We start from the raw sequence: 57,671 nt of genomic DNA, 5'->3' as shown, positions 1-57,671 counted from the left end.
ATCTCTTTGAAAAATAACACAAATACATGGATGGGCTCGCTCGACTGGCTCTTCGGTGCATATGGTGCAGTGGAAGAGCAATGGAACAAGGATGCAGACGGCAACCTGGAGTATGGCTCTGTTAATCCAGGCGCGAAGCAAGCACTTGCCAAGCTGAAGGAATGGATGGATAAAGGTTATATTCACCCGGATGCCGCTCTATGGGATGAGGGCAAGACAGCTGAGATTTGGACAAACGGGAAAGCGGGCGTTCTGCCTGGTGCGAACTGGGTACCAGACTGGCCGGCACCGGATTTGCTTAAAAACGTAGCAGGCTCGAAGTACAAAGCCTATCCGATTCCTGCAGGTCCTGACGGCGCAATCGGAACGAAATGGCAGAACTCTGGCGTGAACAGCAGCTTTATGATTAACAAGGATGCAGAGCACCCAGAAGCATTCTTCATCTACTACAATTACTTGCTGGACAACTTGGCTAACCCCGTGGCTGGTGGAGCTTACGAATATGGCTTCGCGAAAGGCTATGACTGGGATGAGGTAGACGGACAGCCAACGAACAACAAGGACAAAATTAAAGACTATAATAATGAGTTTGCGTTTATTACAGGTCCAGCACGTATTCCTGATCTTTATATGAAAACGCTCGTTAAGCTTGCAGACGGTGAAGCGGCTGTAACGCCTTATGAGAAACAGACAGCTGAATTCCGCAAGCCGGAGAACTGGTATTCTGCGAAAGTCGTGATGTCACAAATCGATATTCGCAAGCAGAACTATTTTACAGGAGCGGCGACGCCTACCATGATTACGAAGTGGAGTCTGCTTCGTCAATCGGAGCTGGAAACCTTCAACAAAATCATTTATGGCAAATTGCCGATCGACGCATTCGACACTTTTGTTTCGAACTGGAAAGCAAATGGCGGCGACCAAATTACGACGGAAGTAAACGAATGGTTTGATTCGGTTTCCAAGTAATTCAGCTTCACATATACTTCATACTACCCTAACATTGCGAAAACAATTTACTGTTATAGTCGTCTTAACAGCATATTTAGGGTAGAGACCACGAGAAAACCCAAACACGAATTTCTGTCAATTGGCAGGAGTCCGCGTTTGGGTTTTTTGTTATGTCCTTTGCGACGCTTGCAGAGTTTTAACATAGGCGTGACATCTCGCGAACAAAAGAGGTTTACAGTGGTAAGCATCAAGATTGAGGAGGAGTAAACATGGCAACATCTACGATTAATCAACTACCCATTATCGCATCGATCACGAAATCAGAACAAATCGGTGCGGTATTGAAAAGCCGTGTGCAACGCGTGAATCTGATGACTGGCGACATCCTCAAGCTCTCTGGAATCGTTCGTGATCTGCATCAAGCAGGGAAAAAGGTGTACGTCCATATTGAAATGGTTAATGGCATTGGCAGGGACAATTCAGCGATTCAATACTTGGCGGATACCTTCATGATTGATGGCATTATATCAACGAAAACAAACGCGATTGCTGCTGCTAGAAAAGCAGGTATCCGCTCCATTCAGCGTATATTCGCAATTGATACGGCTGCCGTTGATTCAGCCATTAAGATGGTGGGACAGTCGCATCCGGATGAAGTGGAGATTATGCCAGGATTAATGCCTCGTGTGATTAAAGAGGTGAAGGCTAGAATCAAGCAGCCTCTCATCGTAGGCGGATTAATTCGCAGTGAGGAAGAGATTCGGGAGATGCTCGGCAGCGGTGCCGACTATGTATCAATCGGAGATGCAAGGTTTTGGCAATAACAGACCATTCCAGAAATGAGAGGTAAATGATCCATGCTCACACAAAAAATAGGACGTTATAGCGGGTATTTAAAACCGTATCTATATCTTGCTCCCACCTTAGGGCTGCTGTTGCTATTTGTTTATTATCCTTTCATCAAGACCATATTGCTGAGCTTCAGCTTAACTTCACCGGCCGGCCAGCTTGTGAAATGGATTGGACTTGAGAACTATTATTCTATCTTCACGTCTTCGGCATTCTATTCCATGCTTCTGGTCACGTTAAAGTTTTCTGCGGCAGTTATGATCGTTTCACTTATTGTCGGGTTATTGCTTGCCCTGCTTGCTCAATCGGATGTTAGAGGCAGCTCGATTTTCAAAACGTTATATACACTGCCGATGGCTGTTTCCTCCGCCGCTGTTGCCATTGTATTCAACTTCATTCTGCACCCGATGAACGGGCTATTGAATCAAGTGCTCGGGACCGATACGAATTGGCTTAATTCCTCAGGCTGGGCGATGACAGCAGTCATCGTGATTACCGTATGGCAGAATGCCTCGCTGAACTACATTATTATTCTGGCAGCGATTAAAGGAGTAGACAACAGCCTGTATGAGGCAGCGAACGTCGATGGAGCGGGTTATTGGAAGAAACAGCTCATTGTGACATTGCCAAGCATATCTCCGACTTTGTTTTTTCTCATTATCATCAATGCGATCGTCTCCTTCCAGGCGTTTGCGCAAATCCATGTTTTAACGGCTGGCGGGCCTTATAATAGTACGACTATTTTGAGCTACAGCATTTATATGGATGGTTTGAGGAAAAGCCAATACGGACTTGCTTACGCGCAATCTGTTTTCCTATTCCTCGTTATTGTGGTGATTACTCGCGTTCAATTTTATTTTGAGAAGAAGGTAACGTATTGATATGAGAAAACAACTTCGTTCATCCATATGGATTTTGATTCATATCGCTGTCAGTCTCATTGTAGCCTTCCCGATCATTTATGCCTTTTTAATCAGTCTCATGTCACCGACACAAATGTACGAGGAAGGCATTCAATTATTCGCGAATCCGATTCATCTGGCGAATTATACGGATGCGTTCTCGATGGTGCCGCTGCTTGGTTTTTTCTCAAATTCGGTGTTTGTATCGGTAATGATTACGCTGCTGCAGCTCGTTGTTGGGGTATTAGCAGCATTCGCCTTTACTTTCTTCCACTTCAAAGGAAAAAGCATCTTGTTTTACCTGGTACTGTCTACAATGATGATCCCGGCACAATCCATTGTACTTTCGAACTTCACGATCATCAGCCAATTGAATCTGATGGATACGTACACGGCATTAATAATTCCTTCGGCAGCCTCAGCCTTCACCATATTCAATTTGAGGCAAAGCTTTATGCGCCAGCCTTCTGAGCTGAGAGAGGCTGCTCAGATGGACGGCTGCTCCGACTTTAGATTTATGTGCCAGATCGTTGTTCCTATCAATCGTCCGATGATTAGCTCTTGTGCCATTATTGGCTTTATCTTCTCATGGAATGACTATTTATGGCCGCTGCTCGTGACGAATGATATTAGTAAACGAACGGTTCAAATTGGGATATCGATGATGAGTGACACGTTTTCCACAACCTACGGCCCGATTATGGCAGCAGTGTCGATAACGTTTCTACCGACGGTCATTACGGTTTACTTAGGTCAAAAGCAGCTTATATCCGGTCTTTCATCAGGTGCAGTCAAAGGGTAACGATCAAAGTTACTTAGCTGAGGAAGGGTGGTGATGCCTGAGGGCAGCGTGATGAATAGTAGGATTTCCGCTTTATTCTATAGATGAAAGGAATGACGAGAGAGGAGATGGACAAGATGACAGCCATTAAAAATATTGCAACGATGGGTTTCAGCGCCGCATACCCTGAGAATACGATGCTGGCTATCGTACAAGCGCTCAAAGCAGGTGCAGACACATTGGAAGTAGACGTTCAGCTAACCAAAGATGGCGTAGTGGTGTTAAGCCATGATCATCACATCGATCGAATGACTGACGGCGTAGGCGCGATCAGCGATTACACCTACGAGCAGCTAAGCTGCTTTAATGCAGCTTCACGTTTCATGGGCGGCAGTGAGTTTCAATCGACGGGCTATCGCTCCAAAGGCTTCGAGCATTTATCCTTCACGCCAACTGTGGATGCGAAAACGCTGACGACCATAACGTTTCAACCGATACCTAGGCTGGTGGATGTACTCGCGTTGCTGCAACCGGGCGAAGCTTCATTGATTATCGAAATAAAAAGCCATGAAGGCGCAAATGCCGGAATCGGCGAGCTAGTTTGTGAACTTATTAAGCAGCATGGATTAGAAAAGCGTTGTTATATCTCCTCATTCAACCATGCTTATATTCACGAGCTAAGTGTTAAGGAGCCTAGCATTTTGTATTCCATTATGTTTGTGGGACAACTGTTCGAGGCTGGCAAATATGCGAAGGAGCTTGGAGCAGCGGCCTTGCAGAATTGTTTTATTAGCGCTGAGGATACCGTCGTAACGGTTAAGTCCTGCAGAGCAAATGGCATTAAGCTATTCGTGTGGTCGATGGGACGAACAGATACAAGAGCGTACAATGAGCAGCTATTGGATTATGGTGTCCAAGGCATTATCACGCACAATCCTGAATTGTTGAGCGCGGTACTTATGAATAAAGCGCAAATTTAGAAGGTAATGAGGAAATGGACAACGATTCGTTCTTATTAATAATCCCCTACATGAGACAGGAGCATAAATGAGATGAAAAAAGGAATTGCATTATTAATAACGGTAGGTTTGTTGCTTATGATTGCTGCTTGCTCAGGTAATAGCGCGAATGTAGCGAACCAGTCCAATACAGGCTCAAATACAGAAACAAATGCAGGTACAGACACGGCTGAACCGGTGAGCGATGGAAAACCGACTGAAATAGTTTTCTGGAACTCGTTTACTGGCGAAATTTACAAGTCACTCGAAGAGATTGTTGCTGACTATAACAATTCTCAAGATAAGGTTCATGTGACAAGTCAGTTTCAAGGCACTTATGATGAAACACTGACGAAGTTCAAATCGTCTATGGCAAGCGGCTCCGGTCCCGATGTGCTGCATATGTATGAAGCGGGAACACGCTATATGATCGACAGCGGCTACGCATTGCCGGTTGAGGACTTCGCTAAGGAATCAAACTTCGACTTGAATCAACTAAATGATATGGCTAGGTCCTACTATACGATTGATAACAAATTATGGTCTATGCCGTTCAACTATGGACAAGCGCTATTGTTCTACAACAAAACGGCATTTGAAGAGGCTGGTCTTGATCCGAATGCGCCTCCTCGCACATACAAGGAGTTTGCAGAATATGCAGATAAGCTAATGATTAAGGACGGCGACAAGGTTACTCGCTATGGCGCGACGATTGCGGTGTATGGCTGGTTTATGGAGCAGTTGATTGCTGGACAAGGCAAGTTCTATGTAGACAGCGATAATGGTCGTTCTGGTAGAGCAACAGGACTTGATGCAGACGCCAATGAGGCATTGCTGAACGTGTTCACGAACTGGAAAGCATTCACAGACAAAGAAAGCGTCGTTGATTTTGGCAAAAACTTATCTTCAGGCTACCAATCCTTTACTGCAGGCAAGATTGCAATGCTTCCGTTTGTTTCTGGTTATTACAATTACGCGAAACAAGCGATTAACGGTGCTTTCGAGCTTGGCGTAGGCTACTTCCCAATGCTTGAGAAAACCGAAAAAGGCGGTTCTTTACTAGCCGGTGCATCATTCTGGTTAATCGATCATAAAGATGAGGCTAAGAAAAAAGCTTCATGGGACTTCATGCAGTACATGGCTTCACCTGAGGTACAGGCGAAATGGACGTTGAAAACAGGAGATATCGCGATTAACAAAAAATCGTATGAGCTGGCGGAAGTGAAAACGTATCTGGAAAGCAACCCGGCTATTCAAGTTGCACTAGAGCAGGAATCTGCTTATCCGAACAATTTCTACACGCAGGGTGCTGTATTTGGGGTAATGCCAGAGGCTCGTCTCAGCTTCGAGGAAAATATGGATGCTGTCATTGCTGGTGTTCAGACACCACAACAAGCGGTAGATAAATTCTCGGCTCAGGTTGGCAAATCACTGAAAGATTATAATACGAGCATGGGCAAATAAGAGATAGGGAGGCTCACAATGTTTCGAACTAAAAATATTGCAGCGATGGGCTATAGCGGAATCTATCCTGAAAACACGATGCTGGCTTATCGAAAAGCACTAGAAGCAGGTGCAGACGGAATTGAGGTGGATGCCCATTTCACGAGGGATAATGTCATTGTCCTCTGTCATGACGAGCATATCGACCGTACAACAAACGGAACAGGGAAGATAAGGGACTTCACATATGAAGACCTAAGTCAATATAATGCTTCCCATTCGTATATGAATCCTGAGACGGCTGCTGTTGTTCAGTTGTTTGTATCACAGCCAAGACAGTCGGAAAAGGCAGAAGCAATAGGCTTTCAGTCGATTCCGAAGCTGGAAGAGCTTCTGGCATTGGCAAAGGAAACAGGTTGCTCCATTATCGTGGAGATGAAGGGAACGGCTGCCTTATATCCAGGCATGGGAGAAGCGATTGCTGAATTGATTATGGAGCACGGATTGGAGCGTCAATGCAGCATTTCAAGCTTCAGCCATCATTATATTTATGAGCTAAGCCAGCAATATCCGGATGTGTCGTTTGCAGCTGTAACGACAGTTGATCAGCTATACAAGCCAGCGGAATATCTAAAGCAGCTTCATGCCAAGCAAATCCATCCTTATTCAAGTGCGATTACCGAAGATATGGTTCAAGCTTGCCATAGGGAAGGGATTGAAATTATCGCTTGGTCCGTAGGTGAAACGGATGAAGAGGCAGGTGTTCAGAAGCTAATTGAGCTCGGCGTCGATGGCATTATGACTCATTATCCGCCGCGTATGCAAGGAATAGGTCAGGCATGAATCAAAAAACAATCATTATCGCGCATCGAGGCGCATCTGGAGAAGCGCCGGAAAACACAATGGCCGCCTTTCAATTAGCCGAGGAGCAAGGTGCCGAAGGGATGGAACTTGATATTCACCTGTCAGCCGATGGTGAAATCATCGTGTGCCATGATCCGACTGTAGATCGAACGACTAACGGAACAGGCAGGATTGAAGATCTGACCGTTCCAGAATTGAGAAAGCTGGATGCGGGCAGCTGGTTTCATTCTAAATTTCAAGCAGAGAAGCTTCCACTATTAGAAGAAGTATTCTCCGTTCTGAAGCCGGAGACGTTTCTTAATATTGAAGTGAAATGCCCATACAGCGAGCTTCTGGAGAAGCGTTTAATGGAGCTTGTGGTTCAATACGACCGGCTTGAGCAAGTAGTTGTCTCTTCTTTCGAGCATAAAACATTGGTTAAGCTCAAGAAGCGGACACCTGAACTACGAATCGGCCTATTGTATTCGGCAAACTTCCAAAGCCATTCGCTAATGGCCGCATCATCGGGGGTAGAGGTATATTCCTTGCATCCTCACTATGAGTGGTTGGGAGCCGAGGACATTGAGGAAGCGATCCGGCAGGGACTGCGGGTTTATCCGTATACGATTAATCGTGAAACGGATGGCATTTCATTGTTTCAAGCGAAGGTATCGGGCGTGATAACGGATTATCCTGCGAAGATAAAAGCAGTTAGAGATTCATTTTATTGAGTTGTTAGAATGGGTATGAGGATATTTTTATCAGACAAAGCAGCCTTCCTTGGTTATAGGGACGGTTGTTTTTGTTGTTTATGGTCAATTCGATGAACTGGCTGTTGAAATTGCGAAATCAGTAGGGAATATTAATGATAAAATAACGATAGGGCAACTCGCATCTAGAGTAGCGAAGTCCACGTTTGAGCCATATAAGTGTGTGCTCAATAATATTAAGTACATCTTCACAAAAAATCCAACAGATGCTGAAGTTAAGAAATTTGGTGTGAAACTGGGAGACATTTTGCAATCTGTTGCAGTACCAGGCCCAGGCGGGGCATTAGCAACAGTATTGAAATTTGCTCCTAAGTTAAACAAACTGATGAAGAAATTGGAAAAATATCTTGTAATTGCTTTACAGCGGGTACTAAGGTTATGACAGACGAAGGGGAGAAACCTATCGAGGAAATCGAGGTAGGGGAGAAGGTTCTCGCTAAGTCTGACGAAACCGGAGAAGTGGCATATAAAGAGGTCGTGGGCTGTTCCAAAAACAAGCTGACGAAATCTATAAGGTTCACGTCGGTGATGAAGTTATAGAAGCTACTGCTGAACATCCGTTTTGGCTCGATAGCAAAGGATGGACGTTCGTCAAAGACCTGAAAGTTGGCGATTTGCTTGTTTCAAGTGACGGTACTAAACTGGCAATAGATAAGATTGAAGAAGAGCCACGTGATGCAACGGTTTATAATTTTGAGGTTGTGGATTTCCATTCTTATTTTGTGTCCAATCTTGGTGTTTGGGTGCATAATTGTGCTGTTAAGGGTGCGGGTAATTCCGTGTGGCAACCAACAGCGAAGAATGCTGATTTATGGAATAAGGGAAAATTAAAAGCACATTTTGACAAACATGGTAGTACGGAGTTTGGAGCAAAATCATCTAAAGAATACTCTGATATGGCTTATGAATTTGGCACTAGAAATTCTGATAGTATTGTACAGACGACTACGAATGGATATGTATATAGATATGAGCCATCCACTCAATCTATATTTGTTGGAACAGAGAAAGGAGGTAGAATTAAATCTTTTTATAAATGGGATGGTCGTCCTGGTGATATGGTGATTCAGACATTAAAAGAACAGGGGCTAATAAGATGAATAATATAACTAGAGAAAATGCGTTTAAAATAATTGAATCAGTACGTAACATAATAGGAAAAGAGATAGATTTATCCGAGTATTTGGAAGAAGAAACGTCAATCATTAATAAGGAACAAAATGAGGTAGAAGTTGATTTTCAAGGTGTTAGTAATGGTTATTTAGCAGAAATAGTTCATGCTATTTCTGGATATCAAGTAGAAGTCATTGGTGAGGTAGAAGAGTTATATTCTTGTCCTTGTTGTGGGTTTAAAACTTTAACAGAACTTTATGGTGCGTTTGAAGGAGCAGGTTATGATATTTGCCCATATTGCAAGTGGGAAGATGATGGAACTTCGGACATAAATTCTTATAGGTCTATTAATAAAGGGAGCATAGTAGACTATCGCAATGAACTTCGCATAAACTCCAATAAGTACTATACAAACAAATGGCTAGATGGGAAAGGTTAATGTTTATCTAGCAGATGTTTCAAAGTAACCTTTTGCATGTGGAAATACAACTATTAGTTAAATTATTATTGGTGGAGGCTACCCAGTGTCGAATGAACCTATCATTCAACCAATAACACATATAATCAATGTAGTACCCGTATGAAGATTTCTCCATTTCGGTTGTACGCACATCAATTACTTTAATTTTATAACCTAAATATCACTATTCCGTTACGTAAAACAGGTTGATTATGGTCAGATACCACCATGATTGACCTGTTTTTTGTTATCTTCGTTTTCTCACGTTTTTTCAATATGTCTCGCAACTGTAGAATACCCTATCCCGATAGAAAGGGTGAGAAGGTCAGAAGTCGCATCTTCTTATATGGATAGCACGACAATTAATAGTAGGGGTGGCAAACTTGAAGTATTTTGATTCTGATCGCAACTGAACTGGCCTTTACAGCGATTGTTACATCGTAAGAAAGAAATCTGCTGACGAGTAGTTGACATATACAGGTAAGGATGCGTTTAAGGCTAGCCGCCTTCCTGACTTCATAGCCGCCGTGTGGCAGTGTAATCAAATACGCAGAAGGCAGGGATTTATATGACAACAAGGACTAATGATTTCGTTTTGATTCAAAACCGCCAAGCGGCTAACGAGTAAATGGACAAGGTAAGTCAAGAAAGCGAGTTCACGTCTCTTCACAAGGGATTTACCAAAGTACCACATAAAATCCATCGTTGTTACGGCTTAAGCCAGTACGAGAAGTTGATACTGGTTGACCTTATCGCTTATATGAGCGACAAGGCTCAGTGTTACCCGACCCATGAGATGATTGCCCGAAATGTCGGGAGTAGTTCCAAGACGATAGAACGCCACATCAAGGAGTTGGCTGATAAGAAGCTGATTCTTGTCAGTCAGGGGAAGAACAATACCTACTACTTGCCGAACTATCTTCACTGCCATCCGTTATTGCTGATAAGCGAGAAAACGCATGAGTTTATTGGCAGTGTTCGAAAGCAGGTTAATGAAAGGGAACTGACTTTGTGGGTTCAGGAAGTCATCAAGAGTGAGGAGTACAAGGCATTTATCGCTCAACTTCAAAAACTCAATGTACGACGACTGCCATTTGAGAAGTTTGCCGAAAAGGAAATACTGGACAGCTATGCTCAATTCCTGAGAATCGAGTTTGGCAAGCGATTTCCGCCCGATGAGAACGGACAATAATGACGAGTCTGTTCTCTCATCAGACTCTCTGTCCTGACAACCGCCATACAGTCTGTTGATGACAAGAAAACTGGGGCTGTAGACAAAGTGTCCACGGATTTGACGCAGAGTCGGTTATGCAAGACTGAGAGTCTGAAAGGCAGACATAAAGTCTGTTGCCAACCGTCAGAGAGTCTCACTAATAATAATCATTAACAATACTCAATAAAGAAGAATCAAGCTAAGAATCACTTGAAAAAGAAACAGCAGACACGCCGTTGGCGGTCTGCGATTTCGGGGGAGAGGGGATTGGTGAGATGGCATATAACTCTTTACATGAATGGAGAGATTCTAATGTCGCCGTGGGCGGTATGCTTGCTCAATCAATTTCTATCAGTTCTTCAATTCTGACGTTGAGTGTTTTACAAACGAGTTCCAATGTCTCTAAGTAAACCCTGTCAACATTGTCAGAACAAAGATGGTTGATTGTGCTTGCTCGTAACCCTGTTAATCTTGCCAGTTCCCGTTGAGATATTCCTTTCTGCTCTAACAATTGGCGTAACTTCACTCGAATTGCTATGCTTATCCTCCTGACGAGTAACGCTTAACCGTACTGAATTTATGAAGCAATAAGGTTCTCGCTAAATCTGACGAAACCGGAGAAGTAGCATACAAGGAAGTCGTGGGGCTGTTCCAGAAGCAGGCTGATGAAATCTACTATGTCCACATCGGGAATGAAATCATCGAGGTTACGGGTGAGCATCCGTTTTGGTTGGATGGTAAGGGATGGACGTTTGTTAAAGAACTGAAAGTTGGCGACTTGCTTGTTTCAAGTGACGGTACTAAACTGGCAATAGACAAGATTGAAAAAGAGCCACGAGAAGCAACTGTTTACAATTTTGAGGTTGAGGATTTTAATTCGTACTTTGTATCTAATCTTGGGATTTGGGTACATAACTGCGATATAAATCCTTCTCCAAATCAATTATTGGGTATTAAAAAAGGTGGTGGAAATCCGAGGTCTGCTTTGAATGATATTGTTAAAGCGAAAGACGGAGCAAGTTCAAAGTCACGCGACTTGACTAAAGATGAAAAGAAAATAGCTAATCAAATATTGAATGACATTGTCGATGCAAAGAATGGAAATACGGCTGCACTTGCAAGTTTACAAGCAAGGGGAGATCATGCTCTTGAAAATCGTGCTTCTTCTGGTAATTATGCTGGATGGAATTCTGTTTACGTAGGTACAACCGGTGGAGCTAGTAATACAGTACGTGTACTCTATAAGCAAACAAGTAATGGTATACAATGGAATGTAGCAATTTGGCATTGAGTTACAAATTTATTTAGATCTGAGGAGGTCATGCGAAGTGTGCATGGCCTTCTATTTAAAGTATATTAGCTAAAAGGAGATCGTTATGGAAGATAAATCAAAAGGAATCAACTCCATATTTAAATACTTAACTCAAAGTAATGAAGGCTCGCCGGAGTTTGAAACCTTTATGGCCTTTTTACGTGGTTTGAAGGATTATTCATCCTTATTGGATATTTATGACGTAGAATTTATCGATCATCTGTTGGAAGAAGTGTTACCAAAAACAAACGAAGAGTGTAGCAAGGCATTGATAATTGAGACTATTGTGGAAGCGACTTACGGTAATGCAGAGAACAATATGTTAAACGAGCTTTTTCATGATTACATTCTTCTAGTGGAACGACACGCTACCACGATAAAAAATGCGGCGATATGTTTAAGGGGAATGATTGCTTCAGGCTTAAGTAGTAGGGATGTGTTTGTTCGGATCGCCATGTTTCAGGATAAATCATACGCCGTTTCATTGTTAACCTTCATAAACTTTCATTCATGGGGGGAACTGCCTTCTGAATTAACTGAACTTCAAGCGGAGGTGGATGACGCACAAAAGATAAGGGAGCGTTCTTATATTTTCACGCAATTTTTAGTTATTCTACATCCTTTTATTAGTAAATACCAAAGGGTAAGCTCCATAGATTTTGTATTTGATTATGAAGGAGCGCATGTCGATTGGCCTTTTAGTCATAAGGGCAGTGCATTAAGGTTAATTAAACAAAATATCATTGATGAGAGAGAAGGGACAATATTTGAAGAGTTGGGTATGCTCATTCATGATGAATCTATAGATTTACATTCAATAAAAGTTTTAAATCTGTATCAAGCGCTTTTCGATGGAAGAGATCCTCTGAATATAATTTTCACACTTCCAAAAGGTTAATAGGAAAGTAACTGTGATATGTATGAAAGTGAGGAGAGCGATATGGACTTTGTATATTTGGTACATCACACCTATGAAGTCGACTTAAACGAGGAACCGAAATTGATTGGCATTTATTCAACACGGGAGAAGGCAGAACAGGTCATTGAGATGTATAAGAAGAAAATAGGATTTCGGGACTATTTGGATGGATTTTATATTATTAGCTATGAGGTGGATCGCAATCATTGGCAAGAAGGCTTTCTCACAATTGACTACAAATCATAAGCGGATATTGGATCATCAACTATCAAACGAGCAAAATGCTTTATGCTTGTGAAGTGGATAGGGTACAACAATAGCGCGACTTAATTAATAGATATAGCCCCACAGCCATCCTCTATTTCAAAGAGATGCCTCGGGGCTCTAATTTGTATTAAGGCTAGCACAAGCTAACCACTAAATAAAAACAACACCTTGTACAGCAAGCTTCTCATGAAGCTGCGGAATTGAGATGTCAGCAACTGGTACATTATCGCTGATGGCAATAGTGGCAGCAATGCCCGCTGCTTGACCGAGCGCATAGCAGGTCGCTTGAACGCGCATGGAGGACATAGCGACATGGGATGCGGATATGCTGCGGCCAGCGACAATTAAGCCTTCCACATGCTCAGGAAGCATGCAGCGATAGGGGATGTCGTAACCCTCCAGCTTCCGTTCATCCGTGTTCGCTCCACCGGTTGGATTATGAATATCGATTTCATAGTTGGTCTGTGCGACTACATCCTCGAAGCGGCGACCACTCGTCAAATCATCCTCTGTCAGTGTATAGCGGCCCTCGATCTGGTTGGTCTCTCGTACACCAACCTGACCGGGCACATGGGACAATATATGATTCGGATGTTCGGTACGCTGCAAGTAATTAGCTACGGAGAACACCTGCCTCAGCGATTCCTTCTCTGCATAGTTAATATCCTCGATTCTGGCACCATTGCCTCTAACTCTAGTCATGTTCACCAGCAGCGTGCCATCGCCCATATGGCTCCAATGCAGAAGACGGCCTTGCGGCAATTCCTCGACGGATTCATAGTTATAGCAGTCCTCAGGTAGATAAGGAGTTACAGGCTTACCAGTATCCTGCATCATGAACATCAATGTCATCGGCTGCGTTAAGCCATCTTCACTGCGCCCCGAGTGTATGGGCACACCTGCCTCAGCGGCAACTCTAGCATCACCTGTACAGTCAATGATGACACGGCCTTCGAAAGCGCGGAGCCCTTCGCGTGTATTGGCGATGACGCCAGTCAACTTCTTGCCTGACATAATTGGCGATATGAAGCTGGTGTGATAATAGACGTCAATGCCTTCATTCTCCAGCTTCCGATTCAAATAATGGCGCAGCTCAAAAGGCGAATATTGCGGCCAAATCGACTCATGATGGGAGCTCGGAAGTGCTGCTGGCAAGAATTCCGCGATCATTTCGCGATAAATCCCCGTTACATTGCCTACGCCCATGAAGATACTTACATTACCAAGCGTACCCATGCCTCCTAATTGACCGGAATGCTCAAGCAGAATCGTTTTGCTTCCGCAGCGCGCAGCGCTAATAGCGGCTGCTGTACCGGCGGGACCTCCTCCTACGACAATAACATCGGCTGAAGTGTGTATGGGAACGATTCGCTGCATCGTGACTTCTTTGTTCAACATGTAGTATTTCCCCTCTCATATTTGATCTGAAGATGCATTGTGCGGTTCAGGCTGTATCCGTTGCTTTCAGTCTAGGAGAAAATGATCGTATTTTATAGTTTCATTTTTGTTACAATTAACGCAGCATAACTCTCGAGGAGGCGCTTCTATGCCGCGAAAAAAAACCGTCACCCTGCATACGATTGCAGAGGAGCTTGGCTTAACGATTCATACCGTTTCGAAAGCGCTGCGAGGTTTGCCGGGCATGTCCGAAGCGACGCGTAAAGCAGTAGCGGATTGTGCACGCAAGCATGGCTACCGGACGAAGGAGCAGGAATCGGGCATGTTCGCGGAGCGCATATCATGGGCGAACACGAATCCGCGGCGATTTGCCATGCTGCTGATCGGGGAGTCACTCTTTCATCGCATGCAGCTTGAAGGTGTACAGCTTCGGTTGAATGAGCTCGGACACTCCTTATATCCCCTGCTGGTGCCAGCCACCCTGACGAATGAATTGGAACTGTCTGAGTGGCTGGAACAGAACGGTTTGTCTTTTGCGGATGGCCTGTTTCTGACTGCAGCCATACCGGCGTGGATGGAAGCGACACTCTTAAAGCTGAATATGCCCAAGGTGCTCTTAAATTTCCCTTCCGTTCTGGCTGAGGTAGACAGCGTAATTTGGGATGTAGAATACGCGATTCATCGGACGATGGAGGAACTGTACCGCTCAGGTCATCGTCAAATTCTGTACGTTGGTGAAATCGAGCCGCAGCGTGGCTTTCGCTTAAGATGGCAGGCTTTCGAAGCGGCGGCGGAGCGGCTGGGCTTGATTGGCTTGGCCAATTCGGACAAGCATCTTACCATGACAACAGCAGATCGTACTGTATGGATGTCTTTGCTGCGTGAACGGCTAAACTCTGGCCAATATACGGCTGTCATTGGTGCAATTCCAGGCGTGGCTGAATGGGTTTATATCGCCGCAGCCTTTCTCGAATTTAATATTCCAGAGCATTTCTCGCTTGTCGGGATGGAAAATGAGGAACATACCTATTTTCCCGGTATGACAAGACCTCTTCTGCTTGTAAGGGAAGCAGGAGAGCGGGCCGCTGAGCTCATGCTTCGACGTATCGCGAACCCGCTGCTGCCTTACGAGCATGTTAGACTCAGAGGATCATTTTATAAGGGGCATACGATTCGTGATATCCATTCCTGAGGTCATGGATTTGGCATGCGATATGCCTACGATCACAACGAAGTATTCTGATTTTGGACAAGCAGAAACCGATTTCTTGTCTCATGCAGACCCTGTGCTGGGCGAAGCGATTCAGCGTCTAGGCAAGGTCGAGCGCGTCATCATGCCCGATCTGTTCACCGTGCTTATCCATGCTATTGTCGGTCAGCTAATTTCGGCGAAGGCTGCGCATACGATCTGGGAGCGGATGCAGGAACGGCTTGGTGCGATAACGCCGGCCAACCTAGCAGAGCAGCAGGCCGAAACGATTCAAAGCTGCGAGCAATTCAATGCTTATTGCCATCGATATTCGCCGCATGGGTCGGTGGCATCTATTTATTTGTGGAGATTATCCTTTGAATAACGAAGAGGAGTGAAATGATGGCCTATCACATAAAGGAACAGCTGCATGCGCTCGCGGAAGAAGATTATCGGAAGTTTACTTCTGCATTAATACCGAACGTAACGAATATACTTGGAGTTCGTCTTCCTGAGCTACGTAATCTAGCTAAACCGATTGCGAAAGGTGATTGGAGAGATTACCTCCATCATGCCGAGAGCGATTATTTTGAGGAAATCATGCTGGAGGGGATGGTCATCGGCTTAATTAAAGCGGAGCCCAATGAGCTTTTACGACGAATTGCCGATTTTGTTCCCAAAATAGATAATTGGTCGGTATGCGACAGCTTCTGTATCGGACTCAAAATGACCAAAAACAATAAGGCTGCGGTATGGGACTTTATTCAGCCGTATCTCGCTTCGACCAAAACGTACGAAATACGCTTCGGCGTTGTCATGCTGCTTACTTATTTCATAGAAGAAGTTTATATTCATCACCTATTTGAGCTGCTTGATCAGACTGACCGCAGCAGCTATTACGTCCAAATGGCGGTAGCGTGGGCGGTTTCTATTTGTTATATTAAGCTGCCGGAACAAACACAAGCTTACTTGGAGGACAATAAGCTTGACGATTTCACCTATAATAAGGCTTTATCCAAAATAACCGAATCATACCGCATAGATCCAGAAACGAAAAACAGCATACGCAGTATGAAACGGAAGAAACGAGTGTAGGTTACGCATGATGCAGTATTAGTCCGCTCGCCCTTCCAAGTCCAACAGCCTCATTTTCATGGGAATGCCGCCTCTGTAGCCGGTCAAGGCCCCGCGCTTCCCAATTACCCGGTGACACGGAATAGCGATGAGAAGGGGATTGGCACCAATTGCTGCTCCGACTGCTCTTGAGGCGGTGGGACGTGCAATCGCTTGAGCAATGTCCGAATAGGATAACGTTTGGCCGTAAGGAATATGGCAGAGCGTATCCCATATCGCGAGCTGAAAGGCTGTTCCCGCATAGTCCAACGGTATGGTGAAGCTTATACGCGTACCTTGCCAGTAAGCAATAAGCTCTTTCTTGTACGGTTCGAGCATGTCGTCGTTATGAACCCATTCACCGATAGGAAATCGTTTGTGCATAGCTTTTTCAAGCTCCGCTAATGATTGGCCTGGTGAACCGACGAAACAAAGCCCTTTTGAAGTGGCTGCAAGGTGAATATCCATATCGTCATACTGGAGTAGCGACCAATAGAGCTGTTGTGAAGCAGGTTGGTTCATTATTCTGTTAGGCCTCCATTCGTACTAGTATTTTTCTTGCGATAGCTTGCTGGTGTATGTCCGGTTTTCTTTTTGAAAAGGGTGATGAAATATGGCGTATTAGGCAATCCGATGCGTATGCCAATCTCCGAAACACTATGCTCCGAGTAAACCAGCAGCCGCTTGGCTGCCTCTATTCGAACCTGTTGAATATAAGCTACAGGGGTGAGCTGCTTGACTCTTCTGAAGGTTCGGTGAAGATGATAGGGGCTGCCATGAACAATCTCAGCAAGCAGCGCCAAAGTTAAAGGATGCATATAGTTGCGATCAATATATTCAGCTGCAGCTGCGATCCATTCTTCGACGGGAAGCTTCACACCACTAGGCTTGCAGCGCTTGCAAGGACGGAAGCCTGCTGACACTGCTTGTTCGGCGGAATCGAAGTAAGTGATGTTCTCTATGTTGGGCGGTCTGGATTTGCAGGAAGGCCTGCAATAGATACCCGTTGTTTTGACCGCATAAAAAAACCTTCCATTGTAGGACTCGTCGTTGTAAAGAACGGCATGCCATTTCTCCAGAAGCCCGAGCTCATTCATTTTACCTCACCTCCCCTAATAGTATAACCGTGAAAGTAACGTATGTACGGATTGGATAATGAATAAGCAAGATAATGAAATTGTAGGTCTAAGGCGCTTCATGTAACATATGATCGCTGGAAATCGTCTATAGATGACTGAGCCCATTATTCGGAGGAGGTATTCAGATGAGCAGCTTATGTCGGAGTATTGTTATTTGTATATTACTCATTACCGTTTTGAGCGGATGCGCGATTAGCGAAGCGGAACAGACGGAGCCTTCAATGGATTTGGCAGTTGTTTATTCATCGTTTGATGCATTAAAGGATGATTAAGCGTTCATTGCAGAAGTAAGGCTGAAGGGTGCTTTCGAACAAATACCAGAATATGCGGGCGGAACGTTCACATTAACAGAAGTAGAAGTAAAAGAGGTAATCAAAGGGGATGCGGGCTATAACGGCAAAGTCATCAACCTTTTTGGATTTGAAGCATTGAAAGCGGTGAAGGGAAATGATCGGTTCGTTCTGTTCATGAATCAGTATGAAGGGCCAATTATAACGGATGAAGCTTTTGTCATCTCCGGGCTTTTTCAAGGCAAGTTCAGAATAGACGACCAAGACACCGTACATTATGATGATCACGATTATTTGGAAACAGCAGCATTTCATCAGAAGCTGAATAAGCTAAGCCTAGCTTCCTTCCAAACATTGATTAAAGAAGAATAATGGAGAAACGACTAGAAGGGGCTAACATGATCTAGTTTTTTAAGCAAATATGATAGCGCTAACATAATATCTTGTCATTTATTTACATATGAAGTATCTTAGTCGTACAAAGGGGGAATGAAGCAATGGAAAAGACGAACCAACGATTACCTCGCAGTCAGCCTGAAGCACAAGGAATTCGTTCAGAAGCAATTATCGCATTTTTAAATGGGATTCAAGAACGGCAATTGGAGCTGCATAGCATGATGCTGCTTAGGCATGGCGTGGTAGTATCCGAGGGCTGGTGGAAGCCTTATGCATCAGAAGTTCCGCATATGCTGTTCTCGCTTAGCAAAAGCTTCACTTCATCCGCGATCGGTTTCGCTGCTGCAGAAGGGAAGCTTTCATTGGACGATGCGGTCGTCTCGTTCTTCCCAAGTGAGGTGCCGAATGAGTTAGAGCCAAATTTGTCTGCCATGCGTATTCGCCATTTGCTAATGATGGGAACCGGGCATGATCAAGATACAACAAACGGGATGGTAGAGAGCGAAGACGGGAATTGGGTTCAGGCGTTTCTCCAAGCCCCCGTCGAGCATGAGCCAGGTACACATTTTGTATATAACAGCGGAGCTACGTATATGCTGTCAGCGATACTCCAGAAGGTGACCGGGCAATCTTTGCTGTCCTATTTGCAGCCGCGTCTGCTTGAGCCGCTTGGCATTGATGGGGCTACTTGGGAATCCTGTCCGCGCGGCATACATGTGGGCGGCTGGGGGTTAAGTATTACAACTGAGGATATTGCGAAGTTCGGACAGCTGTATTTGCAGAAAGGCGAGTGGAACGGCCAGCGTATTTTGCAGGAGGAATGGGTAGCAGAAGCAACCTCCAAGCAAATAGCCAATGGAGACGGCGGAGCCAGTGATTGGGCTCAAGGCTACGGCTACCAGTTCTGGCGCTGCCGTCATGGTGTGTACCGTGGAGATGGCGCGTTCGGCCAATACTGTGTGGTGATGCCGGAGCAGGATGCGGTGCTCGTCATGACAGGCGGCACCAACGAGCTGCAAGGTGTACTCGATATGGTTTGGGAGCATCTGCTGCCTGCCATGGAGTCGTCTCCTCTCTCACTAGATCATGATGTGCAAGCTGGGCTTGCGGCGAAGCTGCAGAGCCTGACCCTGCAACCACCGCAGTTGCAGCAGGAATCGTCTCTGGAAGCCAATATCTCCGGAGAGACATACACGCTGGAAGAGAATAAGCATCAATGGAAGAGCATTGCCGTGAGCTTCGAAGATCATCATGCGGCCGTTGTCGTGGTCAAGGCTGAGGAGAACTTTACCCTTATCCTTGGCAGAAGCAGCTGGAACGAGGGAAGCACAAGGCTCATTCTAGATGGGGACAAAAGAGTCTTTGCCAGCTTCACTTGGGAACAGCAGGATACGCTTCTGATTACGATAAGATTTACGGAAACGCCATTTGCCTTCACCGGTACTCTTCAGTTTGAAGAGGGGAAGCTTGTTTTAAGCCTCATTTCAAACGTATTGCCCGATAAGACTAATGTTCGAGGGCAAAGAGTAGGATTGGAGCAACGGAAGGAATAGGAGCCTGTCATGGTCAATTAGTCATGAAATGGCCGAAGGCACCAGCAGGGATAGCATACCAGCTATCTCTCTTTCCTATGAGCGAGCCTAGGCTGATGCCCATTATATGCTATAGGATTTGGCTATTTGTAAGATCGAAGTTATGATAATAGGGAGCATGTTGAGATGAGCAATGAAAATATGGGACGCATAGGAACGAGATAAAATTTAGGAGGAATCATAATGGCGCAACGCTATCGGATTACAAGAGAATTCCAAGAAATGGATCAATCGGAGCAAACCATTTCATTGGAAGAAACCAAGAGCTATTTTATCACCAAGCCTGAATTTACTTATTCATCTGTATTTACGGTGAAAGGTGAAACCAGTATGACGATTGAGGGAGAGTTTTTCATGTGGAGTTATGGGGATGTATCGATCCCTTTCAGATATTTCCAAGGTGATATATACGTATCCGGTACAAATGAAGCGGTAATTCCCAAAATGCTTGAGGTTGCTAGCGAATTAAGGGCAGATGTAGTGGAAGGCTAGACTAATCGATACGATACGAGCATCGGCTGTGCGGAGCTGCGATCAGCGGATAACCCGAATATAAAGGAGAACAATGGCGATGACATCAACTTATGCACCGCAGCTAGATCGGACCTATATGCTTGCTCAGCTAGAGACGCTGCTGAATATGCCAAGTCCAAGCGGTTATTGCATGGATATTATGAAGTACATAGAGGCTGAAGCCAAGCGACTTGGTTACAGCCTCGAATACACGCCGAAAGGAAATGGCATCATTACCATCTCCGGCGAAACGACGTCCAAAGTTATTGGTTTGACTGCGCATCTAGATACGCTTGGCGCAATGGTGCGTTCGATTAAACCCAACGGAATGCTGCGTATTACGCCGATCGGCGGGTATGCGATGCACACGGTGGAAGGGGAGTATTGCGTCATACATACACGTGATGGGCGCAAATACGAAGGCACCGTGCTGTCTACCAAAGCATCTGTTCATGTATTCAAGGATGCGGGCGAGTGGAAGCGCGAAGAAGCGAATATGGAAATTCGAATCGATGAGCTGGTGAAAACGAAGGAAGAGACAGAGAAGCTAGGTATTTCCGCCGGCGATTTCGTATCGTGGGAGCCTCGTACCCGTATATTTGCGAATGGTTTGGTCAAATCGCGCCATCTCGACGATAAGGCAAGTGTAGCTGCTCTGCTTGGTCTTATGGAGTGGCTGAAGCGCGAAGGGAAGACGCCAGCCTATACGCTAAAGCTGATTTTCTCGACCTTCGAGGAGGTAGGGCATGGCAGCGCCTATATTCCGAGCGATATTACGGAGATGATCGCGGTGGATATGGGTGCTATAGGCGATGATCTGACGACGACGGAGATGGATGTTTCGATTTGCGCGAAGGATTCAAGCGGGCCATATGATTATGAAATGACTAGCCGGCTCATTGAGCTTGCAAAGCGGGAAAGCATTGCATATGCGGTTGATATTTATCCGTATTATGGCTCTGATGCATCGGCAGCACTGCGGGGCGGCAGCAATATCCGAGCAGCTTTAATCGGTCCTGGTGTTCACGCTTCTCATGGCATGGAGCGTACACACGCTGATGCGGTGGTGAATACGGCAGCCTTGCTGTTAGCGTATGTGATGGAGTAAGTAAAGGGAAATGAAACGGTCTGTGGGCAGCTTGCAGCGTGAGTGCAAGCGAGCTGCTCACGGGCTTTTTGCTGCCCATAATGAAGTGCCAGGAGCTCGTCTTCATGCTTTTTTTGTCAGAATCAGCCGCAAGTAGGCCCTTAGGCGAAGGAGGTAAAGTAGTCTATTAGTGATAGCTAAGAGGCAAAGGTTGGTTCGATTTCAGTGCTTGCGCAGCTTTATATTTATCCCGATTCATGGTTGAATATCCTGATCGACCGCAGCGGAAACGATTTCAATCCTCTATCATTTTTCCTCATTTACCTTTGAATGTCCGTTTTTAGCCGAAAAATAGCCCTTTTTTAAATTAGAATTTTGTTATTTTTGTTTTTTTGCTGTAAATATAACGTTCTCATGTTAGAAAATATACCCCAAAAAGACGGTTGCAGATCATGTCGACATAAGATTTTGTCCTGCTTTAGTAGGATGCTGGTCAATAGTCCCTTTTTTATTCGTGGAAATAACCGTTTTTTTGATCGTTTTGAGTTGTTCAGGGAGTCGGAAAAATGCGAAAATCCTATATTCTACTTGGGATTAAGGTGAATGGTGCTGCTGATCAACTGAGTCTTGAGTGGGAATCTCTCATAAAGTTAATAAAACGCTTTCAATTATCAGAATTATTAAATTCGATAACCTAAATAAAGACTTTTATATCCAACTATTCACATCAACTAGGCGTCCGTACTTAGAGAAAGCAGGACCAATATGAGCAGGAATGTCTAAATGCGACCATGTCTTTATTCCCTCAAGAATTATTTTCATCTGTGTCATACTAGAGTGCAACGAGGGGCAAGCAAGAAAAGAGTTTCAGGATTCAAAGGGTATGAGCGAGCTGATGAATGGAGGTTTCAGAGATGAATGTTTCAAATCAGGAGCAGAAGCGGGTAAGGCTGAAGCAATTTTTGAAAATATTATCCGAGGATCCTTCTCTACTGCAGCAGGATGGACAAATGGGAACGAGAACTTTGCCGGAGCTGCTTGTGGCGGTCGGCTGCAGGCTTCGCAACGAGCCGATTGATCTGGCTGAGCTGTTGTCACAGCTGCTTGGCAATCTAGGCTTGCATGCATGCTCATCCGATATGATGGAGTATGTCATGAACGGCGGAACCGTTGATGAATTTATAAACACAGCCAAGCAATAAGATCGTCCTTATTTGCAGGGGTTTTCGTAAAGGGCGGCTCCTACTAATAAGTGATGCCCAAAAGTTCGCGTTTTGAATAATTAATAAATTTTAATATTCATTTGGAGTAACTTTAAATTTGCGAATAGCAGAAACAACTGGAATAGCAGGACTGACTTTATTAGTAATGGAGGAACCATTTTGGAATTGAAACAGTATTGGCTCATCGTCAGAAGAAGGCTGTTGATGATCATTCTAATGATTACCGTGAGCTGTCTGGCCATCGGCCTATACTCCAGCTACTTTATTACGCCGCAATATGAGGCATCCGCTAAATTGATCGTTAACGATTATAAGGACAGCAGCTCACTCATTCCGAGCATAGACGTCGGTTCAATTAACTCTACGATCGGATTAATCAAAACCTATAAAGAAATTTTGAGAACACCGCGCATGATGAAGAAGGTTGTGAAGGAGTATCCGGCGCTTGGCGTGACATACAGAGAGCTCATCGGCAAAGTAAGCGTGAGCTCCGTTAACGAGACGCAGGTCATGTCCATATCGGTAAGAGATGACTCTTACGAGCAAGCAGCCCAAATTGCTAATGCAGTAGCCATTGTTTTTCAGAAGTCAGTGCCCGAGCTCATGAAGGTTGATAACGTCTCTGTCCTCGACCAAGCAGACCCTAAGGAGTATCACGGGCCGGTAGCGCCAAACGCCAAGATGAACATCGCAGTGACATTCATGCTGGCCCTTATGCTCGGTGTAGGGATTGCGTTTCTATTGGACTACTTGGATGACACGGTGAAAACCGAAGAGGATATCGAGCTGCTGCTTGAAGTACCGGTTCTAACCTCTATTCCTAAGTTTGAGGAACGGGATGCCATGGATAAGGTGAGCAACGCGCCGCTAAAGAAGCTTGCAGGGAGGGAACAGAATGTCTCGCTTGATTCCTAAGTGGAACCTTATTACCGAATTGAATCCGAAGTCGCCCATATCCGAAGGTTATCGCATGCTGAGGACGAACATCGAGTTCTCAACAATTAATTATAAGCTGCAGATTATTATGGTGACCTCCTCCAAGCCGAGCGAGGGTAAAAGCACCACCTGCGCCAATATGGCAGTCGCCTATGCCCAGGCTAACAAAAAGGTGCTGCTGATTGATGCGGACTTGCGCAAGCCGTCGCAGCATCACATCTTCGGCAAATCCAACCGAAGCGGGCTGACGACAGCTTTATTCAATCAACTGGCGCTTGAGGATATTATCCAGTTCACGAATACAGACAATCTATCGATCATTCAGGCGGGGCCGACGCCCCCCAATCCTTCGGAGCTGCTCTCCTCTGATCAAATGGCATCCCTTCTGAAGACGGCGAGAGAGAGGTTCGATGTGGTTATTATCGATACACCGCCTATTATGTCCGTTACAGATGCGCAGATCGTTGCTACACAAAGTGACGGGGTCGTGCTCGTTATCGATTCAGGGAAAGTGAAGAAGGAAGTTGTGCTCAAAGCGAAGGCATCAATCGAGCATGTAAAGGCGAAGCTCATCGGGGTCGTCTTGAATAAGATCAATCGAAATCATTCCGATATCTATTCCTACTACTACGGGGAAAAAACCGACGCTTAGTGCAGGTTAATCCAGCAAGGTCAGCAAGAATAGATAGGTAATGTCTCCTGCACCTCTATCACCGGAGGCACTCGGTCATGCTGTGGGTCAGCCGACCTTAGACGTTAATCGTCAAGGGTGTGATGTGAGGAGGGGTTTAATGCCCCCGTATGTCAAAAATACAATAGGATAGGGTGAAATCAAATGAAAAAAGTGAGAAAAGCCATTATCCCCGCTGCTGGACTAGGTACGCGTTTTTTGCCGGCAACGAAAGCAATGCCTAAGGAAATGCTGCCCATCGTCGATAAGCCAACTATTCAGTACATTGTGGAAGAAGCCATTGAATCAGGCGTTGAAGATATTATCGTCGTGACCGGCAAAGGAAAACGGGCAATCGAGGATCATTTTGATATCGCCTTTGAGCTTGAACATATATTGGCGGAAAAAGGAAAGTACGATATTTTGGAAAAAGTCAGAAAATCATCAAATGTGAATCTTCATTACATAAGGCAGAAAGAGGCGAAAGGGCTCGGGCACGCTGTCTGGTGCGCACGCAACTTTATCGGCGATGAGCCGTTTGCCGTCCTGCTTGGCGATGATATCGTCGAGGCCGACGTGCCTTGCACAAGGCAGTTGATCGAGCAATACGAGAAAACGGGACGCTCCGTCATCGGTGTTCAAAGTGTAGGAGTAGATCAGACGCATCGCTACGGAATTGTAGATCCAGGTCAACGGCTGGACAATCTGTACGAGGTTAATCGTTTCGTAGAGAAACCGCCGCAGGGGCAAGCTCCATCTAATCTGGCCATTATGGGTCGTTATGTGCTGACACCGGAAATATTCGAATATTTGGGACGGCATGAAAAGGGTGCAGGCGGAGAAATCCAACTGACCGATGCTATTCAAAGCCTGAATGTGAACCAAGGTGTTTATGCCTTTGACTTCCAAGGTATTCGCTATGATGTCGGCGAGCAGCTTGGCTTTATTATGACAAATATTGATTTCGCCCTCAGAAACAATGAGCTTAAGTTTAGATTGATGTCTGAGCTTGAGGATCTGATGGAACGGGAACTAAGCAAACAACTACTGTCTGGAAGGAGTGAGCGGGTATGACACCTCCGAACTATCAGGATGAAGCGGTAGTTGGCGTTTCGGATTATTACGCGAATGCCGTCCCTAGGCAAGCTGACAACGAAGCGGTAACGGTGTATGCGATTATGAAGCGAACGATTGATATTGTAGGCTCCTTCTGCGGCTTGTTGCTGCTTAGTCCGTTATTTATCGTCATCGCTATCCTTATCAAATGGGAGGATCCTAAGGGGTCCGTCTTCTTCTATCAAACGAGAATCGGCAAGGATGAGAAACCGTTCCGCATGTATAAATTCCGCTCGATGCTGACCGGGGCTGAGGATAAGCTCAAGGAGCTGCTCGATAAGAATGAGATCAGCGGTGCGATGTTCAAGATGAAGGACGATCCGCGTATCACGAAGATTGGCAAGTTGATTCGCAAGACGAGCATCGACGAGCTGCCACAGCTGCTTAATGTGCTGCGGGGCGAGATGTCCTTGGTAGGACCCAGACCGCCGCTTACACGGGAGGTTGCTGAGTATACGGAGTATGATAAGCAGCGCTTGTCCGTTACGCCGGGCTGCACAGGTCTTTGGCAGGTTAGCGGACGGAATAATCTATGCTTCAAGCAAATGGTTGAGCTCGATCTGGCTTACATTGAGAAAAAATGTATTTGGTTCGACATTAAAATCATGTTCAGAACAGTGAGAGCGGTCGTAGGCTCTCAGGACGCTTATTAGGAGTGAATCACGATGGCGAGAGTGCTGCATATTTCGGAATTTACTAAAGGCGGGATTGAGACCCACCTGAATGAGGTGCTGAGCTACCAATCGGACCGCCATGACATTTATCTCATGGCCTCCGAGCAGAACTCAAGTCCGGATACGCTGCGCATCAGCCATGATCGGCTGCAGCTGTATCCGTATAAGCGCAAGCCGGCCTATTTCATCCAAGCGGTAAGAGCGATTCATCGAACGGTAAAAGAGTTCAAACCGGATATCGTCCATGTTCACGGAACGTTCGCGGGTGTTTTCCTGCGGACGTTGTTTTTTTTCAAAAGCCGTCGGCCGATCGTTATTTATAATGCGCATGGCTGGGCCTTTCTTATGGACATTAAGCCATGGAAGAAGCGGATATTTGCTTTCATTGAGAAGATGCTTGCGCTTCGCACCGATTATATCATTCATATTTCGAAGCATGAATATGACAGGGCGCTGCATTACGGGCTGCCTGCTGGGAAGTCCGGCATCGTGTACAACGGTGTTTCGGACACGGCACCAATGACGGACACTGCGCCTTTCGAGACCAATCCAGACCGTATCAACCTGCTCTATGTCGGGCGATTCGACCGTCAAAAAGGATTCGATCTGCTGCTTGATGTGTTCAACGAGTATCGATTCACAAATGTAAATTTATATTTGGTCGGCGATACGGTGCTTGAGGAAGTCAGCTATGAGTTCCCAGACAATACGGTCAAGCTCGGCTGGATCGACAATTCGCAAATCGATCGTTATATGAACGCTTGCGATGCGGTCATTATTCCTTCGCGCTGGGAAGGCTTCGGCATTGTCGCTATCGAGGCGCTCAGGAATAAGAAGCCGGTCATAGCGAGCAATCGGGGTGCGCTGCCAGAAATCATTAAGCATGGCGTGAATGGCTATGTGTTTGACTTCAATAATAAGTCGGAGCTGGCTGCGATCATTAATGGACTCGACAAGCAGACGCTTGCTGTAATGGGACAAGCGGGTCTTGGTATTTTCAAGGAAAAGTTTCATTCGAATCAAATGAACAGTCGAATTGAGCGCTTGTATGAGGATGCACTGCAGAAACGAAGCGGCTCGTATACGGCTGCTGTCAACAAATATGTCTAGATCTACGGGGATGGAGAGAAGATGAGCCAAAGCTTGCAGAGTCAACCAATTGTGAAGGGGAGATCAGATAAACGAGCAGAGATCGTACAGTTTTTTCTGGCGCTGTATCTCATCGCTTTGCTGGTGCTGACCGTCTATCAGGATTTCCCTTTAGTGAATATGATCGGAGAGATCGGCAGGTCGCCTATTATATTGCTGCTGCCGCTTTTTGTTTTTTGTGAAATCGGGCTGCTTGCGAAGCACAAGCGTGTGGTGCATGGCTCGATGCTGCAAAAGTACGTGTTCGGTTTTATTTTGTATTTGAGTATCATCACGGTCTTCTATTTGCTCGTTCAGTTTCTGCAAGGCAGCTACAGCTATGGTTCTGAGTCGCTGCTCGGCAAAGGGATCAAGGTGCTCATCTATTTTGTATTAATTCTGCTCTACATTAGGCATATGCAGCTTGTATTTTCCCAAATCGTGAGCTTCAAAATGCTGTATGGCTGTTTTCTCGCAGTCGTAACGCTGCTGGTCATGATCATGATTCTAGAGCTTATGACAATGCCGAATGCCTTTACCTATCTACACTCGGGGAGTCATCCCTACTGGCGAGTAAGAATGCTGACCTCGGAGAGCAGCACCACCGGCTCCATCGTGGTTGTATATGCGTCGATCATGGTGTATTTGACCAAATATTTGAGCCCGTTTGCAAGAACACTCTCCATCCTATATGCGACTAGTTTTTTTCTGTTCTACATGTTCATCACCGGTTCGAAGGGCTTCATGATCATTATTCTGCTGACGCTCGTCGTCACCATGGTTAAGTTTCTTGATTTCCGCAAAAAGAAAAATTTCATTCTGCTGATCAGCGTCGTGCTGGCCATGTACATGTTCATTACGAACTTCTCGGCCGGTTTGCTCAGCTCATTCAGTAATGACATCGAAAACTACACATCCTCCTACACGCGAATGGGAACGATTATTATCGCGCTGATTACGGTTTTCCACAACCCGCTGGGGGTTGGAACAGGAGCCTATCTCATGTATTTCGATAAGTATGTGAATGATTCTATCAGCATGATGTCCCATTTCTATTACAGTACATTTGGCATCAGCCAGATCAATGCGGGGGAGCTGTTGCAATATTCGGGCTCGGATAAAAACTTAGGCGTCAAATCAGGCTTTTTCCAATGGGTCATGTTTGGCGGGCTGTTTTCGGTCCTATTCTTCTATCTACTGGCCAAAAATCTCATTATTAAAGCGAAATCCAGCTCCATTCTGTTTCTAGCGCTTATCTTTATCTTGTTCTCGATGCTGCTCGTTTCATTAGAAATCAAATACGAGGTATGGCTGCTGTTTGCATTCATCAGCTTGTTCCTTGGCAAGAACGAATTGCATTCTACTAATAGGCCGGGGGTAACTAAATGAAAATGCTAGTCGTGTGCAGTGATTTCCCTTATCCCGCCGACCATGGCGGAAGAGTCGATACATGGGGGCGCATTAAGGTGCTCTCAGAGCTTGGCTGGAAGCTGCATCTGCTCGTATGCGGCAAACAAATGCCGACGAAGGAAGAAATGAAGGCGGTGTACGCGTATGTAGAGGAAATTACGCTCTGCGACCGCCGAAGCAAGCTTGCGGATATGCTCCACAGCATTCCGATGCAGGTAAAGTCGCGAAGCGAGCTGAGAAACGTGGAGCTGTCCGGCGGTTACGATTATGTGCTGCTGGAAGGCGACTACGTTTATCCGATTCTGGATAACCCGAAGATCAGGCAGGATACGGCGATTCTAAGGGTGCATAACGATGAAGCTGTCTATTTCAAGGCGCTGGCGAGGAGCACGAAAAACATCGTCCACAAAATGTACTATCACATGGAGAGCAGTAAATTTGCCAAGCTGCAGAAGAAAATGCTGGAGAAGGTGGATAAGTATCTATTCATATCCAGCAAGGAGTTTGAGAGCTTCCGGAAACAGAATCCGAGAGCCAGAAGCTTGTTTCTGCCGCCGCCGGTAACGAATGGAAGCTTCGAGGCAAGCGATTTCCGCAGTAAGCATGTTGTCTTTATCGGGTCATTGTTCATGCCGAACAACAGGGAAGCCATTCAGTGGTATCTCGAACATATCCACCCGCTCATGCTGAAGGAGCCGGAATACAAATTCATTATCGCTGGCAACAGTCGGAAGCAGAGTCTGAGCTGGCTGGATGCTTACGATATGACGAACGTGATCGTACATGATACGCCGAAAAGTTTGACGGATATTTACCGAAACGGATATTTGTTCGTTAACCCGATGCAGAATGGAGCGGGCGTTAAGCTCAAGACGATTGAGGCCATTCAGAATGGCCTTCCGGTTATATCCACTTCGATTGGTTATGAGGGGACAGGGCTTGTAGACAATGAGCATATTATGATCGCGGACCGTCCAGAGCAATTTTACGGCAAAATCAAGCAGCTCTTCGATCAACCGCAAACCGCCAAGGCGCTGCTCGATTCATCCCAAGCGTTTCTGCGCATGCATTACAACCATAAAGAAGTGCTGAAAGACTATATGCAATCCTTGAACGCTAACGATCTAGTGAAGCAGGTGCTGTGATGAGTAACCAGAGAGTCAATGTGCTGTTTGTGACACATGCAGATAAGAAGGGCGGAGCTGAGCAAAGCCTCATTCATCTCATCAATTATTTGGACAGCACCCAATATCGGATCTTTCTATTAAGTCCGCGAGATGCCACTTATTTAAACGAGATAAGAGCCGACTATACGCATTTCCCGCTGCAGCTTGGCAGCATCAAACAGAAATTCGGCTTAGGTTATATCGAGACAGTCATGAAGATCAAGTCCTTTGTTCGGAGAAATAGGATCGACATCGTGCATGCCAATGGCTGGAGGGCCCCGTGGTATGCGGCTCCGCTCAAGTTGCTGGCGAAAAGCAAGCTGATCTGGCATCACCGCGATCATACGCATTTGCGCATGTTCAATCAGGTGCTGCCGCGGTTTTTCGACCAGGTCATCTGCATCTCGCATTTCGTTGCGAACGCGATTCATGGCAGCAATAAGACGATTATTTATAACGGCGTAGATCCAGAGCTTGCGCTTGCGAGAAAAACCCGGACGTTCATGGAGGATGACACGCTCGTTATCGGTACGTTCGGACGAATTGTGGAGTGGAAACGATACGATCTCATGATCGAAGCGGTGAAGAAGCTGGCGGACAGCGGCAGGATGAATTGGAAGCTGCTGATCGTCGGTGATACCTCAGTTGACGGCTCAGACGGCTACTACAATGAAATGATTGAAAGGGTGCTGTCATATGGCCTTGAGCATCATGTTGTGTTCTACGGCTACAGCAACAAACCTCTTGATGTGATGAAGGAATGTGACTTGACGATCAACTTCTCGCTTAATGAGCCGTTCGGCAGAGTCATCATCGAATCGATGCTCGCTCAGACGCCAGTCATAGTCGCAGATTCCGGCGGCGCGCCGGAAATTATTCATGAAACGAAAGGCGGCTTTATCGTTAAGGATGGTGATATTGATGAGCTTTATCAGACTATCCAGCTTGTGTATGACGGAGAGAGCGATCACGAAGCGATGTCGACTCGAGGTTATGAGAGCGTCATGAAGGATTTCAATATGAGCATGATTGCTCGTAGGGTTGAATTCACGTATCGCAAGCTGCTGACGCCTAACATGAAGCCGGAAGCAGCAGGAGGTTCCGATGAATATCTCATCCAGTCAGATTAGCATCGGCAAGCTGCTCGCCGTTCTGAAGGGTGCTGCTGTGCTGCCCTTGAAGACAAGCTCAGTTGGCAGGCTTGGACGGATTTCAGGCAAGCTTACATTGAAGAATAAAGGAAGGCTAATCGTCGGACGCAACGTATCCTTCCATGCGAAGCCGTTTCCATCCTCGGTTACGGTTGAGCGGAACGCAGAGCTGATTGTAGGCGATAACGTGTTTTTCAATTACGGGCTCGATATTGGCTGCACACAGTCGATTCTAATCGGCAGCAACACGATTATCGGTCCAATGGTCAATATTATTGATACGAACTTTCACCCCGTAGACATGGAGGATCAGTCGCGGGGCAAAAGCATCGTCATCTCCGATAACGTATGGGTTGGACGCGGGGCTGTTATTTTGCCTGGTGTAACGATCGGTGCGAATTCGGTTATTGCGGCGGGAAGTATTGTAACGCGGGATATTCCTTCTAATGTACTGGCAGGCGGAATGCCAGCCAAGGTGATCAGGGAGCTGCAGATTACGAAGGAATGGATTCGCAGATATAACTGAGTAACCGCACGAAGTAGGGGATTGGAAGACGGGATAATGAAACGGGCTAGGCTAGGGAGCGTAGGGCGATGAAAGTATGGATGTGGCCGAAGTCGAGCGAGCTAAATTTCTACAATGATTTATTGACGAATTCGCTAAGCCAAGAAGGCATGGAAGTAAAGGATCTGAAGCATGGCAAGCTGATGCTTCGGGTTGGTCAGGCCAAAGCGGGGGATGTTGTACATATCCACTGGATGCATCATGCATATCAGAACCGCAGCCTGCTGTTGTTTCTGGTGAAGTCGTTCATCTTCATTATGACCATGCTTTATTTGAAGGTTCGAAGGGTGCAGCTGGTGTGGACGATTCACAACTTATATCCGCATCAGGTGGCACATCCAGCGCTTGAACGATTCATGCGGACGCTGATCTGCAAGTTTTGCAGCAAGCTGCTGGTTGCCTCTGAGTCGATTAAGCGCAAGGTGATGAAGGAGTTCGGGGTGCCATCAGGAAAGCTCTTCGTAGTAAAGCACGGCCATTACCTTGGGGTGTATAAGTCCAAGGGTGTCAATTGCCGCGAAGCTTACGGCATAAGCGAGGATGCGGATATTTATTTGTTCCTTGGCGCGATTAAGGCTTACAAAGGCGTGGAGGATTTAATTGAAGCCTTTAACGCTATGAAGTTGCGTGATTCTTATCTCATTATTGCAGGCAAGGCAGATAAACAGATGGAATCCTATCTCAATAGTGTTCAGGATAAAGAAAATATAAGGTTGGATCTGCGCTTCATTCCGAATGAAGAGGTAGCGGATCTCATTAGTGCGGTTGACGTCATGGTTATGCCGTATAAGGAGATTACGACCTCGGGTTCAGCGATTCTCGGGCTGTCATTCAGGAAACTGATCGTTATGCCGGATAATGATTTTATTGATGAGTACTTCAAGGAGGACATGGTTGTTCGCTACAATCCCACTGATTACAACGGCTTGGAGAATGCTATGAAAACGGCGCTTAATGTGAAGAAGGAACAAAAATCGCCGCCCTATGAAGAGGTGCTGAGAGAGCTGGATTGGAGCATAATCGCACAAAAAATAAAAAAAGTTTACCAAGGATGGGGATGAAGGATGAAGGTTACCGTGGCCATCTGTACCCATAACCGGGCGAAGGATACGGGCGAAGCGATTGAGAGCGTGCTTGCACAGAACTATGACCCAGAACAGATTGAGATTATCGTCATCGACAACTGCTCAACGGATCATACGGCTGATGTGGTCGGCTCGTTTGCACGGCTCCATGGGGATCGAATTCGCTATGTGCTTGAGAACAAGCTGGGATTGTCAGTTGCACGCAATCGGGCGATTAAGGAAGCGAAGGGCGAGTATATTCTATTTCTGGATGATGATGCGCTGGCTTCTCCTGATTGGGCCCGGCATATCGTGGATGTGTTCGAGAGTAGTCTGGATATTGGCTGTGTCGGCGGTAGAATTGATCCGATCTGGGAAGTTGCCGAGCCGGACTGGATTCCGGAGGAGCATCGATCGGTGTTCACGATACTCGATTATGCGGACAAGGTGAAGGAGATGCCGGCTCCTGCCATTCCCTATGGAGCGAATGTTGCATTCCGCACCAGCGTGTTCCAGCTGTTCGATCCTTTCCGTGAGGATCTTGGTCGGGTCGGAACGAATCTGCTGTCGAGCGAGGAAAGTGAGCTGATCGCACGAATTCGCAAGCGGTATACCGTGTTTTATACGCCGTTTGCATCCGTCCAGCACAAGATAGCCAAGGAGCGTACGACGAAAAAGTGGTTCCTGAAGCGAATCTTCTGGCAGGGTGTTAGTGACGCGGTTAAGCGGCAGGATCGAAGCTTCACGATGATTGTGAAGCATGTAATCCGAATGGTTCAGGCGACTTTCGCCTCACTGCTGTCTATCTTTCATTTCAAAAGGTTCATTCGCCAAGTTGTGAAAATATGTTACCGCAACGGGTCGCTAGTCGGCATCCTGCGTTATAACGGCAGGGGTTGACGACTAGCTATGGCACAGCTCGCCATTACGAAGGCATGGAGGGGCAACGGACTCGTTCAGACGATTATGCGGACAAGCGCAACGAATCTGCTGGTCATGGTCATTAGTACGCTGACCTCGATTGTGACAGCGCGCATGTTCGGCGTAGTTGGGAAAGGCGAGTTTTCAGCAATATTATTTTGGCCGACGCTGCTTGCAGGGCTTGTAGGGTTCGGGTTGCCCACTTCACTCATCTATAACATGAAACAAAATAAAGGCAGCGCAGGCGATTTCGTTAGAGCAGGGTTTCTGTTCCAGATTCCGGTCAGCGTCATTGTCGGTGTAATCGCATGGATATGGATGCCGACATGGCTCGGGAATTATCCTACTGATATTATTGCAATTGCAAGATGGTATGCGGTGCTTATGCTGCCCATATTGCTTGCCATTAACTTAATCTCTGCACTGGCCCAGAGCACGAGCAGATTCAATGTATATAACGGATTGCGCTTATGCGTCCCGCTGTTTAATCTTGCAGGCTTATTGGCGCTATGGGCAATGGGAGACCTAAGCCTTCGGAACGCCTCGCTTGTCTTTCTGGTGACCAGCGTGCTCGTCGTGTCTTGGTCCTTATTCAGCATCAGGGATGCGCTGCGTATCGAATGGCTGAGGGGACTTGGTAATCGATTAGCGGCTAAGGCGTTATTCGGCTATGGAAGCAAGGTGTTCGGAGTTGAGCTGCTCGGTACGCTGTATTCGCAGTTTGACAAAATTATTATTCTCTCGATGCTGACTGCAAGAGAGCTTGGGCTGTACACGGTCGTATATGCGCTGTCCCGCGTGTTCAATGTTGTGCAGATGGCCATTACGAATGTCGTATTTCCTAAGGTAACCGGCATGGAAAACGCGGCGATTATCGCAACGGTTGGACGGGCGTTCCGTCTATCGATGCTGCTCATGACGATCGTCGTCATTCCGAGCATGTTCATTGGCAGGTACTTGATGGGCATTCTGTTCGGGGCGCCTTTTCTGGAAGCGAGCGGAGCTTTTTATTTGCTTTCCTTCGAATGTATTCTCGGAGGGGGTTCTTGGATTCTTGCATCCTCGTTCAATGCGATGGGTCGTCCAGGTCTTGTGCTTATGCGCCAGCTTATCGCACTTGCAGTAACAATCGGTTTATTCTTCCTATTCACGCCGATGTACGGGCTTAACGGAATCGCGTTAGCCTTATTAATTGGAGCTGTTATCCGCTTAGTGGTGACGATGGCGTCGATGCGGATTATTTTCCAAGTGGGACTGCGGGGTATGTTGTTTGATCGAAATGATTTCCGTTTTCTTATAGATCGTCTGAAAGACAAAAAACAACGTAAAGGAGCGCGCTGATATGTTAGTAGAATCGAACGTACACCCGATGGAGGGATTGAAGAAACAGCTGCTTCAAATCCTGAAGGTGATCCCGCCTGGCTCGAGTATTTATTACATCGATTATCCCGTATACAATAACGGCGGCGATTTGCTGATCATGAAAGGCGCGGAGGCGTTCTTCAAGGACAACCAAATCCGCGTCACAGCGCGTTACAGCGTTCTAGATTTTCCCGATAAGCTGAGCATTCCGATGAATCAGATCATTGTGCTGCAAGGAGGAGGGAACTTCGGCGATCTGTACCCGGTGCATCAGAAGCTGCGCGAGCAAATCGTCAAGGATTACCCGAATCACCGCATTGTGCTGCTCCCGCAGACGATCTTTTTCGAGAAGGATGCGGAGTATAACCGGACAGCGGCTATATTCAATGCACATAAGGATGTGCATCTGTTTGTTAGAGATACGTTGTCGCATGGCATAGCGGCTCAGAAGTTCGATAAATGCAGCGTGTATTTATCACCCGATATGGCGCATCAGCTATGGCCGATATTGACCAAAAGCAACCCCGCTAAGGAGCTGCTGTGCTTCTTTCGGACTGACATTGAGAAAACAAGCGAGCAGGAGAGTTTTGAATCGGCTGGAAGAGGCGATTATCTGGACTGGGCATCGCTTTACAACCGTGTAGAGCGAAAGTCGATCAAGATGATCGGGCAGATGATGACGAAGAGTGGCGTTCCGCTGCCGATGCAGGCGATCTGGGGCAAGTACTCCGATTACTTGGTAGACAAGGCAGTCAGACGCTTCAGCGGCTACCGCGTTGTACAAACCTCTAGACTGCATGGTCATATCCTATCCTGTCTGATGGACAAGCCGAACACGCTGCTCGATAATTCATATGGGAAAAACTCCAACTATTACAACACTTGGACGAGCAGCGTGAAGTCGGCGCAGCTGATGATGAAGAAGTAAGCAAGCAAGGCTGATGTCCAAATCCATACTTGCCGATTATGCACTCTAAAAACCGATTGGGAGGAATTATAATGAAAATTGTTCTTCTATCAGGAGGCTCAGGCAAACGGCTGTGGCCGTTGTCGAATGAATCGAGGTCCAAGCAATTTCTGAAGGTGCTGAAAAACGTGGATGGCGAGCGGGAATCGATGGTTCAGCGTGTTTGGGGTCAGCTAACGAGCGCCGGGCTGCGCGACCATTCCTATATTGCAACGAGCAGGCCTCAGGTCGACATGATCTACAGCCAGCTTGGGAGCGAGGTCGATATTATCGTGGAGCCGGAGCGAAGAGATACTTTCCCGGCTATCGCTTTGGCAGCGACGTACTTGTATTCGGTACAGGGTGTGAGCCTCAATGAGACGGTTGTTATCATGCCAGTGGACCCTTATGTAGAGGAAGCCTTCTTCCATAAGACGAAGGAGCTGGAGCTGGTTCTGAATGAATCGGGTGCTGATCTAGCGCTAATGGGTGTCAAGCCAACCTATCCATCTGAGAAATACGGCTATATCGTACCAGATCCTGCCTCTGCTGCAGAGGGAGCCTTTGTCGATGTTCATAGTTTCAAAGAAAAGCCCCGCGAAGAAGAAGCGACAGCCATGATTGAACAGGCTGCACTTTGGAACTGCGGGGTTTTTGCATTCAAGCTGGATTTCCTCATCAATATTCTTATTGCGAATGAGCTTCCAATCCAATACGACGAAATGCTGAAGCAGTACACCAAGCTTCCGAAGAACAGCTTCGACTATGAGATCGTTGAGAAATCGAACCATATCGTGGCGCTGCCGTTCGAGGGTGAGTGGAAGGATCTCGGTACTTGGAACACGCTGACTGAGGAAATCGAGACGCCGCTTATCGGCAAAGGCATTATTACGGGAGGCTCTGCTAATACACATGTCATCAATGAGCTCGATATTCCAATTACGCTGCTTAATGTATCGAATGTGATCGTAGCAGCGAGTCCAGACGGCATCTTAGTTTCGGACAAAGCATCCAGCCCGATGATCAAGGAAGTCATGAAGCATTCCGATCAACGGCCGATGTACGAGGAACGGCGCTGGGGACGCTATCGCGTGCTGGACTACTTGAAATACCCGAATGGCAAGGAAGTATTAACGAAACGGATCTGCGTTGCACAGGGAAGCAATCTAAGCTACCAGTATCACCAGCTTAGGGATGAAGTATGGACAATCGTCGCCGGACAAGGCGTGATGGTTCTTAATGGTCAAAGCTTCCTAGTAGGGGAGGGCGACGTTCTAACGATATCAAGAGAAAGCCTGCATAGCCTGCGGGCGGAAACAGAGATGGACATTATCGAGGTACAGACGGGTTCTGAGCTTATTGAGGAAGATATCGTACGGCTAGCCTTTGAATGGAATGAAATTTTGCAATTATGCACGGTACAAAAAAACTAATCAATGAAGGAGCGATGGGCATGAACATCACGGTTATCGGAACGGGCTATGTTGGACTCGTATCAGGCATTTGTTATGCGGAGCTAGGAAATCGCGTGATTTGCGTAGATAAGGATTCTCGCAAAATCGATATTTTGAATGCGGGAGGCATCCCCATCTATGAGCCTGGTCTAAAAGAACTGGCAGCGGCGAACCGTGAAGCGGGCATGCTGAGCTTTACGACCGACCTGCAGGAGGCAGTCCGCCAATCGGAAATTATCATTTTGGCGGTTGGAACACCACCTTTGCCCAGTGGCGAAGCTAATCTCTCTTATATTAACCAAGCGGCAATCGAGATCGCTGAGGCGATGAACGGCTATAAGATTATAGCGGTCAAAAGCACGGTGCCAGTCGGAACGAATGAGCGGCTCGCAAGCCTCATAAGTACCCATACAAGGGAGCGTTTCGATAGCATTTCGCTGCCGGAGTTTCTGCGCGAGGGCTCAGCGATTCAGGATACGCTGAACCCAGATCGCATTATTATTGGAGCAAGCTCGAAGTCTGCAGCGGATGTCATGACACTTCTTCATATACCGCTTACGGAGCAAATCGTTGTGACAGATATTCGCAGCGCCGAGATGATCAAATACGCATCGAATGCTTTCCTAGCTACGAAAATATCATTCATCAACGAGATTGCAAACATTTGCGAGAAGGTAGGCGCGGATGTAACTAAGGTAGCAACGGGAATGGGTTACGACAGTCGGATTGGCCCCTCCTTCCTGAAGGCGGGCATCGGCTATGGAGGCTCATGCTTCCCTAAGGATACGAGTGCATTGATTCAAATTGCGGGACATGTTGATTACGAGTTCAAGCTGCTGCGCTCCGTTGTGGAAGTGAATCAGGATCAGCGCTTCAACGTTATTCGCAAGCTGGAAACGATCTTTCGTCACGAGCTTCACGGCAAGACAATCGCAGTTTGGGGTCTTTCGTTCAAGCCGAATACAGACGATGTTCGCGATTCACCCGCCGCCGAGATTATTCAGCACTTGGTCGATAATGGTGTGAAGGTTAAAGCCTACGATCCCATTGCAACGGAAAATTTCCGTTCACTCTATGAGATTAATGGCGTGGACTGGTGCCTAAGTGCTTTGGAGGCAGCCCAAGGGGCAGATGCACTGTGCTTGCTGACCGAGTGGGAGGAGTTCTCGCGTGTAGATCTTGGCAGACTTCAGAAGGTGCTGAACAGACCGATTCTCATTGATGGTCGGAACGTGTTTGATGAGCAGGATTTGCTCGGAACGGAGTTTGTTTATTATTCGGTAGGCCGTCCCAGCTTGAATCAAGGTGTAAAGGAACAGATGCCTGTTTTGCAATTTTAGACCCAATTAATGACCAGAGGTGAATGAGATGACGTTTAGAAGGAAGGTAACTCTGTCTGCGCTTGCGATTTCGATGTTTACTGCATCGCTGGGCGGTTTCCCGTTAAGCCAGAAGGGGCTGGCGACGAAGCTAGGGCTCAGTCAAACTGCGTACGCTGCTGTGACGGAATTACCGTCTAGTGTATTTCTGGATCGGATGAACAGCTTGCATGCCGCGCTTGCGGCAGGCGACCCAATAGATTTGCAAGAGGTAAGAAATTTCCGTGATGAGATTGCTGCTCTTGATGAAGTGGAAGGTCTGGCGCTAATCGATCCCATATGGAACAAAATAAGCGGGAAGCTGCCGGAGTCGGTCGATCAGGCGGAGCTGAAAGCAAGCTTGTTCCGGATCATTAAGGCGGTCGGCTCCTTCCGCTATGACCCGGAGGCCTCAGATTTGGAAGCGATTCGTACGAACCCTGAATTCCGCGCTACGATAAAGACGATTGCAGCAGCGGGCGGAGATGAGAACATTAGGCTCGATGATTTCCTCGTATTCCTGTTTGGGGACGGTACAAGCCGCAAAGGTGTTGAAGGGACCATCGGAAGCTTGCTTGCTAGAAAAACGCCTGTGGAGCTGCTCCTACTGCTCGGCAATAAGCAGGGCATAACAACTGTCCTGCTTCAAGCAACAGAAGAGCTGCTCGGCGATACGGAGTCTTATAAATTCAGCGCGATTATGAAAAATCTAGGCATTACCCCGCAGGATGTTCGTTCAACAGTGCTGCAATTCCAGTTAAAGCTGAAGAAGGATGAGCCGGCAATCAGTGCGATGACGGTAGCCTACATCCGCTCGGCAGCAAAGGCGGATGTGAACATTACGGACGAAGGCCGAACACATGCCTATAGTCTGAAAGTATTCGGCGTATCAATCTATCCTGCAGTGCTGCAGTGGTCCAAAGCTTCCGGTGATGCGAACGTGACCGTGAAGCCGTCCGGTGTTGTGACGATCCCTAGTGATGCGGCAAGCGGAACAGCTGTTATCCAAGCGAAGCTTATCAATCCGTATGGCGGTGCAGCGAAGGTTGTATATGAGCAGGAAATAACACTAAAGGCCGCGGTTTCGCAGGAAACGGAGTTCCCAGCTGAAGCATTCTTAGCGCGCATGGCGAAGCTGCAGGCAGCGCTTGCTGCGGGAGATCCAGCCGATATTCAAGCGATTATTCAACTGCGGAATGAGCTGGGTCAGCTTACGTTTGCCAAGGATCAAGCGTTAATCGATCCCATCTGGAATAAGCTTTCGGCTAAGCTTCCAGAAACAGCTGACAAAGCGAAGCTGAAGGAAGGGTTATTCGATATATTCAAAGCAGTGCTTGCTATTCCTTATGACGGGCAGGCCGCAAGCTTGGAGGAAATTCGCAGCAATGCAAGCTTCCGCGCTACTCTGAAGGAGCTTGGCACAGCAGGTGGTGAAGCTAGCTTCGTCATCGATGATCTGCTGGTCTTCTTCTTCGGAGCAGATGAATCTGCTGGTGGATTGGAAGGAGCCATTCGTGGACATTTGAACGGTTTATCCTCCTCAGGTCTGCTTCAGCTCTTTAGCGACAAGCAGGCGATCTCAGCTGTCGTTCTACAGAAGGCAGGGCTGCTCCTAAATGATAAGGACAGCTATAAGTTCAGCTCCGTTCTTAGCAGCCTGGGTGTTACGGCGAAGGAGGTCAGCCAAACGTGGGTGAACTTCCAACAGCAGTTGAAGAAAGACGAGCCGGCCGTCGCTGCCCTAACGATTGCGCTGCTTCGCTCAGAGACGACAGATACTGCTGAAGTCAGTGAGAACGGACGCGAGCAGAAGCTCAGCCTGAAAGCATTCGGCGTTGAAGTTCCAGCGCTCGCACTAAGATGGAGCAAGGTGTCTGGCAGTGAGGACGTTACTGTAGCCGCGAATGGTACCATTACACTGAAGCGGGATGCAGACAGCGGTAAGGTGCTCGTTCGTGCCACGTTCATTAATCCGTACGGAGGTGCGGCAAAAACTATTTTCGAGAAGGAAATTACGCTTACGGCAGCTATAGGCGAGGGGGATCATTTCCCTGCTGAGCAGTTCCTTGCACGGATGAATAAGCTTCATGCTGCGCTGCTTGCCGGTGATCCGAAGGATGTGCAGGATGTGCGGAATCTGCGAGATGAGCTTGCTAAACTGACCTTTGCGAAGGATCAATCCTTGATCGACCCTGTGTGGAATAAAATCGCGGCGAAGCTGCCGGACACTGTCGATAAAGCAGAGCTGAAGGAGAGCTTATTCCGCATCATTCAAGCGGTAGGCTCCATTCAATATGACCCAGATGCGAAGCAGCTCGAGGCGATAAGAACAAATCCAGAGTTCCGGGCGACGCTGGGGACGATTGCGGCAGCCGGCGGAGTCGACAATCTGACGATGGATGATTTCCTTCTGCTTCTGTTCGGTGATGGAGACGAGCGGCCTGGTGTTGAAGGTACCGTACGCGATATTATTGCAGATATGAAACCTAAGGATCTCGCCCAGTTGCTTGGCAACAAACAAAAGATTAATGCGGTAATTACGGAAGCGATGAATAAAATTCTAATTGCGAAGGACGATTATGCACTTAGTGAGGTATTTGCGAATTTAGGCATCAAGCCGGCTGATGTGAGTATGACTGTTCTGAAGTTCCAGTTAAAGCTGAAGTATGATGACAGTGCGCTTAATGCTTTGACCGTTGCCTATATCCGCTCTGAGGTGATCTCTGCTGTGAAAGTTACAGCAAGCGGTACGCAGCATGTTTATACGCTGAAGCTGCTCGGCACTGAGCTTCCTTCATCGCTCCTGCGCTGGAAGAAAGTATCTGGCAGCAAGGATGTTGCAGTAGATTCCAAGGGCAAGGTAACTATACCTAAGAAGGTGGCTGAAGGGAAGGCTGTCATTCAAGCGATGCTGATCGGAGGCTCGTCCAAAGTTATTTTCGAGCAGGAGATCACGCTCGTGAACGAAGACGTCGAGATTGATCCTAAGGAGGAGTTCAAGAAAATAGCTGAAGCTCTGGATGACAAGCTGGACGGTATCAAGAAGCAGCTGAAGGCGACCAAGGATGATGAGCAGAAAGCACAGTTAATTGTAGAGGTTGTTCAGGCTAGGAATGACGCTCTGAATGCAATTAATAAAGTGAAAGCAACCAACGCGTTGAAGAACAAAGCGATCAATGAGACGAAGAGCAAGGTCAACAAGCTGCTCACGACTATTATTACGGAAATTATGCGTTCTTAGAAGACGGCCAGTTCTCTACCTTTTGCTAGGGTGGAGGACTGGCTTCTTTCCATTCAAATAGGAAGGTGGTAAAAGCTGAAATGGGACAAGGGCATTCGCGTAAAAAAAGACGTCCGCGCTTTCAGAAGCCGGATACCATTAATATAATTTTGGGCTCACTTGCCGTCATACTTATCCTTGCATGGGGCGGGCTGTATTGGGATAAATCGACGGATCAGTCATTTGTTGTGAATGCGAAAGGCGCTCCTCCCGTTATCATCGCAGCGCTTGATGGGACTGTCATACCAACTGAAGTAACGCAGGTTGTTACGCCATCTTCAGAGGTGAAGACTGTGGAGACAGCGCCGACAGTTAAGCCTTCCGAGCAGGCAGCGACTAATCCGGATCGTAATGAAGAGGTAATAGAAACACCTGAAGCTGCGAGCGAACAGGCAGTGGCAGTTAAACCAGCAGTCAAGCCAGCTGCAACGCCGCGCCCAGTTCAGACTACAAAGCCTGTAACTACGTCAAAGCCGAATAAAGGGACGGATGCAAAGCCTAATACGGGAGTCTCGCCGAAGCCGGACGAAGAAACAGCAATTGAAACGGAGCCGCCGGTTAATGCTGTGGAGAAATATGAGGAGCAAATGAGACAGCTTCAAGCGAAATGTACACAGGATATGAACGCGGTGCTGGCTGGGGCCGAAGCAAGCGTTGCGCAGCTTGATTTGTCAGACCCCTATGCTTTTCAGGAGTTGAATCAGAAGTGGATGGATGGGCTTTCGAATACGGAGGCAGCGTGTAATGCGAAGCTCCAAACTCTAATTGCGGACGCGGAAGGAGATAAAGTGGAGCAGAGTGTGACTGAGGAATGGGAGCAGACTTACAGCAGCCTCATGCTGCAGCTTCAAGGCGATTTCGAAGCGAAGCTGCTCCAGCTGATGGGAGGTTAGTTTGTTTCGTCCTTAGGCAGGGTACGGTCACGGAGAACGCGTTCGAGCAAGCTGCGAATGAGCTCTAGATCGTCCCTCTCCAAAGGAACCCCGTCCCAGTGAAGCTGTTCATAGTTTAAATATTCCTTAGCGTTATGGTTAAGCTCAGCAGGCGGTTCCGGATAATCGGTCAGCCCCAGCAGATAATCGGCGGAGGTGCGAAGCTTTCGCGAGATCGTCTGGATGGATTCAATGGTTGGCTGCCGGTAACCGGATTCGTAGCCAGCATATGTACTTTTGGCAACACCTAAGTAATCAGCTACTTCTTGCATTGTCAATTTCCTCGCCTTACGCAGCTGCTTTAATCGCTTAGCGAACAATCGTCATCCCCCTCTCCAACGTCTCTATTCTATCAATCGTATGGTTGGATAAACGCACACATAATTATAGCATGTTTACCATTTGCATGTACAAGTCAGTAATGCTGACAACGTATGAACGTTAAGTACGAAACAAACCTCAGGTATTAGAAAGGGTGTGAAAAGGAAGCAGCCCCGGCAGGAAAGCTTACCGGGGCTGCTGATTTTTGCAAGGATGACTAGGTTGTAAGATTAACTCGTGGTCGTGAAAGAGAATTGCTGGTCCGTATCTCCATCTCTTGTCTGCTGCACGGCATCCGCACCATTCAATATCGAGCTGTCCGTAATGGTGATGACCTTGCGGCTCTTGACGTTCATGATTTGGAAATAACCGCTGCCCGCGCTAATGATACGGAATTGCTGATTAAGCCCTCCGTTGTCGGTATATTGGATGACGGTAGCCCCGTCTGCCGTAGAGCTGCTCGTTATATCCAAAATTTTGCCGCTGTTTCGGTTTTTAATTTTGTAATAGCGTCCACCTGCATCGATAAACTGCCAATGCTGGCTGGTCCATCCGCCATCAGTATATTGCTCGATGACCGCGCCATCGGTTGTGACGCCGCTGGTTGTTCCGAGCAGCTTGCCGCTATTTCGGTTGGTTAACTTATACCATGAGGTCGTATTGACAGGAGGACTGACTGTTCCTGCAATCGAGCCTGTAGCTGCATCTATCGTGAGCTGGTCGTACCAGTTCAAAGTCATCGATGTCGCAGAGGGGAATTCGATTGGCAGCCATACATATTCAGACGTATTGACAGCACCACCCCATGCGCCTGCCCAGCGATCGCCCATATATAGAAATGAGGTACTCGATGAGCCTTCAACTGGCAGCACATAAGTGGATTGGGATTGATAGGTATTGCCATTGCCGACATTGCTTAATCCGCTCCAAGTGCCGCTAATACTGGTGGCTGTTGCATATTTGGCCTGGTTGGGAGCCCAGCCAGTCGCACCGGAAGTTAGAAGGAAGTAGGTGCTGCCGCGTTTGAATAAAGCGGGGGCTTCGCGGTATTGACCGACCCATAGTGTTGAGATGAGCGAATCTACGCCAAGGAAATCAGAGGTTAGACGGTATATATTCAAATCAGCATTTACGCGGGTTGCAGATATGAGATAAGCGGTGCCTCCGTCATTATAGACGGTCATATCACGGGAATCGTAGTCTAATGGACGGAAGCTTCCATGATAGGTATAGGGGCCTTCAATGTTGGAAGAGGAAGCGACGGCCACCCTCGCTTCGCCGTAATCGACGCCGTTTTCCTTGTGCATCCACATGACGTATTTCCCAGTTGAGGCGTTATAGATTACTTTGGGGCGCTCGATGTTAGCTGTAGCAAGTTCTGGTGCCGAAGTTTTGCTTAACACATGCGCGCGGAATTCCCAATTTTTCAGATCGGTTGATCGATACACGGAAACGTAGTTTGTACCGTCACGGTTCTCGCCAAACCAATAATAGTAGCTGCCTGATTTGAGAACGCCACCGCCATGGGCTTGAATCGCATTTCCGCTCGTATCCAGAAATTGATTGCCGTTGTCAAGCGTAACGGGTGCTGCATGTGCAGGGAAAACCTGAAAGCTCAAGCTGAGACTGAGAATGAGTACGTACGTAAACAGAAAGCGAATATTACGTTTCATCATGAAATCCTCCTATAAAATAAGATAGATTTGGACGAGACACAATTCGGAAGCGCTTCCAATTCTTATTGTACTAGGAATGATTGCTAATTGCATCCCATTTTTTAGTGTTTGGATAACCGCATAGCGAGGGGCTTTATGCATATTTCAACTGGGCGAAGCGCTGACGGTTATCTGCAATTCAGAAAACAAGTTTTTCGTTATTTTCGTACAATCGGAATCCATGCCTTACAGCGATAATCCTCGGAAGTTGTATCTCCCGGCAAGTAAAGCTCGAAATTGAACCCCTCAGCCTGCTTAAATCCCGAAGTTGGGAACCATTCCCGGTAAATACGTCCCCAAACCTCTTGGATTGCGCCAGGCATCGGGCCGATAGAAGTAAACACAGCCCACGTTGCTGAGGGAATTTGTATCCGTTCGAACCCGTAGTCCGAGGCTGGCGCATTAGATTCTACTGCAATCGCGTACTTAAAGTACTCGCCATTCTGCTGCGCATCATAGCACAGTCCTAGTAGTTCTTCGGTTTCTCCCAAGGCAGTAAGTTTTCTGACAGTACCATCCGCATGACTATCCTGCCAAAACTTAGGGATTTGCTTTGAATTTTGTCCTTCTCTAGTGGATGTTAAGATCGATTTTCCGATGATGGTGAACGCCTCTTTTTGCACCAGCTGATGTTCCATTTTGCTGCCTCTCTTTCGTGCCATTCATAATATGTAGTCATTCTACATCAAATGATCTTCTGATAACTCGCAATATTCAGCCATCTTCCGAACTTCTGTCCAATCTCTTTGAATTGGGCCGCTTTCTCATCGCCGAGACGCTCGAACAGGCTGATGCTTCGCTCATTTTCTGTGCAAATGGTTGCAATGAGTACATGGAAGCCTAGCTCCCGAGCCTTTGCTTCAAGGAATTGGACAGCAGCAGTGCCGACTTTTTTACCGACATGGTCAGGACCCAATAAATAGCTGCAATTTTTTACGAATGACTCTCGTCCAGTTCAACGAATTGTATCTTGTGTTTCCTTTCATAGGCTCACGATAGGATATCTTCAGCTGTCATCATGAATCATTTCGAATTTTCAAGTAGAGGTAAATATTGAGAAATTTATACATTTGAGTGTATTATACAATAAAAACAGAATGGTTTATGATTTTCGCAAGTCGGTGACTCTAGAACCTCTAAAGTGAGTAGAAGAATACTATATTCGAAGCAACGATAAAAAGCTTTAATCGAGAGGGGGAATAAATGAATGGATGTATGGATAATTGTGCTATTGAGTGTGTTATATGCTTTACCTATATGGATTAAAAATAAATCATTCATTTCTTACCTGAAGACGTTTATTATTTTATTGTTATCACAACTCTTAATGAAATATTTACTTGCATATGTGAAGTTACCAGACCTACCTGAACACGTAAGAGGACTCACATTTGGCGGGATTATTGTTTTAGTAGCTGTTGTCATCACGATCAGAACCTTTAAAAAGACAAAAAGTAAAGACGACCTCATATAAAAGGAACGAGATGGAGGTGGATTATGCTCGAGTTGTGTAGCAACGAATTTACTATAGTATTACCGATGCTTTCCAAAATAAAAAACAAAGCAGTCTTTGCCCTTTCTGTTATTGAACAGACACAAAAAGGAAAGATATTTGTAAATCGTATTTTAGATCCTAGCGCTGCCTTAATTACTAGCTGCGGTGGATTTTACTGCGTAGTGGGTAACGCTTCTTATCATACCTTTAATGATGCGATAGCAAATTTTCTAAATGATAAAGAAAACCACATTGGCTTTTACGCGTTAGCGATGTTCACAGAGGAATGGGAAAGGGCCTTGCAGAAATATCAACTCATACATGCAAATAAAATAAAACGTACGTACTTCCGACTAAATGATCAAAAGTTTACTGAGATGAGTATAGACATATCCCTTAAGATTGATGATGGACTGCATTATGAAGCTCTAAACGAGCATATTTCAAATCAGTATCGAGAGGATTTCTATACTTACTATAAGCTGGTATGGGATTCGAATGAGCATTTTAATGTTCGAGGCATAGGACATTTTATTACAAAAGATAATCAAATCATAAGCGTTTGTTCATCCCCTTACGTTGGCGGAGGATTCGCTGAGATTGATATCATTACAGTTGAGGAATATACACGGAAAGGGCTTGCGACTAAAGTTGCGGCTTTGTTTATTAATGACTGTCGTAGCAAAAACCTAATCCCAAATTGGAGCTGTCATTCAGATAATCAAGCATCGCTGTCTCTTGCCAGCAAGCTTGGTTTTGAACCGATCGCTGAGCATCCGATGTATTGGTATAATGTGTAATGATAGAAATCTCTTGAGTTTGTTGAGAGAAGCATCTGTATGAGGCTGGAAGGAACGAATTGAAATGAAAGATCTCTTGATGGTAAAGGTCACTTCTGGTTAAAATAGTTAAATAATGAGCAATCAATTGACACGCTTATCATTGGATAAAATGGATAGCCTATAAATAACATCAATTACACCAGGAGGAAACAAAATGGAAGCATTCGCAGAGTTTATATCTCGTATTGATAACCCGCAGCATCGGGAAAGAACGGAAGAAGTTTTGGAATGGGTAGCGAAGAAATATCCAAATTTAATGCCGAAAATCGCGTGGAACCAGCCTATGTTTACCGATCACGACACATTTATTATTGGTTTTAGCGTATCGAAACAGCATTTGGCGGTTGCCCCTGAAAAGGCAGGGATTATTCAGTTTGCTGATGAAATTAAGCAGGCCGGCTATGATCATACCAAGGAGTTAATACGTATGAAGTGGGTTAGTCCGATTGATTTCTCATTACTTGAGAGAATAATCGAATTCAATATTGAGGATAAGGCGGGCTGTTCAACTTTTTGGCGATAATCTCAATTGAAGGTGGGGAGCCAATGACAGTAAAGAAAACCATACAGTTCATAGAGTGGGAACTTTCACGTACCTTGAGTGATTATTATTTATGGTTTGATCTAAAACCAGAAATGCTAAGCTTTAGACCTAAAGTAGGTTGGAGCATTGAACAAATATTAGAACATGTCACTATAACCAATCATTTCTTATTAATTTTGATTCGTAAGGGTAAGAACAAGGCCAAAAACCTTGCCATAAAGGTAGACCTAAATCAAGAGGTTTCTGCATATGAAAACAATTTAGCGGAACTTGACCAAATTGAGAAACATAAATCATTTATATGGATACGACCAGAGCATATGGAACCAACAGGAGATAAGACAATTCCTGAAGTGAGTAGAATATTGGAAGAGCAGATAAACGAATGCAAAGAAATACTTAAAGAAATACCAAACGGTGAAGGCATCTTATATAAAACGACTATGACCGTTAATGATCTTGGAAAGATTGATGTTTATCAATATATATATTTCCTATGCCAGCATGCGAAACGTCATATTTCTCAAATGCAAAGTGTTAAAGATGAATTTTATGCAATCAAGGCTGCCGAGTAGCTGTTGCGTTACAGTCTTTAACGGTTTTTTTTTACTTGGGCATTGGGGGGGAGTTATGGTTATGAGTTTGAACCCTTATGATGTGAAAAACAAAATGATGAGTTATTAATTTATCATGTCGCGGGCATGGAATGGATGAGGTTAGGTGCTTTGATAATAAGTTAGAGTGGAGCTAGGCCATGAGTAAATATGTTATTGGAATTGATCTTGGTGGGACAAACATTAAGTCCGCGATTTTTAACACGGAGTTTAAAACCATTCACGAAAGAAGTGACACCACAGAAGCAGCAAAAGGACCTGCCCACGTATTATACAGAATTCAAGAAATTGTTCATGAAATGTTGTTGATCGAAGGAATCCATCAAACTTCTATTAAGTGTATAGGTATGGGAATCCCTGGTTTACTGAATCCAGATGAAGGTCTATCTATATTTTCACCAAACTTTCCAGATTGGGAAAACATTCATGTGGTGAATCAAATGAAAAGATATTTTGATGTTCCTGTTTTTATCGATAATGATGTGCGGGTCAATATGTATGGTGAATGGCTGTTTGGTGCAGGTGCTGGCTACAAAAACTTGGTGTTAATCACGTTAGGTACCGGTTTAGGATCAGGTATTGTAAATGATGGAAAAGCGGTCTATGGAGCAACATCTAGCGCGGGAGAAATCGGGCATATGAATATGTACCGGGAAGGTCGGCCTTGTCGTTGTGGAAGCTCAGGCTGTCTGGGGAGATACGTTTCTGCTATTGGTATGGTCAAAACGTTAACAGACAAGCTTGAGAAAGGTCGATCAAGTATGATATCGCAATGGGTAGAAGATGATTGGACGGCTATCACTGGTCTTATGATTTCAGAGGCATATGATCTGGGAGATTCACTTGCCATTGAGGTTATGCACGAAACAGGGAGGCTTCTTGGGTTTGGTCTTTCAAATGTAATCAACCTATTGAATCCAGAAATCATTATAGTTGGCGGTGGAATGTCGGCAGCGGGTGATCGCTTGCTAAATTCAGTACGTGATACAGTTGGAAATCATGCTTTAAAACTTTCTTACGATGCCTGTAAAATAGTACAAGCGAAATTAGGTGGAAAAGCTGGTACGATCGGAGCCGCCGCATATGCGAACAGTAAGCTGCCTTCATAGAGTAACCTTTTTTTATGAAGAAGGATTCAGAACCATAGCTTTACAAAAAAAGATGATGAGGCTGCCGGTATGAAACGGCAGCCTCATTAAGCTATTAGGGATAATATTTAAGTGAAGCGTCCCCCGCCTCACCTGAAAATTTAGGAAATTTACACCAAATTTTTTAGATGCAATTCAGCATTATCAGGCATTAAGCTATCGCCAGATTTCAATAGTCTTGTTCTCGATCAACCTCATCTCGTTTGGTAGGATCGTAAAATGTTCGATTAATTCGTCCAATTCCCAATTCCGTTTCATGTTATCTTCTCCAATTGAAAGTTCCTATAACGGTGAGTATCGGAACTTAGTACTTGGAATAGGTATATCCAAACTGTATATTTTATACAATAAGAGTCTCAAATAGCTCGAAGTTCCGTATACAAAAAAAATTCGGTACTTATTTTATTAATGGGGACGGGCAGTTAAGTTTAGCGGATACAGATGTTTTTTGTGCGCATTTTTTAATGAGAACATATGTTTGTTTTTTCCTGTTATTTTGAGCAAATATTTTGTATGATAAAAGAGACGTGAATGATAGAGGAGGAGTTTGGATGTATCGACAAGTGGATGATTTTTTAAAGGAATGGGCAGTGGCTGTGAAAGGGACATTGCAAGTCTTGCAAGCCGTAACAGATGACAAATTAGGACAAAGTATTGTTGAAGGGCATAGTACACTAGGTTGGTTAGGCTGGCATTTAGTAGAAACAACAGGTTATTTTAGTCATTTAGCAGGTTTAACTGTACCAATGATTGGTCAAGATGAACCAACTCCAGCGACAGCAAGAGAAATTGTAGCAACTTACGAAAAAGCAGCGGAGGCAGTCAAGGAAGAGGTAGCCAAGCTATCCGATGAGGACTTGCTAACAGAAACAGGCATTGCAAGTCTTGCAACAAAAGGCGCAGTATTACGTTTCTTAATTGACCACCAAACACATCACCGCGGCCAAATGATGCTGCTATTACGTCAAGCAGGCTTACCAGTACCGCCTGTGATGGATCCAACAAAATAAATGCAATAACGAAAAGTTGCCTTTCTAGGTAGTGACTCCATAAAGTTAGAGTTTTTATTATACGGCTGATTGGTTGGTTTGAGTTCGGTATTGCATTGGACTCAAGCCAGCTAATAAAAAGTACAAGAAACACCCTCAGCGAGTACGTGAAATAAATGTTCCTCCACGCCTTCTTTTTCTTTTCCCCTCCAGCCTCCACAGTAATATAATAAAAAAACTAAACTAGAGGTAGGTGCGAACAAACATGATTCAATTAACAAACCGCCAGGCAAGGCAATTTCTGTTGTTGAAGCATGGACTTTTAGGCAAACATAAATTTAGTGGGAAGCAGGGCGTATTGGACTTTGCTCGGCAGGTCAGCTGCATTCAATACGACCCCATCGATGTTTGCGGAAAAAACGCCGAATTGGTGCTACAGTCGCGAATCAAGGGATTTACCAAGGGAATGCTCGCCGAGTTGCTGTATGACGATAGAAGCCTTGTCGATTATCCTGACAAGAACCTGGCCATTATCTCTGTCGAGGACTGGCCGTATTTTGAGCGATACAGGCAAGCCGCAAGGCAACATGCCGAACGCTATCCCGAAATGGAAGCGTTGACAGCGCAAGTACGGGCTCATATCCAAAATCACGGTGCGATAAGTTCGGATGATTTAAAATTGGATGGAGATTTCTCTTGGCAATCGGCCATCCACTGGAGCGGTGGAAACAATTCATCTAGATCGGTGCTGGAACAGATGTATTCGACGGGTGAGTTGATTATCCATCATAAAAAAGGAATGCGTAAATATTACGATATAGCCAAGAAGTACATACAGCCAAATCTGCTGAATGCATCAGAGCCGCTGGAGGATGAGCTTGAGCATCATAAGTGGCGGGTACTGCGTCGAATCGGCTCTGTTGGTCTCTTATGGAATCGTGCGTCAGATGCATGGCTGAATATATGGGGGTTGAAAGCAGCACAGCGCACCGAGGTTTTTCGCCAGCTAGTACACGAAGCTCGCATTGTTGCTGTTGCCGTGGAACAAATGAAGGATATACTGTACTGCCTCGCGGAGGATTTACTGCTTATTGAAGCCGTTCTGCAAAATCAGGAGTCGAAATGGCGTTGCGAGCTTATTGCCCCTCTAGATAATTTCATATGGGACAGAAAACTTATCAACGAATTGTTTGGCTTCGATTACACCTGGGAGATTTACACGCCTGCAATCAAACGAAAATTCGGCTATTATGTGCTGCCTCTATTATATGGAGAAAGCTTCATTGGGCGAGCTGAGATAATCGTGGAGCGAAAAACTGGAACGCTCGTTCTTAAAAACATCTGGTACGAGAACGGTGTGAAGCAAACAACGCAATTGCGAACAGCCTTGAACAGTTGTTTACAAAAGTTTGCGATATTCAACGGGTGTCAGACGATTTCGACAGAGTCTATGAACTGATATTTCCTGTAATTTGTATAGGGATAATAAAGTTGTATACTTTTGAAGTTGGCCTGTTTATTACCAAATTACGCAACACGAATAACCCCAACGGGGGTCTTATATCTCAATAATTTTAACCATGTGTTTGCGGGTGGTGTCAGCTACGCTGGTATTACCCCTACTTATTGTTTCATACAAAAGGCTGCGATCATTTTGTTGAACATTGCAGCCATTCGCCTGATGTCCTTGAGCTGCAACCTGTAAGCGGCCAGTACAATTTCCTCGTGAAAGTTGCTAGTGAATCGTTACAATCCATCCAAACCGTAATTAATGAATTGGGCCAATAGGGGGACTCGACAACTTTAATTGTTTTATCTTCACCGATTGAACATAATAAGGTTATTCCTCACATTTAGGATAAATAGAGTCCTATTGCAGATGCATTATGGATTGGTATTCAATTAATGAAGATTATGATATGGAAGAGGAGTGCCCAATCATGACAACTAGTCGAACGAATCCAAAGGTTGATGAATATTTAAGCAAATCCCAAAAGTGGCAGGAAGAATACAGGGAATTGAGAGGAATCGCTCTGGACTGTGAACTGACCGAGGACTTTAAATGGATGCATCCTTGTTATATGTTTGAGAATAAAAACGTCGTTCTTATACATGGGTTTAAAGAATATTGTGCGTTTCTATTTCACAAAGGTGCTTTGCTAAAAGATCCCCACGGTATTCTCATTCAACAAACGGAGAATGTACAGGCAGCGCGCCAGATCCGGTTCACCAATGTGCGAGAAATAGTTGAAATGGAATCGATTTTGAAAGCCTACATCTATGAAGCGATTGAAGTAGAAAGAGCCGGTCTGGAAGTTAGCTTTAAAAAGAATACAGAGTTCACCATCCCAGATGAACTTCAAAATATGTTCGATGAAACTCCAGCTTTGAAAATAGCTTTCGAAGCATTGACGCCTGGACGACAAAATGCCTACATTCTTTATTTCACTGCACCCAAACAATCCAAAACGAGAGTATCTAGAATTGAAAAATATATACCGCAAATTATGGATGGAAAGGGTTTGAAGGATTAGGGCGTATATGCAAAGTTAATATGCTGTGAGGATAAATAAGCGGCAGTTTGGACGAGAAAATAAAGTTAGACTGCCGCTGTTTGATGGAATTAACGAGTCCCATTTGTAATCTGAGTTTCAAATGTCCTTTTTCAAATAATAATGCGTATGTCGTCCAGCATTATGAATCGTTCCAAACACATCGAAACCTTGTTTTTTATAAAAATCTAATGCTTGGAAGCTCAACGTATCAAGTTTAATAAACTCGCAATTTTTTTCTTTAGCCATTTTTTCTGCTGCCGAAAGAAGCTGTTCCCGTAGCCTAATCCTCTAAGTTCTTTATCAACAAACAGGACTGTATCTCCATCCAGTTCCAACATATTTCCCCAGTGAGTCCGCCATATATTTGACCGTTATCATCTTTCAAGGAAAGATTTATTTCTTCATACCTTCCTTTTAGTTCATCAGGGAAATGTATGAGGTTGAATTCAATCATTTTACTCACTACATAATTTTTGTCATCTTTATTTAGGTCATTAGAGATGCTTAGTACCATCCTGCTCGCTCCTGTTCAGTTAATGTCGGTCAATAGTTCCAGCTCATCCATTTTTATTCAACTAATGTTCTCACTTAGTTCTGCACTATTTCTTTTCAAAACAGGTTTCACAGTCAAATTCAGTCCAAGAGTTTAATAACTTTAATCCACAAACTCCGCAATTCCTATCGCCAGAATACCAATAACCTGTTTTATGGAATAATTTAATGTTTTTATCCCAATGAATGAACTCTTCATGTGTTCGTGGAAAAACATCTCCTTCGTCATCGACAGGGCAAGCTGGTTCGTTTCCTACTAAAAACCCTTTAATCCAATATTTTGTAGTCAGTGGCATTTCATCTATTTCCCTAAGTGAAACATTGAAGAATACATCTTTTTGTGGGCAATAGGCTGAAATTCTTCCATGAAAAGTATGAGGGTTTCCAACAATGAAATGCTTGCCGCTGCAATGTTCTTTAAAGTTGAACCAGAGTTCGTTATCTAAATCATGATTTTTCAATTGCAATCCACCTATCCAATATTCTTATCTTAATTATTCTTGTATAAATTCAACTTTCCTACCTATCATCTTAATAAAAAGATGACGACCACTTCATCTTTCTGTTCATTACAAGTATATCTAATCATGTAATTTTATGGGCAAGGTGCACCAAACGAAATAATTTCGTCTTTGACCCAAACCGCGGAGCCTTGTTGCTATGCGGTTTTCGTCGTTTCCTAATAAAATCTTTTATTATTCTTTTATTGGGCTTTAGTAGGCTTGTCTATGGATCGTTTATTCCATCAGATAGATCGAGAGGAGAATAAGTAATGCGTAGATCAGGAAAAAAAGCCTTGTCTATCCTATTGACGATAGTATTAGGATTGGGCGTTGTCGCACCTTGGGGGATTTTCGGTAGCAGTAGAGCGTTTGCGGCAAATGAGTTTTTAGGAAGCGGAACAGCGAGTAACCCTTATCTCATCGGAACAGCTGGTCAACTTAATCAGATTCGGGGAGCTTATTTAAATGCAAATCTTTATTTCAAGCAGACTAAAAATATTGACTTGAGTACCAGCGACTACAAAGATAACTGGACTCCTATTGGAAATAATCGCAATACGCCATTTAGAGGGAATTTTAATGGAAACGGATTTGTAATTAATGGGCTTAAAATAAGTACTAGTGGAAATAACTTGGGGTTATTCGGATTGACAAGCACGGAAAGTGTTATTACAAATGTGAAGCTGGAGAATATGAATGTTACTGGAAATAATTATGTAGGTGGTTTGGTTGGGGCAAATAAAGGGAAGGTTTCACACAGTTATGCTACTGGAAATGTATCCGGAAAAGATGGAGTAGGTGGCTTGATTGGCGATAACGGCGTTACGATTTCTAATGAAAATGCCATAATCGATAATAGTTACGCTAATGTTAGCGTTACCGGATCGGGCTTCTCTTCAGGCGGTCTAGCGGGCACGAATAGCGGAGCTATCAATTATAGCTACGCCACAGGGAATGTGATAGGAGATTATGCAGTTGGCGGATTAGTAGGTAATAATGATGGAACGATCAGCTACAGCTACGCCACAGGGGAAATGATAGACGGTCAGAGTATAGGCGGCTTAGTTGGCAGCAATTCTACAAATACTGAAATAAGGAACAGTTTCGCGACAGGCAAGGTTAATGGTAGTTTTTCTTCAGGTGGATTAACGGGCTACAATTATGGAACGATCAGCAAAAGTTATTCCACAGGTGAGGTGAACGGAGGACAGCATGTAGGTGGCTTGGTCAGCAATCTTGAAGTTAGTGGAGTAATAAGTGACAGCTTTACTAGGGGGAAAGTGAGCGGATATAGTTTTGTCGGTGGCTTGATTGGCTATGCTTATAGTAATAGTAGCGGATCATATAGCAATAGCTACGCAAGTGGTCATGTGAGCGGTGATGTTGCTCCTATAAGTCCTTTGACCAGCAATGGTGAAGGGAATAATATAGGCAGTATTTACCTAGATGAAAATATGAAGGGACCTGTCGGTGGTTGGGATTTTACTAGCCTTTGGGCGATAGATCCATCGCGTAACGACGGATATCCTTATTTGCGAGATTTCTTGTTTCAATTAAAATATGACGGAAACGGAAACACTGGCGGGAACGTTCCGATTGATTCCAATTTATATCTACCTGGAGAAACGGCTAGTGTATATACGGGGACATTACATTTAGTAAAGACGGGTTACACCTTTATTGGATGGAACACACAAGCAAATGGAAATGGAAAGAGCTATAGTGGTTCTTTTGAAATCATGCCCTATACAACCTTGTATGCGCAGTGGGAAGCCCAAAGCTCAGATGCCACTTTGACTTCCGGTATCGGAATCGTGAGTACCGACGGAACAACAAATGAAACGATAACCGACATTCCTTATGGAACAACTTTAGCTGTACTTAAAGAAGAAATCACGCCAGCGACGAATGCAACGTTTGAAATCTACGATGAAGACGGAGAAACCGTTGCAACGAGCCTAACCTCAGGGAAGAAAGTCATTGTAACCGCAGCGGATGGGGTAACGAAAGTTACATATATCGTATCCGTCATAGCAAGCAGTGCGAAGGATATTACGGCATTTAGTTTAGCAGAGCAGACTGGAGCTGCAACCCTTAATAAGGCCGCTCACACTGTTGAGATTCAAGTGGGGGGCGCCACTGATGTAACCAACTTGAAGGCTACATTTACGTTATCCCCAGAAGCCACCGCCAAAGTCGGCATTGTTGACCAAGTAAGTGGATCGAGTGCTAATGATTTCACAACTCCAGTTACCTATATAGTAAAAGCAGGGGATGGAAGCAGTCAAAACTGGACAGTAACCGTGACAAAAAGCAGTGAAAAAGATATTACGGCATTCTCATTAAGCGTCGTTACACAAACCAAAGCAGCTACAATTAATACGACAGATTTCACCGTAGAGATTGAAGTCGAGTACAGGACCCCTTATAGCAGCTTGTCTAATTTGAAGGCCACATTCTCTCTATCACCTGATGCATCAGCAAAAGTTGGTTCAATTACTCAAGTAAGCGGGACGACTGCCAACGACTTTAGGAACCCTGTTCAGTATGTAGTAACTGCAGCAGATGGCAGCTCCCAAGAATGGACTGTCTATGTCTCTATTGAACTAAGTAGCGAAAAAGACATTACAGCATATAGTTTTTCTTCGCAGGCCAAGCCGGCAACAATCAACTCGGCAGCTCGTACGGTCGACATAGAGGTAAAGTATGGAACGGATGTGACTAATCTGATTGCTACATTCACATTAACCCCAGCATCCTCTGCAAGGGCAAACGGGTCATCTCAAAGAAGCGGAATAACAGCAATCAATTTCACGAACCCGGTCACTTATGTAGTACAGGCGGAGAATGGTACCAGGCAGAACTGGGTGGTTACCGTGACTGTTGCGCCGCCGAGCAGTGCTAACGATATCGTTGCATTCAGCTTCGCTGCGCAAAGCAAACCAGCAACGATCAATACAACTACGCAAACGGTAGCGATTGAAGTGGAAAATGGCACCAATCTAAATGGATTGAAAGCTACTTTTGTATTATCTGCAGGAGCCTCGGTGAGGGTAGGCTCCATAGTACAATTGAGCGGGACGACGGAAAATGACTTCACTTCTCCTGTGACCTATCTCGTCACTGCACAGGATGGAACGACGAAACAGTACACCGTTACGGTCAAGGTGACTCCGAGCAGCGAGAAGGACATCACGGCATTCAGCTTTGCGGAATTGACGCCAGTAGTAACAGGTATGATTAGCGGGACAAACATAGCGCTTACTGTTCTTTACGGTACGGATGCAAGAGCGTTGGTTGCTACGTTCACCATTTCTGCAGGAGCCTCAGCGCAAGTCGGCTCCAAAGCACAAGTGAGTGGTACGACGGAAAATGACTTCACTGCTCCTGTGACCTATATCGTCACTGCACAGGATGGCACAACGAAACAGTACACCGTTACGGTCAAGGTGACTCCGAGCAGCGAGAAGGACATCACGGCATTCAGCTTTGCGGAATT

General features: G+C 45.5%; 60 protein-coding genes and 2 pseudogenes (1 of these 62 running past the window's edge). 52 read left to right on the top strand and 10 right to left on the bottom strand.

Annotated features, from left to right (window positions below; all coding sequences use genetic code 11):
- The 13 genes and pseudogenes from FGT79_RS17665 to FGT79_RS17615 form a co-directional block, all read left to right on the top strand.
- Positions 1–969, top strand: partial view of a type 2 periplasmic-binding domain-containing protein gene (locus FGT79_RS17665; protein WP_138754151.1) — the 3' portion only. Its footprint begins 711 nt before the window's first position; the window shows 969 of its 1,680 coding nt (coding positions 712–1,680); its start codon lies off the left edge, out of view; the stop codon is at positions 967–969.
- Between the two features lie 251 nt (positions 970–1,220).
- Positions 1,221–1,775, top strand: a complete 555-nt coding sequence (locus FGT79_RS17660; protein ID WP_138754150.1) for a glycerol-3-phosphate responsive antiterminator — start codon at positions 1,221–1,223, stop codon at positions 1,773–1,775.
- A gap of 33 nt (positions 1,776–1,808) precedes the next feature.
- On the top strand, positions 1,809–2,681 hold the full coding sequence (locus FGT79_RS17655; RefSeq protein ID WP_138754149.1) for a carbohydrate ABC transporter permease: 873 nt from the start codon (positions 1,809–1,811) through the stop codon (positions 2,679–2,681).
- Between the two features lies 1 nt (position 2,682).
- Positions 2,683–3,504, top strand: a complete 822-nt coding sequence (locus FGT79_RS17650; RefSeq protein WP_138754148.1) for a carbohydrate ABC transporter permease — start codon at positions 2,683–2,685, stop codon at positions 3,502–3,504.
- A gap of 116 nt (positions 3,505–3,620) precedes the next feature.
- The gene (locus tag FGT79_RS17645; RefSeq protein ID WP_171056302.1) at positions 3,621–4,463 is read left to right on the top strand and encodes a glycerophosphodiester phosphodiesterase; all 843 of its coding nucleotides are present in this window, start codon (positions 3,621–3,623) and stop codon (positions 4,461–4,463) included.
- Between the two features lie 72 nt (positions 4,464–4,535).
- Positions 4,536–5,945 (top strand): ABC transporter substrate-binding protein, encoded by a 1,410-nt coding sequence (locus FGT79_RS17640; protein WP_138754146.1) that lies wholly within the window; start codon positions 4,536–4,538, stop codon positions 5,943–5,945.
- A gap of 18 nt (positions 5,946–5,963) precedes the next feature.
- The gene (locus FGT79_RS17635; protein WP_138754145.1) at positions 5,964–6,767 is read left to right on the top strand and encodes a glycerophosphodiester phosphodiesterase; all 804 of its coding nucleotides are present in this window, start codon (positions 5,964–5,966) and stop codon (positions 6,765–6,767) included.
- On the top strand, positions 6,764–7,498 hold the full coding sequence (locus FGT79_RS17630; RefSeq protein ID WP_138754144.1) for a glycerophosphodiester phosphodiesterase: 735 nt from the start codon (positions 6,764–6,766) through the stop codon (positions 7,496–7,498). The genes FGT79_RS17635 and FGT79_RS17630 overlap by 4 nt, the downstream gene beginning before the upstream one ends.
- Positions 7,499–7,547: 49 nt before the next feature.
- Positions 7,548–7,919 carry a hypothetical protein gene (locus FGT79_RS32420; RefSeq protein WP_342778500.1) on the top strand — a complete coding sequence of 124 codons (372 nt, stop codon included), beginning with the start codon at positions 7,548–7,550 and terminating at the stop codon, positions 7,917–7,919.
- Complete coding sequence (locus tag FGT79_RS32415; protein WP_342778499.1) at positions 7,916–8,077, top strand: hypothetical protein; 162 nt, start codon at positions 7,916–7,918, stop codon at positions 8,075–8,077. The genes FGT79_RS32420 and FGT79_RS32415 overlap by 4 nt, the downstream gene beginning before the upstream one ends.
- Positions 8,020–8,637, top strand: coding sequence for a polymorphic toxin-type HINT domain-containing protein (locus FGT79_RS32410; RefSeq protein WP_342778507.1), 618 nt, complete (start codon positions 8,020–8,022; stop codon positions 8,635–8,637). Before FGT79_RS32415 ends, FGT79_RS32410 begins: the two co-directional genes overlap by 58 nt.
- A 206-nt stretch (positions 8,638–8,843) precedes the next feature.
- Positions 8,844–8,966, top strand: a pseudogene (locus tag FGT79_RS32585) (CPCC family cysteine-rich protein); the annotation flags it as partial.
- A gap of 772 nt (positions 8,967–9,738) precedes the next feature.
- Positions 9,739–10,302 carry a helix-turn-helix domain-containing protein gene (locus FGT79_RS17615; protein WP_246096477.1) on the top strand — a complete coding sequence of 188 codons (564 nt, stop codon included), beginning with the start codon at positions 9,739–9,741 and terminating at the stop codon, positions 10,300–10,302.
- A 358-nt stretch (positions 10,303–10,660) separates the two neighbouring features.
- Here the strand turns inward: FGT79_RS17615 and FGT79_RS17610 are convergent, their stop codons facing one another.
- The gene (locus tag FGT79_RS17610) at positions 10,661–10,861 is read right to left on the bottom strand and encodes a helix-turn-helix domain-containing protein (protein WP_138754418.1); all 201 of its coding nucleotides are present in this window, start codon (positions 10,859–10,861) and stop codon (positions 10,661–10,663) included.
- Between the two features lie 102 nt (positions 10,862–10,963).
- On the opposite strand from FGT79_RS17610, the gene FGT79_RS31955 reads away from it, so the two are divergent.
- The 3 genes from FGT79_RS31955 to FGT79_RS17595 all read left to right on the top strand — a co-directional run bounded on the left by FGT79_RS31955 (position 10,964) and on the right by FGT79_RS17595 (position 12,800).
- Complete coding sequence (locus FGT79_RS31955; protein ID WP_246096476.1) at positions 10,964–11,614, top strand: polymorphic toxin-type HINT domain-containing protein; 651 nt, start codon at positions 10,964–10,966, stop codon at positions 11,612–11,614.
- An 85-nt stretch (positions 11,615–11,699) separates the two neighbouring features.
- Entirely contained in the window at positions 11,700–12,533 is an 834-nt protein-coding gene (locus FGT79_RS17600; RefSeq protein WP_138754142.1) for a hypothetical protein, read from the top strand.
- Between the two features lie 18 nt (positions 12,534–12,551).
- Complete coding sequence (locus FGT79_RS17595; RefSeq protein ID WP_246096475.1) at positions 12,552–12,800, top strand: DUF7336 domain-containing protein; 249 nt, start codon at positions 12,552–12,554, stop codon at positions 12,798–12,800.
- Between the two features lie 171 nt (positions 12,801–12,971).
- Here FGT79_RS17595 and FGT79_RS17590 read toward each other — a convergent pair whose 3' ends face one another.
- Positions 12,972–14,219 (bottom strand): FAD-dependent oxidoreductase, encoded by a 1,248-nt coding sequence (locus tag FGT79_RS17590; protein ID WP_138754141.1) that lies wholly within the window; start codon positions 14,217–14,219, stop codon positions 12,972–12,974.
- A 148-nt stretch (positions 14,220–14,367) separates the two neighbouring features.
- Here FGT79_RS17590 and FGT79_RS17585 point away from each other — a divergent pair, with 148 nt between their 5' ends.
- The 3 genes from FGT79_RS17585 to FGT79_RS17575 are packed head-to-tail and all read left to right on the top strand — an operon-like array spanning position 14,368 to position 16,503.
- A complete protein-coding gene (locus FGT79_RS17585) occupies positions 14,368–15,411 on the top strand; it encodes a substrate-binding domain-containing protein (RefSeq protein ID WP_138754140.1) in 1,044 nt (347 codons plus the stop codon).
- The gene (locus FGT79_RS17580; protein WP_425465026.1) at positions 15,395–15,793 is read left to right on the top strand and encodes a DNA glycosylase family protein; all 399 of its coding nucleotides are present in this window, start codon (positions 15,395–15,397) and stop codon (positions 15,791–15,793) included. Before FGT79_RS17585 ends, FGT79_RS17580 begins: the two co-directional genes overlap by 17 nt.
- Positions 15,794–15,810: 17 nt before the next feature.
- Complete coding sequence (locus FGT79_RS17575) at positions 15,811–16,503, top strand: DNA alkylation repair protein (protein ID WP_138754415.1); 693 nt, start codon at positions 15,811–15,813, stop codon at positions 16,501–16,503.
- A gap of 18 nt (positions 16,504–16,521) precedes the next feature.
- Here the strand turns inward: FGT79_RS17575 and FGT79_RS17570 are convergent, their stop codons facing one another.
- The gene (locus tag FGT79_RS17570) at positions 16,522–17,043 is read right to left on the bottom strand and encodes a methylated-DNA--[protein]-cysteine S-methyltransferase (RefSeq protein WP_138754139.1); all 522 of its coding nucleotides are present in this window, start codon (positions 17,041–17,043) and stop codon (positions 16,522–16,524) included.
- On the bottom strand, positions 17,043–17,618 hold the full coding sequence (locus FGT79_RS17565; RefSeq protein ID WP_138754138.1) for a bifunctional transcriptional activator/DNA repair enzyme AdaA: 576 nt from the start codon (positions 17,616–17,618) through the stop codon (positions 17,043–17,045). The genes FGT79_RS17570 and FGT79_RS17565 overlap by 1 nt, the downstream gene beginning before the upstream one ends.
- A gap of 167 nt (positions 17,619–17,785) precedes the next feature.
- On the opposite strand from FGT79_RS17565, the gene FGT79_RS31255 reads away from it, so the two are divergent.
- From FGT79_RS31255 to FGT79_RS17455, 23 genes are all read left to right on the top strand, one after another.
- On the top strand, positions 17,786–17,932 hold the full coding sequence (locus FGT79_RS31255) for a hypothetical protein (RefSeq protein ID WP_171056301.1): 147 nt from the start codon (positions 17,786–17,788) through the stop codon (positions 17,930–17,932).
- A 156-nt stretch (positions 17,933–18,088) separates the two neighbouring features.
- Positions 18,089–18,322 carry a hypothetical protein gene (locus tag FGT79_RS17560; protein ID WP_138754137.1) on the top strand — a complete coding sequence of 78 codons (234 nt, stop codon included), beginning with the start codon at positions 18,089–18,091 and terminating at the stop codon, positions 18,320–18,322.
- A gap of 125 nt (positions 18,323–18,447) precedes the next feature.
- Complete coding sequence (locus tag FGT79_RS17555) at positions 18,448–19,899, top strand: serine hydrolase domain-containing protein (protein WP_138754136.1); 1,452 nt, start codon at positions 18,448–18,450, stop codon at positions 19,897–19,899.
- A gap of 222 nt (positions 19,900–20,121) precedes the next feature.
- The gene (locus FGT79_RS17550; protein WP_138754135.1) at positions 20,122–20,430 is read left to right on the top strand and encodes a hypothetical protein; all 309 of its coding nucleotides are present in this window, start codon (positions 20,122–20,124) and stop codon (positions 20,428–20,430) included.
- 73 nt (positions 20,431–20,503) lie between these two features.
- Positions 20,504–21,559, top strand: coding sequence for a M42 family metallopeptidase (locus FGT79_RS17545; protein ID WP_425465025.1), 1,056 nt, complete (start codon positions 20,504–20,506; stop codon positions 21,557–21,559).
- An 893-nt stretch (positions 21,560–22,452) separates the two neighbouring features.
- A complete protein-coding gene (locus FGT79_RS17540; protein ID WP_138754133.1) occupies positions 22,453–22,740 on the top strand; it encodes a hypothetical protein in 288 nt (95 codons plus the stop codon).
- Positions 22,741–22,920: 180 nt separating this feature from the next.
- On the top strand, positions 22,921–23,676 hold the full coding sequence (locus FGT79_RS17535; protein WP_138754132.1) for a YveK family protein: 756 nt from the start codon (positions 22,921–22,923) through the stop codon (positions 23,674–23,676).
- Positions 23,657–24,349 (top strand): CpsD/CapB family tyrosine-protein kinase, encoded by a 693-nt coding sequence (locus FGT79_RS17530; RefSeq protein WP_138754131.1) that lies wholly within the window; start codon positions 23,657–23,659, stop codon positions 24,347–24,349. The genes FGT79_RS17535 and FGT79_RS17530 overlap by 20 nt, the downstream gene beginning before the upstream one ends.
- A gap of 183 nt (positions 24,350–24,532) precedes the next feature.
- Positions 24,533–25,441 (top strand): UTP--glucose-1-phosphate uridylyltransferase GalU, encoded by a 909-nt coding sequence (gene galU / locus FGT79_RS17525; protein ID WP_138754130.1) that lies wholly within the window; start codon positions 24,533–24,535, stop codon positions 25,439–25,441.
- Positions 25,438–26,136 carry a sugar transferase gene (locus FGT79_RS17520; protein WP_138754129.1) on the top strand — a complete coding sequence of 233 codons (699 nt, stop codon included), beginning with the start codon at positions 25,438–25,440 and terminating at the stop codon, positions 26,134–26,136. The genes galU and FGT79_RS17520 overlap by 4 nt, the downstream gene beginning before the upstream one ends.
- A 12-nt stretch (positions 26,137–26,148) precedes the next feature.
- Positions 26,149–27,267, top strand: a complete 1,119-nt coding sequence (locus FGT79_RS17515) for a glycosyltransferase family 4 protein (protein WP_138754128.1) — start codon at positions 26,149–26,151, stop codon at positions 27,265–27,267.
- A 21-nt stretch (positions 27,268–27,288) separates the two neighbouring features.
- Entirely contained in the window at positions 27,289–28,674 is a 1,386-nt protein-coding gene (locus tag FGT79_RS17510; RefSeq protein WP_138754127.1) for a hypothetical protein, read from the top strand.
- On the top strand, positions 28,671–29,840 hold the full coding sequence (locus FGT79_RS17505; protein ID WP_138754126.1) for a glycosyltransferase family 4 protein: 1,170 nt from the start codon (positions 28,671–28,673) through the stop codon (positions 29,838–29,840). Before FGT79_RS17510 ends, FGT79_RS17505 begins: the two co-directional genes overlap by 4 nt.
- A complete protein-coding gene (locus FGT79_RS17500; RefSeq protein ID WP_138754125.1) occupies positions 29,840–30,991 on the top strand; it encodes a glycosyltransferase in 1,152 nt (383 codons plus the stop codon). Before FGT79_RS17505 ends, FGT79_RS17500 begins: the two co-directional genes overlap by 1 nt.
- Entirely contained in the window at positions 30,966–31,538 is a 573-nt protein-coding gene (locus tag FGT79_RS17495; RefSeq protein WP_138754124.1) for an LbetaH domain-containing protein, read from the top strand. Before FGT79_RS17500 ends, FGT79_RS17495 begins: the two co-directional genes overlap by 26 nt.
- A gap of 68 nt (positions 31,539–31,606) precedes the next feature.
- On the top strand, positions 31,607–32,638 hold the full coding sequence (locus FGT79_RS17490; RefSeq protein WP_138754123.1) for a glycosyltransferase family 4 protein: 1,032 nt from the start codon (positions 31,607–31,609) through the stop codon (positions 32,636–32,638).
- A 3-nt stretch (positions 32,639–32,641) separates the two neighbouring features.
- Complete coding sequence (locus FGT79_RS17485; RefSeq protein WP_138754122.1) at positions 32,642–33,541, top strand: glycosyltransferase; 900 nt, start codon at positions 32,642–32,644, stop codon at positions 33,539–33,541.
- A 9-nt stretch (positions 33,542–33,550) separates the two neighbouring features.
- Entirely contained in the window at positions 33,551–34,903 is a 1,353-nt protein-coding gene (locus FGT79_RS17480) for a lipopolysaccharide biosynthesis protein (RefSeq protein ID WP_138754121.1), read from the top strand.
- A 1-nt stretch (position 34,904) separates the two neighbouring features.
- Positions 34,905–35,852: a polysaccharide pyruvyl transferase family protein gene (locus tag FGT79_RS17475; RefSeq protein WP_138754120.1), complete on the top strand. Its 948-nt coding sequence runs from the start codon at positions 34,905–34,907 to the stop codon at positions 35,850–35,852.
- 71 nt (positions 35,853–35,923) lie between these two features.
- On the top strand, positions 35,924–37,303 hold the full coding sequence (locus FGT79_RS17470; protein WP_138754119.1) for a sugar phosphate nucleotidyltransferase: 1,380 nt from the start codon (positions 35,924–35,926) through the stop codon (positions 37,301–37,303).
- Between the two features lie 20 nt (positions 37,304–37,323).
- The gene (locus tag FGT79_RS17465; RefSeq protein ID WP_138754118.1) at positions 37,324–38,664 is read left to right on the top strand and encodes a UDP-glucose dehydrogenase family protein; all 1,341 of its coding nucleotides are present in this window, start codon (positions 37,324–37,326) and stop codon (positions 38,662–38,664) included.
- Between the two features lie 28 nt (positions 38,665–38,692).
- Positions 38,693–41,923, top strand: coding sequence for a DUF1542 domain-containing protein (locus FGT79_RS17460; RefSeq protein WP_138754117.1), 3,231 nt, complete (start codon positions 38,693–38,695; stop codon positions 41,921–41,923).
- Between the two features lie 80 nt (positions 41,924–42,003).
- On the top strand, positions 42,004–42,855 hold the full coding sequence (locus FGT79_RS17455; protein WP_138754116.1) for a hypothetical protein: 852 nt from the start codon (positions 42,004–42,006) through the stop codon (positions 42,853–42,855).
- Here the strand turns inward: FGT79_RS17455 and FGT79_RS17450 are convergent.
- The 4 genes from FGT79_RS17450 to FGT79_RS17435 all read right to left on the bottom strand — a co-directional run bounded on the left by FGT79_RS17450 (position 42,852) and on the right by FGT79_RS17435 (position 45,846).
- Positions 42,852–43,214, bottom strand: coding sequence for a helix-turn-helix domain-containing protein (locus FGT79_RS17450; RefSeq protein ID WP_138754115.1), 363 nt, complete (start codon positions 43,212–43,214; stop codon positions 42,852–42,854). The two genes, FGT79_RS17455 and FGT79_RS17450, sit on opposite strands and share 4 nt — an antisense overlap.
- A 231-nt stretch (positions 43,215–43,445) precedes the next feature.
- On the bottom strand, positions 43,446–44,888 hold the full coding sequence (locus FGT79_RS17445; RefSeq protein ID WP_425465027.1) for an RICIN domain-containing protein: 1,443 nt from the start codon (positions 44,886–44,888) through the stop codon (positions 43,446–43,448).
- A 200-nt stretch (positions 44,889–45,088) separates the two neighbouring features.
- Positions 45,089–45,568: a GyrI-like domain-containing protein gene (locus FGT79_RS17440; protein WP_171056300.1), complete on the bottom strand. Its 480-nt coding sequence runs from the start codon at positions 45,566–45,568 to the stop codon at positions 45,089–45,091.
- 47 nt (positions 45,569–45,615) lie between these two features.
- Entirely contained in the window at positions 45,616–45,846 is a 231-nt protein-coding gene (locus tag FGT79_RS17435; protein ID WP_138754112.1) for a GNAT family N-acetyltransferase, read from the bottom strand.
- Between the two features lie 291 nt (positions 45,847–46,137).
- On the opposite strand from FGT79_RS17435, the gene FGT79_RS31250 reads away from it, so the two are divergent.
- The 9 genes from FGT79_RS31250 to FGT79_RS17395 all read left to right on the top strand — a co-directional run bounded on the left by FGT79_RS31250 (position 46,138) and on the right by FGT79_RS17395 (position 53,096).
- Entirely contained in the window at positions 46,138–46,404 is a 267-nt protein-coding gene (locus tag FGT79_RS31250; protein WP_171056299.1) for a hypothetical protein, read from the top strand.
- Positions 46,405–46,427: 23 nt separating this feature from the next.
- Positions 46,428–47,225 carry a GNAT family N-acetyltransferase gene (locus FGT79_RS17430; RefSeq protein WP_138754111.1) on the top strand — a complete coding sequence of 266 codons (798 nt, stop codon included), beginning with the start codon at positions 46,428–46,430 and terminating at the stop codon, positions 47,223–47,225.
- A 196-nt stretch (positions 47,226–47,421) separates the two neighbouring features.
- Complete coding sequence (locus tag FGT79_RS17425) at positions 47,422–47,790, top strand: iron chaperone (RefSeq protein ID WP_138754110.1); 369 nt, start codon at positions 47,422–47,424, stop codon at positions 47,788–47,790.
- A gap of 23 nt (positions 47,791–47,813) precedes the next feature.
- Positions 47,814–48,386, top strand: coding sequence for a DinB family protein (locus tag FGT79_RS17420; RefSeq protein ID WP_138754109.1), 573 nt, complete (start codon positions 47,814–47,816; stop codon positions 48,384–48,386).
- A gap of 179 nt (positions 48,387–48,565) precedes the next feature.
- Complete coding sequence (locus FGT79_RS17415; RefSeq protein ID WP_138754108.1) at positions 48,566–49,534, top strand: ROK family protein; 969 nt, start codon at positions 48,566–48,568, stop codon at positions 49,532–49,534.
- Positions 49,535–50,124: 590 nt separating this feature from the next.
- Positions 50,125–50,583, top strand: coding sequence for a DinB family protein (locus tag FGT79_RS17410; protein ID WP_138754107.1), 459 nt, complete (start codon positions 50,125–50,127; stop codon positions 50,581–50,583).
- Positions 50,584–50,827: 244 nt separating this feature from the next.
- Complete coding sequence (locus FGT79_RS17405; protein ID WP_138754106.1) at positions 50,828–52,021, top strand: winged helix-turn-helix domain-containing protein; 1,194 nt, start codon at positions 50,828–50,830, stop codon at positions 52,019–52,021.
- A 167-nt stretch (positions 52,022–52,188) separates the two neighbouring features.
- Entirely contained in the window at positions 52,189–52,350 is a 162-nt protein-coding gene (locus tag FGT79_RS17400) for an Lrp/AsnC ligand binding domain-containing protein (RefSeq protein WP_246096474.1), read from the top strand.
- 152 nt (positions 52,351–52,502) lie between these two features.
- On the top strand, positions 52,503–53,096 hold the full coding sequence (locus FGT79_RS17395; RefSeq protein ID WP_138754105.1) for a YdeI/OmpD-associated family protein: 594 nt from the start codon (positions 52,503–52,505) through the stop codon (positions 53,094–53,096).
- A 117-nt stretch (positions 53,097–53,213) separates the two neighbouring features.
- Here the strand turns inward: FGT79_RS17395 and FGT79_RS17390 are convergent.
- A pseudogene (locus FGT79_RS17390) lies at positions 53,214–53,631 on the bottom strand (GNAT family N-acetyltransferase).
- Positions 53,632–53,716: 85 nt separating this feature from the next.
- Positions 53,717–54,130, bottom strand: a complete 414-nt coding sequence (locus FGT79_RS17385; protein WP_138754104.1) for a hypothetical protein — start codon at positions 54,128–54,130, stop codon at positions 53,717–53,719.
- 311 nt (positions 54,131–54,441) lie between these two features.
- Here FGT79_RS17385 and FGT79_RS17380 point away from each other — a divergent pair.
- A partial coding sequence (locus FGT79_RS17380) for a GLUG motif-containing protein (protein ID WP_138754103.1) occupies positions 54,442–57,671 on the top strand: 3,230 nt, incomplete at its 3' end.

It is taken from the genome of Paenibacillus sinopodophylli, assembly GCF_005930355.1.
Classification (GTDB): domain Bacteria; phylum Bacillota; class Bacilli; order Paenibacillales; family Paenibacillaceae; genus Pristimantibacillus; species Pristimantibacillus sinopodophylli.
Note: the sequence above shows the minus strand (reverse complement) of the source record. Positions and strands in the feature narration are given on the sequence as shown.

Coding starts and splice junctions, on each gene's coding strand:
- FGT79_RS17480 (WP_138754121.1), top strand. CDS start 33,551: ATGGCACAGCTCGCCATTACGAAGGCATGGAGGGGCAACGGACTCGTT.
- FGT79_RS17575 (WP_138754415.1), top strand. CDS start 15,811: ATGGCCTATCACATAAAGGAACAGCTGCATGCGCTCGCGGAAGAAGAT.
- FGT79_RS17510 (WP_138754127.1), top strand. CDS start 27,289: ATGAGCCAAAGCTTGCAGAGTCAACCAATTGTGAAGGGGAGATCAGAT.
- FGT79_RS17420 (WP_138754109.1), top strand. CDS start 47,814: ATGACAGTAAAGAAAACCATACAGTTCATAGAGTGGGAACTTTCACGT.
- FGT79_RS17460 (WP_138754117.1), top strand. CDS start 38,693: ATGACGTTTAGAAGGAAGGTAACTCTGTCTGCGCTTGCGATTTCGATG.
- FGT79_RS17520 (WP_138754129.1), top strand. CDS start 25,438: ATGACACCTCCGAACTATCAGGATGAAGCGGTAGTTGGCGTTTCGGAT.
- FGT79_RS32415 (WP_342778499.1), top strand. CDS start 7,916: ATGACAGACGAAGGGGAGAAACCTATCGAGGAAATCGAGGTAGGGGAG.
- FGT79_RS17630 (WP_138754144.1), top strand. CDS start 6,764: ATGAATCAAAAAACAATCATTATCGCGCATCGAGGCGCATCTGGAGAA.
- FGT79_RS17415 (WP_138754108.1), top strand. CDS start 48,566: ATGAGTAAATATGTTATTGGAATTGATCTTGGTGGGACAAACATTAAG.
- FGT79_RS17475 (WP_138754120.1), top strand. CDS start 34,905: ATGTTAGTAGAATCGAACGTACACCCGATGGAGGGATTGAAGAAACAG.
- FGT79_RS31250 (WP_171056299.1), top strand. CDS start 46,138: ATGGATGTATGGATAATTGTGCTATTGAGTGTGTTATATGCTTTACCT.
- FGT79_RS17545 (WP_425465025.1), top strand. CDS start 20,504: ATGGCGATGACATCAACTTATGCACCGCAGCTAGATCGGACCTATATG.
- FGT79_RS17565 (WP_138754138.1), bottom strand. CDS start 17,618: ATGAATGAGCTCGGGCTTCTGGAGAAATGGCATGCCGTTCTTTACAAC.
- FGT79_RS17585 (WP_138754140.1), top strand. CDS start 14,368: ATGCCGCGAAAAAAAACCGTCACCCTGCATACGATTGCAGAGGAGCTT.
- FGT79_RS17495 (WP_138754124.1), top strand. CDS start 30,966: ATGAATATCTCATCCAGTCAGATTAGCATCGGCAAGCTGCTCGCCGTT.
- FGT79_RS17540 (WP_138754133.1), top strand. CDS start 22,453: ATGAATGTTTCAAATCAGGAGCAGAAGCGGGTAAGGCTGAAGCAATTT.
- FGT79_RS17430 (WP_138754111.1), top strand. CDS start 46,428: ATGCTCGAGTTGTGTAGCAACGAATTTACTATAGTATTACCGATGCTT.
- FGT79_RS17595 (WP_246096475.1), top strand. CDS start 12,552: ATGTATGAAAGTGAGGAGAGCGATATGGACTTTGTATATTTGGTACAT.
- FGT79_RS17650 (WP_138754148.1), top strand. CDS start 2,683: ATGAGAAAACAACTTCGTTCATCCATATGGATTTTGATTCATATCGCT.
- FGT79_RS17550 (WP_138754135.1), top strand. CDS start 20,122: ATGGCGCAACGCTATCGGATTACAAGAGAATTCCAAGAAATGGATCAA.
- FGT79_RS17660 (WP_138754150.1), top strand. CDS start 1,221: ATGGCAACATCTACGATTAATCAACTACCCATTATCGCATCGATCACG.
- FGT79_RS17500 (WP_138754125.1), top strand. CDS start 29,840: ATGAGTAACCAGAGAGTCAATGTGCTGTTTGTGACACATGCAGATAAG.
- FGT79_RS17445 (WP_425465027.1), bottom strand. CDS start 44,888: ATGAAACGTAATATTCGCTTTCTGTTTACGTACGTACTCATTCTCAGT.
- FGT79_RS17425 (WP_138754110.1), top strand. CDS start 47,422: ATGGAAGCATTCGCAGAGTTTATATCTCGTATTGATAACCCGCAGCAT.
- FGT79_RS31255 (WP_171056301.1), top strand. CDS start 17,786: ATGAGCAGCTTATGTCGGAGTATTGTTATTTGTATATTACTCATTACC.
- FGT79_RS17590 (WP_138754141.1), bottom strand. CDS start 14,219: ATGTTGAACAAAGAAGTCACGATGCAGCGAATCGTTCCCATACACACT.
- FGT79_RS17455 (WP_138754116.1), top strand. CDS start 42,004: ATGGGACAAGGGCATTCGCGTAAAAAAAGACGTCCGCGCTTTCAGAAG.
- FGT79_RS17440 (WP_171056300.1), bottom strand. CDS start 45,568: ATGGAACATCAGCTGGTGCAAAAAGAGGCGTTCACCATCATCGGAAAA.
- FGT79_RS17490 (WP_138754123.1), top strand. CDS start 31,607: ATGAAAGTATGGATGTGGCCGAAGTCGAGCGAGCTAAATTTCTACAAT.
- FGT79_RS17555 (WP_138754136.1), top strand. CDS start 18,448: ATGGAAAAGACGAACCAACGATTACCTCGCAGTCAGCCTGAAGCACAA.
- FGT79_RS17645 (WP_171056302.1), top strand. CDS start 3,621: ATGACAGCCATTAAAAATATTGCAACGATGGGTTTCAGCGCCGCATAC.
- FGT79_RS17395 (WP_138754105.1), top strand. CDS start 52,503: ATGACAACTAGTCGAACGAATCCAAAGGTTGATGAATATTTAAGCAAA.
- FGT79_RS17505 (WP_138754126.1), top strand. CDS start 28,671: ATGAAAATGCTAGTCGTGTGCAGTGATTTCCCTTATCCCGCCGACCAT.
- FGT79_RS17530 (WP_138754131.1), top strand. CDS start 23,657: ATGTCTCGCTTGATTCCTAAGTGGAACCTTATTACCGAATTGAATCCG.
- FGT79_RS17570 (WP_138754139.1), bottom strand. CDS start 17,043: ATGAACCAACCTGCTTCACAACAGCTCTATTGGTCGCTACTCCAGTAT.
- FGT79_RS17470 (WP_138754119.1), top strand. CDS start 35,924: ATGAAAATTGTTCTTCTATCAGGAGGCTCAGGCAAACGGCTGTGGCCG.
- FGT79_RS17600 (WP_138754142.1), top strand. CDS start 11,700: ATGGAAGATAAATCAAAAGGAATCAACTCCATATTTAAATACTTAACT.
- FGT79_RS17405 (WP_138754106.1), top strand. CDS start 50,828: ATGATTCAATTAACAAACCGCCAGGCAAGGCAATTTCTGTTGTTGAAG.
- FGT79_RS17640 (WP_138754146.1), top strand. CDS start 4,536: ATGAAAAAAGGAATTGCATTATTAATAACGGTAGGTTTGTTGCTTATG.
- FGT79_RS17410 (WP_138754107.1), top strand. CDS start 50,125: ATGTATCGACAAGTGGATGATTTTTTAAAGGAATGGGCAGTGGCTGTG.
- galU (WP_138754130.1), top strand. CDS start 24,533: ATGAAAAAAGTGAGAAAAGCCATTATCCCCGCTGCTGGACTAGGTACG.
- FGT79_RS17655 (WP_138754149.1), top strand. CDS start 1,809: ATGCTCACACAAAAAATAGGACGTTATAGCGGGTATTTAAAACCGTAT.
- FGT79_RS17635 (WP_138754145.1), top strand. CDS start 5,964: ATGTTTCGAACTAAAAATATTGCAGCGATGGGCTATAGCGGAATCTAT.
- FGT79_RS17515 (WP_138754128.1), top strand. CDS start 26,149: ATGGCGAGAGTGCTGCATATTTCGGAATTTACTAAAGGCGGGATTGAG.
- FGT79_RS17485 (WP_138754122.1), top strand. CDS start 32,642: ATGAAGGTTACCGTGGCCATCTGTACCCATAACCGGGCGAAGGATACG.
- FGT79_RS17615 (WP_246096477.1), top strand. CDS start 9,739: ATGGACAAGGTAAGTCAAGAAAGCGAGTTCACGTCTCTTCACAAGGGA.
- FGT79_RS17465 (WP_138754118.1), top strand. CDS start 37,324: ATGAACATCACGGTTATCGGAACGGGCTATGTTGGACTCGTATCAGGC.